The organism is Mitsuaria sp. BK041 (assembly GCF_014193085.1).
Lineage (GTDB): Bacteria > Pseudomonadota > Gammaproteobacteria > Burkholderiales > Burkholderiaceae_C > Roseateles.
Window position 1 is genome coordinate 226455 of record NZ_JACHYT010000001.1, and the last position, 56456, is coordinate 282910.

Annotated in this window: 48 protein-coding genes (2 of these 48 cut by a window edge); 20 read left to right on the plus strand and 28 right to left on the minus strand. The window is 70.8% G+C overall.

The annotated features are described in order from the left end of the window. Window positions 1-547 carry the 3' portion of an SDR family oxidoreductase gene (locus FHT38_RS00970; protein WP_091720345.1) on the plus strand. It extends 122 nt beyond the left edge of the window, so the window shows 547 of its 669 coding nt (coding positions 123-669); its start codon lies beyond the left edge, outside the window; the stop codon is at window positions 545-547. A 4-nt stretch (window positions 548-551) separates the two neighbouring features. Continuing rightward, complete coding sequence (locus FHT38_RS00975; protein WP_183488996.1) at window positions 552-1682, plus strand: acyl-CoA dehydrogenase family protein; 1131 nt, start codon at window positions 552-554, stop codon at window positions 1680-1682. Window positions 1683-1774: 92 nt separating this feature from the next. Here the strand turns inward: FHT38_RS00975 and FHT38_RS00980 are convergent, their stop codons facing one another. From FHT38_RS00980 to FHT38_RS01010, 7 genes are all read right to left on the minus strand, one after another. Beyond that, a complete protein-coding gene (locus tag FHT38_RS00980) occupies window positions 1775-2530 on the minus strand; it encodes a carbonic anhydrase (protein WP_147240937.1) in 756 nt (251 codons plus the stop codon). Window positions 2531-2684: 154 nt separating this feature from the next. After that, window positions 2685-3392, minus strand: a complete 708-nt coding sequence (locus tag FHT38_RS00985) for a hypothetical protein (protein WP_183488999.1) — start codon at window positions 3390-3392, stop codon at window positions 2685-2687. Between the two features lie 239 nt (window positions 3393-3631). Further along, the gene (locus FHT38_RS00990) at window positions 3632-4501 is read right to left on the minus strand and encodes a ZIP family metal transporter (protein WP_091724899.1); all 870 of its coding nucleotides are present in this window, start codon (window positions 4499-4501) and stop codon (window positions 3632-3634) included. A gap of 115 nt (window positions 4502-4616) precedes the next feature. Continuing rightward, window positions 4617-6017, minus strand: coding sequence for a lyase family protein (locus FHT38_RS00995; RefSeq protein ID WP_147240003.1), 1401 nt, complete (start codon window positions 6015-6017; stop codon window positions 4617-4619). Between the two features lie 186 nt (window positions 6018-6203). Next, window positions 6204-7523 (minus strand): DUF1501 domain-containing protein, encoded by a 1320-nt coding sequence (locus FHT38_RS01000; RefSeq protein WP_183489002.1) that lies wholly within the window; start codon window positions 7521-7523, stop codon window positions 6204-6206. A 7-nt stretch (window positions 7524-7530) separates the two neighbouring features. Further along, window positions 7531-9090: a DUF1800 domain-containing protein gene (locus tag FHT38_RS01005; protein ID WP_183489005.1), complete on the minus strand. Its 1560-nt coding sequence runs from the start codon at window positions 9088-9090 to the stop codon at window positions 7531-7533. A gap of 104 nt (window positions 9091-9194) precedes the next feature. Further along, a complete protein-coding gene (locus FHT38_RS01010) occupies window positions 9195-12782 on the minus strand; it encodes an indolepyruvate ferredoxin oxidoreductase family protein (protein ID WP_183489008.1) in 3588 nt (1195 codons plus the stop codon). A 153-nt stretch (window positions 12783-12935) separates the two neighbouring features. Between FHT38_RS01010 and FHT38_RS01015 the strand changes: the two genes are divergently transcribed. Both FHT38_RS01015 and FHT38_RS01020 read left to right on the plus strand, forming a co-directional pair. Further along, entirely contained in the window at window positions 12936-13406 is a 471-nt protein-coding gene (locus FHT38_RS01015; RefSeq protein ID WP_147241570.1) for an Lrp/AsnC family transcriptional regulator, read from the plus strand. Between the two features lie 290 nt (window positions 13407-13696). Beyond that, a complete protein-coding gene (locus FHT38_RS01020; RefSeq protein ID WP_183489010.1) occupies window positions 13697-14353 on the plus strand; it encodes an HPP family protein in 657 nt (218 codons plus the stop codon). A gap of 30 nt (window positions 14354-14383) precedes the next feature. On the opposite strand, the gene FHT38_RS01025 is transcribed toward FHT38_RS01020, so the two are convergent. Next, complete coding sequence (locus FHT38_RS01025) at window positions 14384-14830, minus strand: hypothetical protein (RefSeq protein WP_091720377.1); 447 nt, start codon at window positions 14828-14830, stop codon at window positions 14384-14386. Window positions 14831-15126: 296 nt separating this feature from the next. Here FHT38_RS01025 and FHT38_RS01030 point away from each other — a divergent pair, with 296 nt between their 5' ends. After that, complete coding sequence (locus FHT38_RS01030) at window positions 15127-15681, plus strand: protein phosphatase CheZ (protein ID WP_183489012.1); 555 nt, start codon at window positions 15127-15129, stop codon at window positions 15679-15681. 18 nt (window positions 15682-15699) lie between these two features. Here FHT38_RS01030 and FHT38_RS01035 read toward each other — a convergent pair whose 3' ends face one another. Further along, entirely contained in the window at window positions 15700-16518 is an 819-nt protein-coding gene (locus FHT38_RS01035) for a zinc-dependent peptidase (protein WP_183489014.1), read from the minus strand. A gap of 353 nt (window positions 16519-16871) precedes the next feature. Here FHT38_RS01035 and FHT38_RS01040 point away from each other — a divergent pair, with 353 nt between their 5' ends. Together FHT38_RS01040 and FHT38_RS01045 are read left to right on the plus strand one after the other, a co-directional pair. Continuing rightward, window positions 16872-17258, plus strand: coding sequence for a hypothetical protein (locus FHT38_RS01040; protein WP_141225185.1), 387 nt, complete (start codon window positions 16872-16874; stop codon window positions 17256-17258). Window positions 17259-17325: 67 nt separating this feature from the next. Next, the gene (locus FHT38_RS01045) at window positions 17326-18150 is read left to right on the plus strand and encodes a lectin (RefSeq protein WP_183489016.1); all 825 of its coding nucleotides are present in this window, start codon (window positions 17326-17328) and stop codon (window positions 18148-18150) included. On the opposite strand, the gene FHT38_RS01050 is transcribed toward FHT38_RS01045, so the two are convergent. From FHT38_RS01050 to rsmI, 3 genes are all read right to left on the minus strand, one after another. Beyond that, window positions 18151-19299, minus strand: a complete 1149-nt coding sequence (locus FHT38_RS01050) for a 3-deoxy-7-phosphoheptulonate synthase (RefSeq protein WP_183484652.1) — start codon at window positions 19297-19299, stop codon at window positions 18151-18153. Window positions 19300-19614: 315 nt separating this feature from the next. Further along, on the minus strand, window positions 19615-21078 hold the full coding sequence (gene tldD, locus FHT38_RS01055) for a metalloprotease TldD (RefSeq protein ID WP_183489018.1): 1464 nt from the start codon (window positions 21076-21078) through the stop codon (window positions 19615-19617). A 101-nt stretch (window positions 21079-21179) separates the two neighbouring features. Further along, window positions 21180-22160: a 16S rRNA (cytidine(1402)-2'-O)-methyltransferase gene (gene rsmI, locus FHT38_RS01060; RefSeq protein ID WP_183489020.1), complete on the minus strand. Its 981-nt coding sequence runs from the start codon at window positions 22158-22160 to the stop codon at window positions 21180-21182. Here rsmI and FHT38_RS01065 point away from each other — a divergent pair. The 4 genes from FHT38_RS01065 to FHT38_RS01080 all read left to right on the plus strand — a co-directional run bounded on the left by FHT38_RS01065 (window position 22159) and on the right by FHT38_RS01080 (window position 25118). Further along, window positions 22159-22566, plus strand: coding sequence for a YraN family protein (locus FHT38_RS01065; protein ID WP_183484657.1), 408 nt, complete (start codon window positions 22159-22161; stop codon window positions 22564-22566). The genes rsmI and FHT38_RS01065 overlap by 2 nt on opposite strands. Window positions 22567-22614: 48 nt before the next feature. Beyond that, complete coding sequence (locus FHT38_RS01070) at window positions 22615-23184, plus strand: SIS domain-containing protein (protein ID WP_091720410.1); 570 nt, start codon at window positions 22615-22617, stop codon at window positions 23182-23184. A 29-nt stretch (window positions 23185-23213) separates the two neighbouring features. Then, on the plus strand, window positions 23214-23873 hold the full coding sequence (locus FHT38_RS01075; RefSeq protein ID WP_183489023.1) for a BON domain-containing protein: 660 nt from the start codon (window positions 23214-23216) through the stop codon (window positions 23871-23873). A 204-nt stretch (window positions 23874-24077) separates the two neighbouring features. Beyond that, window positions 24078-25118 (plus strand): sce7725 family protein, encoded by a 1041-nt coding sequence (locus FHT38_RS01080; protein ID WP_183489025.1) that lies wholly within the window; start codon window positions 24078-24080, stop codon window positions 25116-25118. Window positions 25119-25152: 34 nt separating this feature from the next. Here the strand turns inward: FHT38_RS01080 and FHT38_RS01085 are convergent, their stop codons facing one another. The 4 genes from FHT38_RS01085 to FHT38_RS01100 all read right to left on the minus strand — a co-directional run bounded on the left by FHT38_RS01085 (window position 25153) and on the right by FHT38_RS01100 (window position 30579). Next, window positions 25153-27420: a molybdopterin-dependent oxidoreductase gene (locus FHT38_RS01085; RefSeq protein ID WP_183489028.1), complete on the minus strand. Its 2268-nt coding sequence runs from the start codon at window positions 27418-27420 to the stop codon at window positions 25153-25155. A 110-nt stretch (window positions 27421-27530) separates the two neighbouring features. After that, window positions 27531-28301, minus strand: a complete 771-nt coding sequence (locus FHT38_RS01090; RefSeq protein WP_091720425.1) for a LytTR family DNA-binding domain-containing protein — start codon at window positions 28299-28301, stop codon at window positions 27531-27533. Beyond that, on the minus strand, window positions 28298-29407 hold the full coding sequence (locus FHT38_RS01095; protein WP_183489032.1) for a histidine kinase: 1110 nt from the start codon (window positions 29405-29407) through the stop codon (window positions 28298-28300). Before FHT38_RS01095 ends, FHT38_RS01090 begins: the two co-directional genes overlap by 4 nt. Further along, entirely contained in the window at window positions 29404-30579 is a 1176-nt protein-coding gene (locus tag FHT38_RS01100) for a sensor histidine kinase (RefSeq protein ID WP_183489037.1), read from the minus strand. Before FHT38_RS01100 ends, FHT38_RS01095 begins: the two co-directional genes overlap by 4 nt. Before the next feature lie 111 nt (window positions 30580-30690). Here FHT38_RS01100 and FHT38_RS01105 point away from each other — a divergent pair, with 111 nt between their 5' ends. After that, window positions 30691-31539 (plus strand): alpha/beta fold hydrolase, encoded by an 849-nt coding sequence (locus FHT38_RS01105; protein ID WP_183489040.1) that lies wholly within the window; start codon window positions 30691-30693, stop codon window positions 31537-31539. A gap of 87 nt (window positions 31540-31626) precedes the next feature. On the opposite strand, the gene FHT38_RS01110 is transcribed toward FHT38_RS01105, so the two are convergent. Beyond that, a complete protein-coding gene (locus FHT38_RS01110; RefSeq protein WP_183489044.1) occupies window positions 31627-31992 on the minus strand; it encodes a PilZ domain-containing protein in 366 nt (121 codons plus the stop codon). Between the two features lie 28 nt (window positions 31993-32020). Then, on the minus strand, window positions 32021-32449 hold the full coding sequence (locus FHT38_RS01115; RefSeq protein ID WP_091720446.1) for a hypothetical protein: 429 nt from the start codon (window positions 32447-32449) through the stop codon (window positions 32021-32023). Window positions 32450-32702: 253 nt separating this feature from the next. Between FHT38_RS01115 and FHT38_RS01120 the strand changes: the two genes are divergently transcribed. Continuing rightward, window positions 32703-33362, plus strand: a complete 660-nt coding sequence (locus FHT38_RS01120) for a DUF1134 domain-containing protein (protein WP_254783163.1) — start codon at window positions 32703-32705, stop codon at window positions 33360-33362. A gap of 14 nt (window positions 33363-33376) precedes the next feature. On the opposite strand, the gene FHT38_RS01125 is transcribed toward FHT38_RS01120, so the two are convergent. Further along, window positions 33377-34027 carry a hypothetical protein gene (locus FHT38_RS01125; RefSeq protein WP_141225187.1) on the minus strand — a complete coding sequence of 217 codons (651 nt, stop codon included), beginning with the start codon at window positions 34025-34027 and terminating at the stop codon, window positions 33377-33379. 251 nt (window positions 34028-34278) lie between these two features. On the opposite strand from FHT38_RS01125, the gene FHT38_RS01130 reads away from it, so the two are divergent. Then, complete coding sequence (locus tag FHT38_RS01130) at window positions 34279-38388, plus strand: LAGLIDADG family homing endonuclease (protein ID WP_183489047.1); 4110 nt, start codon at window positions 34279-34281, stop codon at window positions 38386-38388. Between the two features lie 144 nt (window positions 38389-38532). Then, the gene (locus FHT38_RS01135; protein WP_183495066.1) at window positions 38533-40383 is read left to right on the plus strand and encodes a peptide-N4-asparagine amidase; all 1851 of its coding nucleotides are present in this window, start codon (window positions 38533-38535) and stop codon (window positions 40381-40383) included. Between the two features lie 85 nt (window positions 40384-40468). Here the strand turns inward: FHT38_RS01135 and FHT38_RS01140 are convergent, their stop codons facing one another. After that, window positions 40469-41032, minus strand: coding sequence for a hypothetical protein (locus FHT38_RS01140; protein ID WP_183489053.1), 564 nt, complete (start codon window positions 41030-41032; stop codon window positions 40469-40471). Between the two features lie 108 nt (window positions 41033-41140). Further along, window positions 41141-41551: a hypothetical protein gene (locus FHT38_RS01145; RefSeq protein ID WP_175538127.1), complete on the minus strand. Its 411-nt coding sequence runs from the start codon at window positions 41549-41551 to the stop codon at window positions 41141-41143. Between the two features lie 487 nt (window positions 41552-42038). On the opposite strand from FHT38_RS01145, the gene FHT38_RS25530 reads away from it, so the two are divergent. From FHT38_RS25530 to FHT38_RS01165, 4 genes are all read left to right on the plus strand, one after another. Then, window positions 42039-44024, plus strand: a complete 1986-nt coding sequence (locus tag FHT38_RS25530; protein ID WP_183489055.1) for a methyl-accepting chemotaxis protein — start codon at window positions 42039-42041, stop codon at window positions 44022-44024. A gap of 228 nt (window positions 44025-44252) precedes the next feature. Then, window positions 44253-44939 carry a bifunctional 2-polyprenyl-6-hydroxyphenol methylase/3-demethylubiquinol 3-O-methyltransferase UbiG gene (locus tag FHT38_RS01155; protein ID WP_221211196.1) on the plus strand — a complete coding sequence of 229 codons (687 nt, stop codon included), beginning with the start codon at window positions 44253-44255 and terminating at the stop codon, window positions 44937-44939. A gap of 100 nt (window positions 44940-45039) precedes the next feature. Continuing rightward, entirely contained in the window at window positions 45040-46050 is a 1011-nt protein-coding gene (locus FHT38_RS01160; RefSeq protein WP_183489058.1) for a VTT domain-containing protein, read from the plus strand. Window positions 46051-46102: 52 nt separating this feature from the next. After that, on the plus strand, window positions 46103-46681 hold the full coding sequence (locus FHT38_RS01165; RefSeq protein WP_221213721.1) for a hypothetical protein: 579 nt from the start codon (window positions 46103-46105) through the stop codon (window positions 46679-46681). A gap of 16 nt (window positions 46682-46697) precedes the next feature. Here FHT38_RS01165 and FHT38_RS01170 read toward each other — a convergent pair whose 3' ends face one another. The 7 genes from FHT38_RS01170 to FHT38_RS01200 all read right to left on the minus strand — a co-directional run bounded on the left by FHT38_RS01170 (window position 46698) and on the right by FHT38_RS01200 (window position 54608). Further along, a complete protein-coding gene (locus tag FHT38_RS01170) occupies window positions 46698-49010 on the minus strand; it encodes a diguanylate cyclase domain-containing protein (RefSeq protein ID WP_183489061.1) in 2313 nt (770 codons plus the stop codon). A 39-nt stretch (window positions 49011-49049) separates the two neighbouring features. Beyond that, window positions 49050-49301: a cysteine-rich CWC family protein gene (locus FHT38_RS01175; RefSeq protein ID WP_183489064.1), complete on the minus strand. Its 252-nt coding sequence runs from the start codon at window positions 49299-49301 to the stop codon at window positions 49050-49052. A gap of 100 nt (window positions 49302-49401) precedes the next feature. Then, window positions 49402-49887, minus strand: coding sequence for a hypothetical protein (locus FHT38_RS01180; protein ID WP_183489067.1), 486 nt, complete (start codon window positions 49885-49887; stop codon window positions 49402-49404). A gap of 38 nt (window positions 49888-49925) precedes the next feature. After that, a complete protein-coding gene (locus FHT38_RS01185) occupies window positions 49926-50108 on the minus strand; it encodes a hypothetical protein (protein WP_183489070.1) in 183 nt (60 codons plus the stop codon). A 528-nt stretch (window positions 50109-50636) separates the two neighbouring features. After that, complete coding sequence (locus tag FHT38_RS01190; RefSeq protein ID WP_183489073.1) at window positions 50637-52187, minus strand: malonyl-CoA synthase; 1551 nt, start codon at window positions 52185-52187, stop codon at window positions 50637-50639. A gap of 29 nt (window positions 52188-52216) precedes the next feature. Beyond that, on the minus strand, window positions 52217-53227 hold the full coding sequence (locus FHT38_RS01195) for a tripartite tricarboxylate transporter substrate binding protein (protein ID WP_183489075.1): 1011 nt from the start codon (window positions 53225-53227) through the stop codon (window positions 52217-52219). Between the two features lie 103 nt (window positions 53228-53330). After that, window positions 53331-54608 (minus strand): malonyl-CoA decarboxylase domain-containing protein, encoded by a 1278-nt coding sequence (locus FHT38_RS01200; protein WP_183489078.1) that lies wholly within the window; start codon window positions 54606-54608, stop codon window positions 53331-53333. A 280-nt stretch (window positions 54609-54888) separates the two neighbouring features. Between FHT38_RS01200 and FHT38_RS01205 the strand changes: the two genes are divergently transcribed. Further along, window positions 54889-56456, plus strand: partial view of a sigma-54-dependent Fis family transcriptional regulator gene (locus FHT38_RS01205; RefSeq protein ID WP_183489081.1) — the 5' portion only. Its footprint extends 25 nt past the window's final position; 1568 of the gene's 1593 nt are visible here — the first part of the coding sequence; it begins with the start codon at window positions 54889-54891; its stop codon lies off the right edge, out of view.

Below are 56456 nucleotides of genomic sequence, written 5' to 3' on the forward strand. Positions count from 1 at the left end.
GCGCGCGCAGGGCGCGACGGCGATCAAGCTGGATGTCTCGGACATGATCAGCATCGCCGGCCTGGCCTGGCAGCTCGACGGCTACCAGTTCAACCGCGTCATGTACGTGGCGGGCCTGTACGGGCCCAAGACCATCGGCCTGCAGCCGCCGAGCGCGGCGGACTTCGACGCCGTCATGCACACCAACGTGCTGGGTCCGATGCGCGTGCTGCCGCAGCTGCTGGACGCGCTGGCGCCGGACGCGCGCATCGGCATCCTGTCCTCGCGGATGGGATCGCTGACGCTGCGCGCCAATTCGGCGGGCTGGGTCTACCGCGCTTCCAAGGCGGCGGTGAACTCGGTGATGAAGGACGTCGCGCTGACGCTGGACGGTCGCGCGACCTGCGTCAGCCTGCATCCGGGCTGGGTCAAGACCGACATGGGTGGGCAGGAAGCCGACATCGACGTCGCCACCAGCGCCTCCAGCCTGCGCCAGGTGCTCGACGGCCTGAAGCCGGGCGACAACGGCGGCTTCTTCAACTACGACGGCAGCCCGCTGCCCTGGTGATCCCATGATCCTTTCCGAAGACCACCGCGCGGTGCAGGACGCCGTCCGCGCCTACGTGCAGGACCAGATCGCGCCGAAGGCGGCCGAGTGGGACAAGTCCCACCACTTCCCGGCCGCGGAGCTCAAGGGCCTGGCCGAGCTCGGCTGCTACGGCGTGGCCGTGCCGCATGAATACGACGGCGCGGGCCTGGACTACCTGGCGCTGGCGATCATCCTGGAGGAGATCGGCGCCGGCGATGGCGCGACCTCGACGGTGGTCAGCGTCAACAACTGCCCGGTGTGCAGCATCCTGATGGCCTTCGGCAACGAGGACCAGAAGGAGCGCTTCCTCAAGCCGCTGGCGCGCGGCGACATGCTGGGCGCGTTCTGCCTGACCGAGCCGCATGTGGGCTCGGAGGCCGGCGGGCTGAAGACGACCGCCGTGCGCGATGGTGACGAGTACGTCCTGAACGGCGTCAAGCAGTTCATCACCAGCGGCAAGAACGGCGATGTCGCGATCGTGATGGCGGTGACGGACAAGGCGGCCGGCAAGAAGGGCATCTCCGCCTTCCTGGTGCCGACGTCCACGCCGGGCTACGTGGTGGCGCGCATCGAGGACAAGATGGGCCAGCACGCCAGCGACACGGCGCAGATCCTGTTCGAGAACTGCCGCGTGCCCGCCGCCAACCGGCTGGGCGACGAAGGGCAGGGCCTGAAGATCGCGCTGTCGGGACTGGAGGGCGGCCGCATCGGCATCGCATCGCAGTCGGTGGGCATGGCGCGCGCGGCCTTCGAGGCGGCGCTGCGCTACAGCAAGGAGCGGGTCGCCTTCGGCGTGCCGATCTTCGAGCACCAGGCGATGCAGCACAAACTCGCCGACATGGCCACGCAGATCGAGGCGGCGCGCCAGTTGATCTGGCATGCCGCGTCGCTGAAGGACGCCGGCCAGCCCTGCCTCAAGGAGGCGGCGATGGCCAAGCTCTTCGCCAGCGAGATGGCCGAGCGCGTCTGCTCCGCCGCCATCCAGATCCACGGCGGCTACGGCTACGTCAGCGACTTTCCGGTCGAGCGGATCTACCGCGACGTCCGGGTGACGCAGATCTACGAAGGCACGTCCGAGGTCCAGAAGATCCTGATCGGACGCGCGCTGGGCTGAAGCCGGCGCCACGTCGCGGCCCGGGAGGGCCGCGGTGGGCTACCCGCGGCGGCGCCGGGGCACCGGGCCGCCGGTCCGCGGCCCGGAAGCGCTCATTCGCCGCTTTCCTTGATCTCGCGGCCGTTGAGCGGCTGCACCGGCCGCGCATTGCTGCCGACCAGCTTGCGGAAGGCCTCGATCTGGGCGGCCGACAGCGTGATCGGCGACTTCAGGACCATCCAGTGCACGCCCTCCGAGCAGGGCGGCGTGGTCAGCGAGCCGGTGAAGTCGTAGTAGCCCAGCGTCTTGGGCAGCAGCGCGGACAGGTCCAGCGACAGGCCGTCCACGCTGATCTTCTCGCCGGCGCGGGGCAGGTGCTCGAACACCGGGGACAGCGCCGGATTGGCCTGGCCGGCTTGGACCAGCACGGCCACCACACCCAGGTCGCCGGCGGCGTTCTTGTGGACGAAGTGCACCACCATCGGCATCGACTTGCCCTTGATGAGCTCCTCGCTGGGGGTGTGGAAGTGGAACTGCAGCAGCTCGTAGCTCTGGCCGCCGACGTCCACCGTGTTGCCGGCCGGCAGGTTCACCTGGACCGTGTGGCCGTTGTTCCAGATCGTCGGCGCGGCGCTGCCGTAATGGAAGGCGAGCGCGGGCAGGTCCGCCTTGACCGCATGGTCGATGTTGATCGGGCTCTGCTGGTGGCCCAGCGCGCAGGTGGCGAAGGACGGGTCGACCTCGCTCCAGTGGGCGGCGCCTTTTTCGCCGGTGTATTCCCAGTGCGGCGCCGGTGCGGCGACGGCGAGGGTGGACGACAGGAGGCCGATCGACAGGGCGGCGAACAGCGGGCGTGCGGACAGGTTCATGAGAGAAGGCGCCAAATGAGACGTGGGAGGAAGTCCGGCCCCCGCGTGGGGGAACCGGGCGGCGGCAGTGTGGCGCCCTGGGCGTTTCCTCTGCGTTCAGGTAACGACAAGGTGCCGTTAAGCACTTCGTCCGCACGTCGATCCGTGCGCCCGCTCAGTCCTCGTCGAGGTTGAGCCCGCGCTGCCAGACCGGCAGGGCCGCATCGAACATCGACGGCGCGCTGCCCAGCGCTTGCGGGTCGCGGGCCAGCTTGAGCCAGGCCAGCGTGTCGTGGTGGCTGCCGGGCAGCAGGTCCCGGGCGCGCTCGGCGCTCAGCCAGGCGTGCAGCGCGGCGTACTGCGCCGGATGGCGCTGGGCCGTCCAGCCGAGCGCGACGAGGTCGCCGTAGCCTTCCTCGCGGCGCGCCGACTTCATCGAGAGATAGGCCCGCTGCAGGTCGGGGCTGAGGCCGTCGGGCGCGGGCGCGGCCGAGAAGCCGGCTGGCAGGTTGAACCAGACGCCGTCCAGGTAGCGGCGGCAATGGCCCAGCTCGTGCGCCGCCATCAGTTCCAGCGCGCTGTCCTCCAGGCCCGCGGGCAGGCGCTGCATCGTCGCTTCGCCCTCCGGGTTGCCGCGCAGGCTCAGCACCAGCTTGCAGCGGCCGTCCCTGAAGCCCAGCGCCAGCGGCGCGGCCTCCGGCGCATCCTGCGGCTGCACGACCACGTCCACCGGCATGCCGGACGCCTTCGCATGCTGCAGCACCGGCGTCATGCCCGCGATCCAGCGCTGCTCCAGCGGTGTCAGGCCCGCGGCCGTGGCGGGGGTCGAGCACACCGTGATCACGGCGGCAAGCGCGAACAGCGCGGCGGGCAACTTCTTCATCACGGCTCGGGTCCTGCGGATCGATGAGGGCAGAGCACCGATGGTGACGGGCCGCAGGGCGCTTGTGCGCGGTCGGCCGCCGATGACGCCGGGGTCGGCGTGACGGTTTGCCGCTTGCGCGCGGCGAGTTGTAAAACAGCTTTTGGCGCCTGCCGGCGGGCCCGTGACGCATCGCACGACCCGCGCGCGAGGCCCGTGCCGGGCGACGGCGCTCCCGCGCCGCGCCCGCCGGCGCCGTGTCAGCCCAGTGCCGTGTCCAGCACCATCATCAGCGCGAAGCCCAGCATCAGGCCCTGCGTCGCCCAGCGCTCATGGCCCTTGCGGTGCGACTCGGGGATGATCTCGTGGCTGATGACGAAGAGCATCGCGCCGGCCGCGAACCCCAGTCCCCAGGGCAGCAGCAGCGGCCAGGCCGAGACCACCCAGGCGCCCAGCACCGCGCCCACCGGCTCCACCAGGCCCGAGGCCGCGCCCAGCAGCAGGGCCTTGCGGCGCGAGTAGCCCACCGTCATCAAGGCCACCGCGATGACGAAGCCCTCGGGCAGGTCCTGGATCGCGATCGCCAGGCTCAGGCTGGCCGCCGCGACCGGATCGTTGGCCGCGAAGGCCACGCCGATCGCCAGGCCCTCGGGCAGGTTGTGCAGCGTGACGGCGATCACGAACAGCGTGGTGCGGCGCAGCCGCGTCGGGTCCATGCCCTCGCGGCCCTTGATGAAGTGCTCATGCGGCAGCCACCGGTCCAGCGCCATCAGCGCCCACGCGCCGAGCAGCACCGCCAGCGCCACCTGCGCCGCGGCGCCCGTCGGCGTCGCATGCGCGCGCGCCGCCTCGAGGCCGGGCAGGATCAGCGAGAACGAACAGGCCGCCAGCATCACGCCGGCGCCGAAGCCCATCAGCGCGTCCTGTCCGCGCGCCGACAGGCTGCGCGTGCCCAGCGCCGGCAGCGTGCCGAAGGCGGTGGCCGCCGCGGCGAGCAGGCCCGCCTGCAGCGCCATCGCGATCACCGAGCCCTGGCCGATGGCGCCGGCCGGCTTGATCCAGCGCCAGCCCTGGTGCAGCAGCAGCGCCGCGCCGATCAGCAGGATCGCGAAGCCCAGCCACTGGCGCATCCGGTGGCGTCGCGCCAATGCCGGGTCGATCGCCGCGAGCGCCTGCGCCGGATCGACGGCGGCCTCGTGGGCGTGGGTCGGGTCGTGGGCCATCGGTGTCCTTGGGGTGTCGGCCTCAGAGTCCGCCATCGGTGAGCTTGGCCGGGTCCAGCATCTGCAGCAGCGTGGCGCGGTCGAACTCGGTCATCTCCTCCGCGACGTCGACGATGGGCCGCTGCTCCGCGTAGGCGCGCTTGGCGATCGCCGCGGCCTTCAGGTAGCCGATCTCGCGGTTGAGCGCGGTGACCAGGATGGGATTGCGGGCCAGCGCATGCTGCAGCCCGGCGGTGTTGACCTTGAAGTCGCGGATCGCCTGCTCGGCCAGCGCCCGTGACGCGGCCGCCAGCAGCGCCAGGCTGTCCAGCAGGTTGGTCGCGATCAGCGGCAGCATCACGTTGAGCTGGAAGTTGCCCGACTGGCCGGCCACGGTGATCGCCGCGTCGTGGCCGATGACCTGCGCGCACACCATGGTCACCGCCTCCGGGATCACCGGATTGACCTTGCCCGGCATGATCGACGAGCCCGGCTGCAGCGCGTGCAGCTCGATCTCCGCCAGGCCGGCGAGCGGGCCCGAGTTCATCCAGCGCAGGTCGTTGGCGATCTTCATCAGCGTCACCGCCAGCCCCTTGAGCGCGCCCGACAGCGCCACCGCCGTGTCCTGCGCCGAGAGCGCGGCGAAGAAGTCCGGCGCGGGCCGGAAGACCAGGCCGGTCAGGGTGGACAGTTCCTCGCAGAAGCGCTGCGCGAAGTCGGGATGCGCGTTGATGCCGGTGCCCACCGCGGTGCCGCCCTGCGCCAGCTCGCAGACCGACGGCAGCAGCGCGCGCAGCTGGGTGCGCCTGGCGTCGATCTGCGCGCACCAGCCGCCGAGTTCCTGACCCAGTCGCAGCGGCATCGCGTCCATCAGGTGGGTGCGGCCGGTCTTGACGTGATGGCCGTCGCTCTTGATCTTGTCCTGCAGCGTCTGCGCCAGCAGGTCCAGCGCCGGCAGCAGCTCGCCGTGCAGGGCCTGGGCCGCGCTGATGTGCAGCACGGTGGGGATGGAGTCGTTGCTGCTCTGGCCGGCGTTGACGTGGTCGTTGGGGCTGACCGTCGTCGGGTTGTCCGCGCCGGTGCCGATGAGCCGCGTGGCCAGCGTGGCGATCACCTCGTTGGCATTCATGTTCGAGCTGGTGCCTGAGCCGGTCTGGAAGACCTCCACCGGGAAGTGGTTCATCAGCGCCGGGTCCTGCAGCAGCTGCGTCGCGGCGCGGTCGATGGCCTGGCCGATGTCGGCCGGCAACTGCTCGAGCGCGATGTTGGCGCGCGCCGCGGCGGCCTTCTGCAGCACCAGTGCGCGCACGAAGCGCTCGGGCATGGGCTGGCGGCTGATGGCGAAGTTCTCGACCGCGCGCTGTGTCTGGGCGCCGTAGAGCGCGTCGACCGGTACGGCGACCTCGCCCATGGAGTCGCGTTCGATGCGGGTGGCCTTGGTCATCGGGGATCCTTCGTTCCGGGTCATTCAACCGAAGGAGGCTCCAGCAAGGCAGGTGCCTGTGTCGCGACGTCGGATCCCGCTGGAGTCTTTTCGTTCGAGCAGGGATGCTAGATGAGAACTTCTCTCATCTGCAAGGCGGTCACTGCAAGCGCTTGCGCCGGCTGGGGGCTTTGCGCGACCCGGCAATCAGATCAGGTGAAGGTCCTTGGGACGGACGCCGGGGAACACGCGCGCGAGGGCCGCGGGCGACAGGCCGAACTGGCGTTGCCAAAGGCCGCCCAGCACCGCGCGGTAATTGTTGAGCACCGGATAGTCGCGGTTCTGGAACAAGGTCCTGGCGCTCAGCGCGACCTGCTCGCCGGCCACCGGGCCACCGCTCGCCAAACCCCCGCCCAGCAGCCAGTAAACGCTGCCGTGGCCGTGGTCGGTGCCGCGGTTGCCGTTCTCGCGGAAGGTGCGGCCGAATTCGCTGATCACCATCACCGTGGTCTGGCGCCAGAGCTCCGGACCGAGTTCATCCGCGATCGCCGCCAGGCCACGGCCGAGTTCCTCGAAGCGGTTGGCCAACTGGCCGGTCGCGCCGCCCTGGTTGACGTGCGTGTCCCAGCCGCCGACATCGATGAAGCCCAGGCTGAAGCGGCCCCGCATCAGCGTGGCGATGCGACGTGCCTCCAGCTCGAAGCCCTTGGCCGGGATCGCGTTGCGGCCGGCCGCGTCGGTCATCGCCTTCATCTTGTCCGGCGAGAGGTCGCGCGCGAGTTCCTCGCGCAGCGCCAGACCTTCCTCCACCGCCCCGCCGAGCGCCTGGCCCCGGTACATGCTCGCGATCAGCGCGCGGCTCCTGGCGTCGACCGCCGGGCGCGCCGTCTCCCGCAAGCCAGCATTGGCGATCCTCACCGGACCGCGGAACGCAATCGGCAACTGGTCCGTGAACGACAGCGCCTGCTGCGCATCGAGCTCCGCCGCCAGGCGGTTCAGGAAACCCGAGTTGTAGTCGCGCGAACCACCGAGCGGCTGGCCCAGCTCGATGCTGTCCTGCGTCTCGAAATGGCTGCGCGACAGGTCCTCGGTACCGGCGAAAGGGATGAAACGGAGCTGGCCCGATTGCGCCAGCGGGTAAAGGCTGCTTCTCAAGGCCGGGTGCAGGCCCCAGTCGGCGTCAAGCGCCAGCGCGGCAGCGGGGTCGGTCGGCGACGGGCGCGCGATGGCGATGCGAGGGCGTTGCTCGTAATAGAAGCTGCTGGTCGTGGGGACCAGCAGGTGGGTCGCGTCGTAACCGCCGCGGAGGAAGACCAGCAGGAATCGCGGGCGCTGGACTGCGCCCGAAGACGGGGACGCCGGAGCCCCTCCTCGCTCAAGCGCCTCCGCACGCTCGGCAATCGCTCGGAGGGGCTCCGGCGTCCCCGTCTTCTCCAGGGCAGCGGTCGGCGGGGTCGCGAAAAGGCGCGCGGAGGTGAGGGTGAGCGGCGCGGCGGCGAGGGCGTGCAGGAGATGGCGGCGGTGCATGGTGGGCTCAGAGATACATGAAATCGGGGCTGGATAACCAGAGGGTCAGCCACTGCTGCGGGGAGGTCGTCTGGGCGAGCGCGTCACGCGTCGACATCGCCAGTGTGGGCTCGACGCGTGCGCGCAGCACCTTCAGATCGGGCAGGGGCACCGGGCCGGTCGTGCCCTCGGGGCGGTACAGCGCGGCCGCGCCGCCGCCGATCTGGCGCGCGATCTCGAAGCGCAGCGTCATCTGCCCCGGACTGTTCCAGGCCTCGGCCGTCAGCGGGTAACCGTCCGGCGTCTGCTTGTCGTAGAGGCCCTGGCCCAGCCGTCGCAGCCAGTTCTGCAGCGGCTGCGCGTTCTGCAGCTCGCGCTGCTCGAAACCGGCCCGCAGGCTCGAGAGCAGGTAACGGTGGGGATCCTTGAACTTGGGCGCCTCGGCCGCGAGGAATGCCGGGGAGCGCAGCATCGGCCGCAGCGTGGATGGGATGTCGCCTTTCGTGCGTTGGAAGGCGGTGGCCATGGCGTCGACGACGGCCGGCGGCGGCTGGTCGCTCAGGAAATACACCGCCAGCTTGCGGGACACGAAGCGCGCCGTCGCCGGCTGCGCGACCAGCAGGTCCAGCACCTCGTCGAGTTCGTCGGCGCCGCGGCCGCGGATCGTGCGGCCGAGCAGCTGCTTGTCGCTGAAGTCGTGCCGGGCCGGGTGGAACTCGAACAGGCCGTCGCGGCGGTACAGCGGCTCGAATCGGGGCGCGATCATCGGCGGGTCGGGATCGACGCGCACGCCGAAGCCGGTCAGCACCCGCGCCAGCTCCTGCACGTCGCGCTGGCTGTAGCCGCCGTCGACGCCCATCGTGTGCAGCTCCAGCAGTTCGCGCGCGTAGTTCTCGTTGATCGCGCGGACGGCGTTCTGGTCGTTGTCCAGGTAGCGCAGCATCGCCGGGTGACGCGCCACCGCGCCAAGCATGTGGCGGAAGGAGCCCAGCGCGTGCGGGCGCAAGGCGCGGTCCTGGTAGTCCGAGAGCAGCAGGCGGATGTCGCGCTTGCCCTGGTGGACGTTGAAGTGGTTGAACCAGAACCACGTCATCTGCTCGAGCAGCTGCTGTTCCGAGTACAGCTCGCGCAGCAGCTGGCGCTCGCCGGTCTCCCGCGCGGCCAGGCCCTGGGCGTCCTGGTAGGCCTTGCGCGCGGCGCTGCGTTCCTCCTCCGTCGCGCCCTTGTCGCCGCCACGGCGGAAGGACTCGGCGGTCCACACGCGCGCGGCGACCTCGCCCTGGCTGATGCCCAGCGCCTCGATGCGGGCCTGGATAGTCGCCGGCATCGGCGCCCGCGGATCGGCCTTCAACTGGCGCTCGACGTAGCGGCCCCAGCCCAGGCGCTCGATCTCGTCCAGCTGCGCCTGTGTCGCGCCCCAGCCGATGCGGTTGGCGGCGCGCAGACGCTGGGCCGCATCCATCGGCACGTCGGGCGCCGTCGTCATGCCGCCGCAGGCGGCGAGCGCCGCCGATGCGGTCGCGCCGAGCAGCAGCGTGCGCCGGCGCAAGGGAAGGGGCAGGGGCGGCGGGAGCGGGGACAGTGGCATGGGGCAAGCATGCCGCCCCCGTGTCGGCGGTGTCCAGCGGTGACTGCGGCCTTTGCGCTACTTCACAGTTGCAACCCCGCGCGGCGGCGCGAGGGATCAGACGCTCACAGCTCGGCCACGCCCTTCACGCGTTCGGGCGCCTTCGCCAGCGGCACGACGGCGATGGGCGCCTCGACCGCGCGGCCGTGGAAGCGGTCGAGCAGGTCCTTCCACTGCGCGCGCACTGTCACGACATTCGCCAGCTTCACGTGGCCGTAGCCGCGGATGCCTTCCGGCAGCCGGGCGAGCTTGATCGCGATGTCCAGCTTCTCCGCGCTCAGGCCGGCGAGCAGCTCATCGACGAGGGCTTCGTAGTCGCGGATCAGTTGGCGCTCGATGCGGCGTTCCTCGGTCCTGCCGAAGAGGTCCAGCGCGCCGCCGCGCAGGCCCTTGAACTTCGCCAGCGTCTTCAGCGCCTTGAAGGTCCACGAGCCGAGCTCGACCTTCTTCGCGCGGCCATCGGCGCCGGGCTTGGCGATCAGCGGCGGGGCCATGTGGAAGCTGAGGTGATCCCAGTCCTCGAACTGCGCCTTCAGCGCGGCCTCGAACTTGCCGTCGGTGTACAGGCGCGCGACCTCGTACTCGTCCTTGATCGCCAGCAGCTTCGCGTAATAGCGCGCCACCGCCTTGGTCAGGCGCAGGCCCTTGCCGGCGTCGCCCAGCGCCGCTTCGGCCGCGCGAACGCGCTGCACCAGCGCCTCGTAGCGCGACGCGTAGGCGGCGTCCTGGTACTCGGTCAGGAAGGCCTTGCGGCGCGAGATCAGGCCGGGCTGGCCGTCCTTGTCGTCGAGCTGGTCGAAGTTGAACCACTGCACGGCCGAGCCGCTCTGCTCGCCGGCCAGGCGGCGCAGCGCCTCGGGCGCGGCGATCGCCAGACGGCCCAGCGCGAAGGCGGTCTTGTTGTTCTCCACCGCCACGCCGTTGAGCTCGATCGCGCGCATCAGCGCCTCGAAGGACACCGGCACCAGGCCGCGCTGCCAGCACGCGCCCAGCATCACGATGTTGCTGGGCATGGTGTCGCCCATCAGGCGCTGCGCGATGTCCTGCGCGTCGATGCTGGTCAGCAGCGCCTTCTCCTCACCGACGGCGTGACGCATCTTGGCCAGCAGCGAATCGGCCTGCAGGCTCGCATCCGGGTTGCGGACGAAGGCGGCGGTCGGCAGCTCATGCGTGTTGGCCAGGATCACCGTGCGGCCGGCCTTCACCGTCGCCAGCGCATCGGCGCTCGCGCCCACGACCATGTCGCAGGCCAGCAGCACGTCGGCCTGCTGCGTGTCGATGCGGACCTGGTTCAGCAGGTCCTGCGTCGGCGCCACGCGCACGAAGGACAGCACTGCGCCGCCCTTCTGCGCGAAGCCCATGAAGTCCAGCACCGAGCTCTGCTTGCCCTCCAGGTGCGCGGCCATCGTCACCAGCGCGCCCACCGTCACCACGCCGGTGCCGCCGACGCCGGTGACCAGCATGTCGAACGGGCCGGTCCACGCCCAGGCCGCGGGCGGCTGGATCGTGGCGATCTCGCGCGCCAGGTCCGCGGGCCCGAAGGCCGCGCCGGCGCGCTTCTTCAGCTTGGCGCCATGCACCGACACGAAGCTCGGGCAGAAACCGTTCACGCAGCTGAAGTCCTTGTTGCAGCTGCTCTGCTCGATCGCGCGCTTGCGGCCGAAGTCGGTCTCCACCGGCACCACCGACAGGCAGTTGCTCGCCTGGCCGCAGTCGCCGCAGCCCTCGCAGACCGACTCGTTGATGAAGATGCGCTTGTTGGGGTCGGGGAACTCGCCCTTCTTGCGGCGGCGGCGCTTTTCGGCGGCGCAGGTCTGGTCGTAGATCAGCACCGTCACGCCCTGGATCTCGCGCAGCTCGCGCTGCACCGCGTCGAGCTCGCTGCGATCGTGGAAGGTCGTGCCGGCGGGGAACAGGCCGTGATGGCCGTCGTACTTGCCGATCTCGTCCGAGACCACGACCAGGCGCTTCACGCCTTCGGCCTCGACCTGGCGCGCGATCTGCGGCACCGAGGTCTGGCCGTCGACCGGCTGCCCGCCGGTCATCGCCACCGCGTCGTTGTAGAGGATCTTGTAGGTGATGTTGGCCTTGGCCGCGATGGCCTGACGGATCGCCAGATAGCCCGAGTGGTAGTAAGTGCCGTCGCCCAGGTTCTGGAAGACATGCTTCTCGGTGGTGAAGCGCGAGTGGGCGGCCCAGTCCACGCCCTCGGCGCCCATCTGGATCAGGCCGGAGGTGCCGCGCTCCATCCAGCTCGCCATGAAGTGGCAGCCGATGCCGGCCAGCGCGCGCGAGCCCTCGGGCAGCTTCGTCGAGGTGTTGTGCGGGCAGCCCGAGCAGAAATAGGGCTGGCGGCGCACCGCGTCGGCGCTGTTGGACAGCAGGCAGGGCGTCAGGAAATCGACGACCAGATGGCGGCGGTCCAGCGCCGGATTCAGCCGCGCCAGCCAGTCCGCGACGGTCGGCATGATGCGCGACGGCCGCAGCTCGCCGAGCGCGCTCAGCACCGCCGCCCCGTGTTCATCGGACTTGCCGACCACGCGCGGACGCTGCGCGTCGGGCAGGTGATAGAGCAGCTCCTTGATCTGGCGCTCGACGACGGGCGCCTTCTCCTCGATCACCAGCATGTCGGTCAGGCCCTGCGCGAACTCGCGGATGCGCGTCGGCTCCAGCGGATAGACCAGGCCGACCTTGTAGACGCGCACGCCGGCCGCGGCCAGCGCGTTCGGGTCCAGGTCCAGGCGGCGCAGCACCTCCATGAAGTCGTAATGCGCCTTGCCGACGGTCACGATGCCCAGCGATGCGCGCGGGCTCACCACGATGTGCTTGTCGATCGAATTGATCTTCGCGAACGCCAGCACCGCGTCGATCTTGTGCGCCAGGCGCGACTCCAGCTCCAGCGACGGCAGGTCCACCGAGCGGATGTGCAGGTCGGTCGGCGGCGTGTGGTCGACCGGCAGCTCGAAGTCCAGCGGCACCGCGTCCAGGTCGACGGTCATGCCCGACTCGACCACTTCCGAGATCGCCTTGAACCCGACCCACGCGCCCGAGAAGCGCGACAGCGCCCAGCCGTAGAGGCCGAACTCCAGGTACTCGGCCACGTTGCCGGGATGCACCAGCGGCATCGACCAGGCCTGCAGCGCGAGGTCGCTCTGATGCGGGGTCGACGAGGACACGCAGCCGTGGTCGTCGCCGCAGACGACGAGCACGCCGCCCTGTTTCGCGGTGCCGTAGACGTTGCCGTGCTTGAGCGCGTCGCCGGAGCGGTCCACGCCGGGGCCCTTGCCGTACCACATCGCGAAAACGCCATCGACGGTGCGCTTCGGATCCAGCGCCACGCGCTGCACGCCCAGGCAGGCGGTGGCGGCGAGGTCCTCGTTGATCGCGGGCAGGAAGTTGACCTCGGCCTTCTCGAGGAACTTCTTCGCCTTCCACAGCTGCTGGTCGACCATCCCGAGCGGGCTGCCGCGATAGCCGCTGACGAAGCCGGCGGTCTGCAGGCCCTGACGCTCGTCCTGGGCCTTCTGGGCCAGCAGCAGCCGCACGAGGGCTTGCGTCCCGGTGAGGAACACCTGGCCGGACTGGGCGGCGAGGTTGTCCGACAGCTGGTAGGCGCGCAGGGCCGGCGAGGCGGCAGGACGGACTTCGGTCATGGCTTGTCTCCCCAACGGGAAGAGCCGGCCGGCAGGACCGGTCGGCTCGAATGTATGAATGAGGAGATTCTTTCCTAGACAATCGGCAGTTTCTTGCTCCGTTTGCTCGCTGCATCGCAAGGATCGATAGAGACATTCTCAAAAGAGGCGGATATGGAGAACGAACGTTTCGACCGGGCGACGCGCCTGATCCTGGAGGCGCTCCAGGCCGACGCCCGCCAGAGCACCCAGCAGCTGGCCGACAAGGTGGGGCTCTCGGCGACGCCGGTCTGGCGACGCGTCAAGGAGCTGGAGGAGCGCGGCGTCATCCGCCGCCATGTCGCGCTGGTGGACCGGGAGCAACTGGGGCTCTCGATCTGCGTGCTGGCCAATGTCAGCCTGGTCCGGCACACCGAGGGCGCGGTCGAGGCCTTCGAAGCGATGGTCGCGGGCAGCCCGGAGATCGTCGAATGCCAGGCCATCACCGGTGAGGCGGACTACGTGCTGAAGATCGTCGCGCCCGACATGAAGGTCTACGACCAGTTCCTGCAGAGCAAGGTCTTCAAGGTGCCCGGCGTCGCGAGCGTGCGCAGCAACGTCGTGCTCCGCGAGGTCAAGTACGAGACCGCCTACCCGGTTCCCTGACCGCTTCCCACGCCACCACCACCTCCATTCCACCGCCACGCCCCGCCTCCCGTCTCCGTCTCCGTCTCCGTCTCCGTCTCCGTCTCCGTCTCCCGCAGTCCTCTTCCTGGAAGGCAGCGAGTGGCGATGGGGCCGGAATGATGCGAGGGGGTCCAGGAGGGAGCCCCCTCGCGTCGTGGAGAGCCCGCGCTTGTCCCTCCGGAGTTAGGCGTTCTCCTCAATGGCCTCCACTGCCTCCACATGCCATCCTCCGCCGCATGTTTTCCGTCTACGGCACCTCTGGAAAGATCTTGACGGGCGGCCTTGAGCAGGTGCGCGACCTCGCGCCGGTGCAGGCCGTGGCCCGCACCCGCGCGGTGGCGCCGATCGCGCGCCAGGGGGATCTGACGCCGTCGACTGTCGTGCTGGCTGGCGTGGGTCAGGGCGGTGCCGGGGGCGGGATGGCGAGCGGCGCGTCGGCTTATGTCGCGCACGAGGCGCTGGCGGCCTATGCCGGCGACACGCAGCGCCAGGTGCTTACGCAGGTGCATCAGCTGATGAGCCGCAAGCTGATCAGCGTCATGTCGGGCGCCCCGCTGCGGAGCGCGATGCGGATGATGTCGCGTGCTGGCGTTGCGCAGGCGCCGGTGCTGGGTCCGATGGGCGAGGTGCGCGGCCTGGTGTCGCGTGGCGATCTCACGCGGGGTTTGGCGGACGATCTCGACGAGATCGCCGAGATGATGGTCATCGCGCGGCGCCTGGCCGCGCCGGTGGATGACGTGATGTGGACGCCGGTGCCGGTGGCGCAGCCGGACACGCCTTTGCGCGAAGCGGCGCAGCTGCTGCTGGACCTGGGGCTGCCTGGCCTGCCGGTTGGCGACGACAACGGCCATCCGATCGGCTTCCTCTCGCGCAGCGACCTGCTGCGCGGCATGACGCACGAGCCGCCGCTGGACCTGTGGACTTGAGCGCGCGCCCGGGCCTTCGGCGCGGCGGGGTCAGTACTTGCGCATGCCCCGCTCGGCTTCTTCCTGCTCGATCGCCTGCAGCGTGCGCCAGTCGGTGCAGACGAACACGCCGTCCTCGATGATCCGGTCGGGCAGGGAGCCATCGCCCCGGGCGATCCGGCCGTCCTTGCAGACCAGCGCGCCGCGCGCCTGTCCCTGCTCCGTCAGCGCCTTGCCGACCGCCATCGAGTCGCGGGTGTAGAGCGCCAGCACCAGCAGCGCGAACAGCACGCCCAGGATCAGCACCACGCCGACCATGACGTCGCTCACGTCACGCAGCGCCGAGGCCTGCGGGGCTGCGGCCTGCGCCCGCGGCGCGGCGGCGAAGCTGGCGCCGTCGCCGCGGGAGGACGACGACGGACGCGCGGTGCCGGACGAGCCGGACCGCGAGGGAGCGCGATGGAAGCCGGGCGAGGGACGGGTGGTGGCCATGTTCATGAGACGGATCGCTTTGCCAAGAACGGACGGCAGCAAGGACGGGCCGCGGACGGACGAAGCGAAGGCTACAGGCGCGCCGGCCGGTCGCTGACTTAAATGCAGGACTCCTCACCAAAAATGCACGGGTGACCCTCCCCCTTTCCGTTGGTTACACCAGTTGCAGAACTAAGATTTCCGGGTATTGAAAGCGGCGCTCCAGACCGCTCCCCAGCGCCAGTGTCGATGGCGCCCGCACCGCGCCGGTGCCATCCGCAACCCCGCGTTTCCTTCGCGCCCACCCACCGCGATCCGCCGCCATGTCTCAATCCGAATCCCCGCTCACGGCCGCCGCGCATCAGGCGCTGCACAAGCTGTCCCAGGAGCTGCCGGATGCCTGCGAGCGTCTGGACTACGTCAAGCGCATGACCGACCAGGCCGCCAGCAAGGTGCTGGGCATCGTGGAATCGGCGCAGGAGGACGCGCAGGCGGTGGGCCGACAGGGGCATGAGTTGTCCGAGTCGCTGCAGCGGCTGGCGGCCGCGCCGGACCTGAGCGTCGAGCGGGCGCGCGCGATGATGCGCCTGTGCGCGGCCTACGCGGCCGGCGCCGCCGGTTTCGCGGATCGGGTGAAGGGGCTGCAGACCGAGATCATGATGGCCCAGGACTTCCAGGACCTGTCCGGCCAGGTGATCAACAAGGTGCTGGCCATGCTGCGGCCGGCCGAGGCGCCGCTGCAGCAGCTGCTCGCCGCGCACGACCATGTCGAGCCGGCCGCCGCGGCGGCGCAGGAGCAGCTCGCCGGCGTGCAGACGCCCGACAAGGCGCTGCAGCAGGACGACGTCGACGCGCTGCTGGCCGAGATGGGGTTCTGATCCCCGTCCCCGCCGCGCTCAGGACCAGAGCAGCGGATCGACCTCGTAGAAGCGCCGCAGTTCCCCGTACAGCGCGGGATGCGCCTGTGCCAGCGCCCACGGCTGACCGAAGAAGCGCTCGCTCGCGACCGCGAAGAACTCCGCCGGCTCGGTGGCCGCGTAGTCCCCCAGCGGATCGGGCTCGCCCGCCGCGAGCCGCGCGCGCAGCAGGTCGAAGCTCTGCTGCATCACCGCCGCCCAGCGCGCCTGCCGCGCGCGGTTGCCCAGCCAGGGCGCGCCATTGGCCCATCCCTTGACCTGATCCAGCTGGTGCGCGAACTCGTGCACCGCGACGTTGTGGCCGCGCTCCGGCAGCGAGGCGTCGCGCAGCACGTCGTCCCAGGACAGCACGACCTGTCCCTCGCCCCAGGATTCGCCGCTCAGCACCTGGCGGTCCTGCATCTGCAGCGGGCCTTGATGACGCACGCGATCGACGATGAAGGCGCCGGGATAGACCAGCACCGTGTGCAGCTTCGGGTAGTAGCCGCGAGCGCGGCCCAGCAGCGGCAGCGACGCCAGCGCGGCGATGGTGACGCGGACCTCGTCGGTGATGACCTGGCCGGCGCAGCCGATGAAGGATTTTTCCGCCAGGAAGACCTGCATCTGGCGCTTGAGCTTGAGCTGCAGGTCCGCCGGTAGCCGCGCCGCCTGCGGCACGTTGCGGCGCAGGATGGCGCGCCATGCGGCGGGGAAGGCCTTCGCCCGCAGCGCGGCCCGGCGCCGGGCCTGCCGCCAGGGCTGGCTCAGCAGCCAGAAGCACAGCAGCGCGGCGGTCAGCGCGAGGAAGATCAGGGCCATGGCTTCGGCGCCTGGGGCGCGTCGCATCGAAGCTTCGAACATGCGCTCAGGGAGCGATGTTTTCAAGAGCGGGCAGGTCTTGCGCCCGCTTGTGGGTGGGGCGACGGGCGCTTCGCCCGATGCTCGAACACATCTGCGGCGTCGGCGCGACGCTGGGCGCGCGGGCGGGCGATTGACGTCCGACGGGCAGCGGCGCATGTCGGTTTCCAGCGGCTCGCCCCGGACAATTTCGACCTGGGCGGCGCCGGCTTGAGCGCTCGATGAAGCGCGGCGCGCGGCGCTCGCCCACAGGCACACACGCATCAAGAGGGAGGGCGGCGGACGGTCGGGAAGATCGGGCGCCGTCGGGCGATTTGAAGTTTTCGGAAGTACAGGCGACGCCGCTCAGGACGTCGCCGTTCGATGTCAGTCCGCTGCAGCAGTACCGCGCCAGGATCCAGCAGGAGATGCTGGACGGGCCGCCACCGTCGGTGGTGCTGAAGCTGTCCCCGTTCATCGGGACGGAGGGGCCGCTCCAGGAGATGTACGCGCGCAACCGCGCGGACGTCACCTATGGCCGGCATCCGCTCGGCCAGGAGGCGCCGCCGGCCAGCCGCGTCGAGACGCCGGCCTATTCGCGGGGCACCTACACCGCCGCGAGCTTTCCCGACCTGCAGGTCCAGGTGACGCTGGGGCCCCTGCTCGTCAGCGAGGTGGAGCGCGCCGGCGGCACGCCGCGCGTGCTGGACGTCACCGCCTGAGGCGCCTTAGCATCGCCCGCAGTCGCGTGCGCATGGCGCGCGACGCAGGGAGAGGCAGGAGGCGACCATGGATTCCAACAACCGGCCTCGCCGCTGGGCGCGGCGCGTCATCGCGCTGCCCGTCGCGGCGGGGCTGCTGATCGGTAGCCTGCCCGCGCGGGCGGCGGACCAGACCATCGAGCTGAGCTCGCGCGGCGGCTACCAGAGCCATCGGCTGCCGGACGGCACGACCGAGGTGGAACTCGTGCAGCAGACCGCCGGTGGCTGCCGCTTCGGGCGCACCTGGGGTTATGACCTGACGAGCCAGGAGCTGTGGGTCGATGGCGGCTGCAGCGGCCGCTTCAAGATCACGACCTCCGCGGCGGCCGGTGGCGATGGCGCCAGCAGCTCCGACAACTCGAGCAACATCGGCGCGGCGGTCGCGGCGGCGGCGGTGATCGCCGGCATCGCGCTGATCGCCAGCAAGGACAAGGACAAGGATCGCGACCGCGACGACGGCTGGCAGGACGACGGCGGCTGGAATGCGCGCCAGATCCGCGGCAAGGGCGGCCTGTGCCTGGACATCGAAGGCGGCGCGCGGCCCGGGCGCAAGCTCATCGTCTACGACTGCAACGGCGGCGGGAACCAGCACTTCGAATGGAACCGCGAAGGCGAGCTGCGCGTCGCGGGGCTGTGCCTCGATGTCGCGGACCGCAACACCGCCGATGGCGCGCGGGTGATGGCCTTCACCTGCAACGGCGGCGCCAACCAGCGCTGGCGCGCGCGTGGCGGCGAGATCCGCAGTGCCGACTCCGGCAAGTGCCTGGACATCGAAGGCGGCCGCGCCCGTCCGGGCACGGCCGTCATCATGTATCGCTGCAACGGCGGCGACAACCAGCGCTGGTCGTGGTGATCAGCGCGCGACCGTCTCGGTGCGGGCGGCCCGCACCGCCTGGCTGAGCACGTCCAGCACCGCGATCGAATCGTCCCAGGCCAGGCAGGCATCGGTGATGCTCTTGCCGTACTCGAGCTGCGAGGGATCGTCCTTGCCGGGGCTGAACTTCTGCGCGCCGCCCTTGAGGTGGCTCTCGACCATCACGCCGAAGATGCTGGTGCTGCCGGCGCGGATCTGCGCGGCGATGTCCTTGGCGACGTCCAGCTGGCGCTCGTGCTTCTTGCTGCTGTTGGCATGCGAGCAGTCGACCATCAGCCGGGCGTCGAGCTTGGAGGCTTCCAGGTCCGCGCAGGCGACGGCGACGCTCTCGGCGTCGTAGTTCGGCGCCTTGCCGCCGCGCAGGATCACGTGGCAGTCGCGGTTGCCCTTGGTCTCGACGATCGCGACCTGGCCGTTCTTGTGCACCGACAGGAAGTGGTGCGGCCGCGCCGCGGCCTGGATCGCGTCGGTGGCGATCTTGATGTTGCCGTCGGTGCCGTTCTTGAAGCCGATGGGCGCCGACAGACCCGAGGCCAGCTCGCGGTGGACCTGGCTCTCGGTGGTGCGCGCGCCGATCGCGCCCCAGCTGATCAGGTCGCCGATGTACTGCGGCGAGATCACGTCCAGGAACTCCGAACCCGCCGGCATGCCCAGGCGGTTGATCTCCAGCAGCAGCTGGCGCGCGATGCGCAGGCCCTCGTCGATGCGGTAGCTCTCGTCGAGGTAGGGATCGTTGATCAGGCCCTTCCAGCCGACGGTGGTGCGGGGCTTCTCGAAGTAGACGCGCATCACGATCTCGAGCGTGTCGGCATGCTGCTCCCGCATCGTCATCAGCCGCTTGGCGTATTCGAGCGCCGCGCCCGGGTCGTGGATCGAGCACGGGCCGATGATCACCAGCAGGCGGTCGTCCTTGCGCTGCATGATGTCGCGGATGCGCTGGCGCGTGCCGACGACGAGCTGCTCCATGGCCGTGCCACGGATCGGGAAGAAGCGGATGAGGTGTTCAGGAGGCGGCAAGGGCGTGATGTCCAGGATGCGTTCGTCGTCGGTCTGGGAGGTCTTGTCCTGCGGCGAATACCAGCGCTCCGCCTGTTGGGCGCTGGGATACGGGGTCGACTTGGCATTCATGGGAATCACGCTTTCTATGAGGGCTGGGGGTGGCGCTCGGGGCCCGGCCGAAAAAAAACCGCCGGGCTTGTGGGCCCGGCGGTTTCTTGAGGATTCTTGGCGCGCTTGCTTATGCGTTCGCCTCTCCTCCGCCGGGGCGGTGCGAGAACCAAAAATAAGCAAAGTAAAACTTCGGTGCGGAACGCATAAGGACCAATAGTGCCTGCGCGGGTCGCGGCGCGTCAAGCGCCGCGAGGGGACGGCCGCGGGTGTGGCGCGACGGCATCGGGCAAGCGAGCCTTCGCGGAACCGTGGGGATGCGCGGCCGGCATGGGGTCAGGCCGTGCCGCCGACGGTCAGGCCGTCGATGCGCAGCGTGGGCTGGCCGACGCCCACCGGCACGCTCTGGCCTTCCTTGCCGCAGACGCCGACGCCGGTGTCCAGCTGCATGTCGTTGCCGATCATGCTCACGCGGGTGAGCGCGTCCGGGCCGTTGCCGATGATGGTTGCGCCCTTGACCGGGTACTGGATCCTGCCCTTCTCGACCCAGAAGGCCTCGCTGGCGGAGAACACGAACTTGCCCGAGGTGATGTCGACCTGGCCGCCGCCGAAGTTGGTCGCGTACAGGCCCTTGTCGATGCTGGCGATGATCTCGGCCGGATCCTTGTCGCCGCCCAGCATGTAGGTGTTGGTCATGCGCGGCATCGGCACGTGGGCGTAGCTCTCGCGGCGGCCATTGCCGGTGGGGGCGACCTTCATCAGCCGCGCGTTCATCGCGTCCTGGATGTAGCCCTTGAGGATGCCGTCCTCGATCAGCACGTTGCGCTGCGAGGCGCAGCCCTCGTCGTCGACGTTGAGCGAGCCGCGGCGGTCGGGGATGGTGCCGTCGTCCAGCACCGTCACGCCCTTGGCCGCGACGCGCTGGCCGATGCGGCCGGAGAAGGTCGACGAGCCCTTGCGGTTGAAGTCGCCCTCCAGGCCGTGACCGACCGCCTCGTGCAGCAGCACGCCGGGCCAGCCCGGGCCCAGGACCACGGTCATCTCGCCGGCCGGGGCCGGGCGCGACTCGAGGTTGGTCAGCGCCGCGCTGACCGCCTGCTCGACGTAGGACGCGATCATCTCGTCGGTGAAATAGGCCAGGCCGAAGCGGCCGCCGCCGCCGCCCGATCCCACTTCCCGGCGGCCGTCGCTCTCGGCGATCACGGTCACGGACAGGCGCACCAGCGGCCGCACGTCGGCGGCCAGGGTGCCGTCGGCGCGCGCGATCAGCACCACCTCGTGCTCGGCGGCCAGGCCGGCCATCACCTGCTTGACGCGAGGATCCTTGGCGCGGGCCAGGCGCTCGGTGCGCTCCAGCAGGGCGACCTTCTGCGTGCTGTCCAGGCTGGCGATGGGATCCGCGTCGCCATACAGGGCGCGGCTGCCGGACACCACCGGCTCGGCCGGCACCTTGACGCGTTTGCTCTGCCCGGCCGACGCGATCGCGCGCACGGTGCGCGCGGCGTCGAGCAGCGCGGCCTCCGAAATGTCGTCCGAATACGCGAAGGCCGTCTTCTCGCCGGCGACGGCGCGCACGCCCACGCCCTGGTCGATCGAGAAACTGCCGCTCTTGACGATGCCTTCCTCCAGGCTCCAGCCCTCCGCGCGGGTGGTCTGGAAGTAGAGGTCGGCGTCGTCGACGCGGTGCTCGGTGATCAGCCGCAACGCCTGCGACAGCGACGCGTCGGTCAGGCCGAAGGGTTCGAGCAGCTGGGCACGGGCGGTGACCAGGCGGGCGAGGGTGGGTTCGCGCGAAATCATCGGGCGATTGTAGGCATCGCCCATGGCGGCCGGGGGCCGGGCGCGGCGGCCGACCCTGCCGCAAGGATGGGGACCGGGCGGCCCCGGGGTGGAGGGCCGGCTCAGTCGGAGCGGGCGCCGGTGTCGGTGTCGGAGTCGGAGTCGGTATCGCCGTCGCCGTTGGCATCGCCCCCGGCGTCCTGCTTCCAGGCCAGCGCCAGCTGGTACAGCGCCTTGCGCGATTCGCCGGTCAGCTCCGCGGCGAGGGACGCCGCCTGCTTCAGCGGCAGCTCGCGCATGAGCACGCGCAGCGTGCGCTGGGCGTCCTCGGGCAGGCCGGCTTCGCCCGCCGGCGCGGGCGCGGCATGCAGCACCAGCACGAACTCGCCGCGCTCGCGCTGCTTGTCGGCCGCCATCCAGGCGGGCAGCGTGGCGCAGGGCGCGGTGTGGATGGTCTCGAACTGCTTCGTGACCTCGCGGCAGATCGTCAGCGTCTGTTCGGGCGCGAGCTCGGCCAGCAGCGCGATCAGTTCCTGGATCCGATGGGGCGCCTCGAACAGCACCTGGCTGTGGGGCGCGCCGGTCAGCGCCTGCAGCGCCGCGCGCCGCTCGGCCGCCTTGGTTGGCAGGAAACCGACGAAGCGGAAGCCCTGGGCGCGGGCGTCGCCGGCCACGCTGAGCGCCGCCGCCGCGCTGCTCGCGCCGGGCAGCGGCATGACGCGCACGCCGGCGCGCGCGGCCGCGGCCACCAGCACCGCGCCCGGGTCCGAGATCGCCGGCGTGCCGGCGTCGCTGACGTAGGCGATGCGCTCGCCGGCGAGCAGCCGCGCGACCAGGCCTTCCGCCGCCTGCTGCTCGTTGTGCTGGTGCAGCGCCAGCAGCGGCTTGTGCAGGCCGAGCCAGCGCAGCAACTGAGCGCTGACGCGCGTGTCCTCGCAGGCGACGGCGTCGACCAGCCCCAGCACGTGGATCGCGCGCAGGCTCAGGTCGGCGAGGTTGCCGATCGGGGTCGCGACGACGTAGAGCGTGCCGCCCGGGAATTGCTGATGACCGGCCGCGGCGGAAGCGGCGGCGATCAGCGAGGCGGACGGGGACGTCGACATGTTCAAGAAACTCTCCATCGGACGGGACGGCGCGGATGCGCAGGCACGGGGCGCCGGCGCCGAGCAGCGCGCCCTGGACTACCTGAGGCGGCAGGGGCTGCGGCTGGTGGCGCGCAATTATCGGGTCGCGCGCGGGCCGTCCGCGCGGGGCGGGGAGGTCGACCTGATCCTATGGGCGCGCGATGGGACGCTGGTGTTCGTCGAGGTGCGTGCCAGGGAACGCGATGCGCACGGCGGCGCGGCGGCCAGCGTGACCCGGGCCAAGCAACGGAAGGTGATCTTCGCGGCGACATGTTTCCTGCGCACGCTGGCGGAGATCCCGCCTTGCCGGTTCGACGTGGTGGCCATCGATGGCGATCGCGTCGAGTGGCTGCAAGGGGCCTTCGACGTGCCGGCCGAGCACTGAGCTCTGCGGCGGTCGATGGCCTTGCAGCACCCTTTATCATCCGCGCTCATGTTGGAACAACGCATACAACAACAATTCTTCGAGAGCGCGGACCTGCTCTACCAGGTCGCCGAAGGGCTGTCCCGCCCGCTCGCCGTCGCGGCGCAGATGATGGTGGACGCGCTCACCGCCGGCGGTCGCGTGCTCACCGCCGGGCTCGGCACCTCGGCGGCGGACGCGACCTACATGGCCTCGCTGCTGTCCGGCCGCTTCGAGCAGGAGCGCCCGGGCCTGGCCGCCATCGCGCTGGACGCGCAGGCCCAGGGCTACGCCGATCCCGCCTCCGCGCTGATGCGCCAGATCCAGACCTTCGGCCATCCCGGCGACCTGCTGCTGCTGTACGAGGCGCAGGCCAGCGGCGCGGCCGCCGCGCTGCTGCAGGTGGCGCATGCGCAGGAGATGAGCGTGATCGTGCTCAGCGGCACGCAGGACGACGACTGGCGCGGCACGCTGCTGGACACCGATGTGCAACTGCGCGTGCCGCACAGCCGCTTCGCGCGGGTGGCGGAAGCGCACCGCCTGCTCTCCCACTGCCTCAGCGACGCGATCGACCTGCAGCTGCTCGGCGCGGGCGAATGACCCTCCTCCCGACCTTGAAGGACCTCCCGATGACCTCCGTGACCCGAAGCCCCCGCCGGACCCGCCGCCTGATCCTTGCCGCCGCGCTGGGCGGCGCGTTGCTGCAGACCGCCTGCGTGCCGCTGATCGTCGGCGGCGCGGCGGTGGGCAGCGCGATGGTGGCGACCGACCGGCGCACCTCCGGCACGCAGCTCGAGGACCAGGGCATCGAGCTCAAGACCGCCAACCGCATCCGCGAGCAGCTCGGCGACCGCGTGCACATCAACGTCAACAGCTACAACCGCATGGTGTTGCTGACCGGCGAGACCCGCAACGACGAGGACCGCGCCGCGGTCGAGCGCATCGCGCAGGGCGTCGAGAACGTCGGCAACGTGCTCAACGAGGTGGGCGTGGGCATGCTGAGCTCGCTGTCCAGCCGCGCCAACGACGTGGCCATCGCCGCCAAGGTCAAGGCCAGCCTGGTCGACGCGAAGGACCTGATCACCAACGCGTTCTACGTCGTCGTCGAGCGCGGCAACGTCTACATCATGGGTCGGGTGACCGAGCGCGAGGCCACCCGCGCGACCGAGATCGCCCGCGGCGTGCGCGGCGTGCAAAAGGTGGTGCGCGCGATGGAGATCATCAGCGAGGCCGAGCTGGCCGCGATGGGCCAGGCCCAGCAGCCGGCCAAGCCGAAGAGCACGCCCTGAAACGCGCCGATGCCGGCCGACGCGCCGGCCGCCCCGCCCAGCAAGGGACCGCCACGCGGTCCCTTTTTTCTTGGCGTGACGGGGCCCGTGATTTTTCCGGGTCCCTTGATCTGGCGCATTGATGGAAGGGATCGCTGCTGACGGATGAGCCAGTGCTCATCATCATCGCCCCTCCCTCAATCGAGACAGTTGGAGGCGAAGACCATGTACTTCCCCTATCTCCATGGCAAACAGAAGGAGGTGCTGGCCTTGCGCCACCTGGCGCAGGTGCTGGGCGCGGAGGGCCAGGTGCAGCCGGTGATGGAGCCGGTGCGGGTGATGGCGACCTCGATGCGGCACACGCTGGAGGCCTGCGAGGCGCATCGCCTGCCGGTGTGGCTGGTGGTCAATCCGGTGCGGCAGGATTTCGACCTGCTGCTGCCCGCCGAGGCCTTCGACTGGGGCCGGCAGCTGTTCACCTCGTTGCCGACGCGCCAGTGGATCCATCCGACGCTGATGCTGGGCCCGGCGCTGACGCCCGACGTGGTGCGGCGCTTCGTGCAGCTGTTCGGGGCCCGGCCGATGGGGCTGGTCGTCGGCCCCGAGGCGCCGCCGCTGTCCGAGTTGATGACGATGCTCGGCGGGGCGCGGGTGCGGCAGGTGTTCTTCAAGGGTGTCGAGCCGACCGCCGCGGACCGAGCCGCGCTCGGGGACGCCGCCTGCGTGCGGGTCGAGGACCGGCGCCTGCCGGACAGCCCCGACCTGCGCCAGGACCACCGTCACCCGTTCCTGGATCCGCTGCCCCATCCCTGGCGGGAAGGCGGCGCGGACTTCTCGGACTACACCACGCTGCCCTCGCGCCCGGACACGCCGGAGGCATCGTCGCGCCTGGCGGCGTTCCGGCTCAGCTACCTGCGCATCGCGCCAGCCGCGGCGCCAGCGCCGGCCGCGATCTGGCTCGAGTCCTTCCTGAGCGGCCGGCTCGCGCCCGACGAGGACAACGCCGACCAGCGTTTCCGCCGCGCGCTCCGCGTGTTCCAGGCGGCGCTCGACCGCGACGACGCCTGTTTCGGTCCCACCGAGGCGGTGCGGCGCTACCTGGCCGGCCTCATCGATGGTGTCCAGCCTTCACGGGCGCTCAGCAAGCAGTGGGAGCTGATGCACCACCTCGAGCTGATCAGCGGCGTGCTCGCGGGACGCTTCCCCCAGGCGAGCCCTGCCGGCGTGCCGACCAGCCTGCTGGCGCCCGCGGCGGTGCGAGCCTGAGGCGCGCTGCCGACGCGGTGCCGGGCGCGGCGGTTCAGGCCTCGGCCGCGCTCAGCCGCACCGGGATGCCGCTGAGCACCGAGGTGCCCGAGACCGGGTCGCGGGCCTCCTCGTCCAGCAGCAGGTTCATGTTGACGCCCGGATGGCGGGCGGCGACGTTCAACTGGCTGCCGCTCAGGTCATGGCCCCAGCCGTGCGGCAGGCTGACCACGCCTGGCCGCATGTCGGGGCTCAGCGTGACCGGTGCGATCACGCTGCCGCGCGCGTTGCTCAGGCGCGCGGACTGTCCTTCCACCAGCCCCGCGCGCGCCGCATCGTCGGGATGGACCAGCAAGGTGCAGCGCTCGCGGCCCTTGGCCAGCACCGGCAGGTTGTGCATCCAGCTGTTGTTGCTGCGGGTCTCGCGCCGGCCGATCAGCAGCAGCTCGTCGCCGGTCGGATGACGCAGCGCCGCGTCCGCATGCGCGAGGTCGGCCAGCAGCGCCGACGGCGCCAGGTCGATGCGGCCCGAGCTCGTGCGCAGGATCTCCGGGACGCGCGGCTGCAGTTCGCCGAGATCGATGCCGTGCGGCGCGGCCTTCACCTTGGCCAGCGTGAGGCCGTCCGGCTTCGCGCCGAAGCCGTCGCCGTAGGGGCCTGAACGCAGCCCCAGGTCGAGCCAGCGCGCCGGGCCGGCGCCGCCCTCGAGCACGCCGAAGACGGCCTCGGCCTGGTCGCCGGCCTGGCGCTTCAGCTCGGCGCGCAGCGCGGCATCGTCGACCGCCTGCAGGTCCGCGTCGACCGGCAGGCCCGAGGCGATCGCCGCCAGCCGCAGCAGCGTCTGCCATTCGGCCCGCGGCGCGTCCGGGGCGTCGGCATCGACGCGCAGCACCGGGCCCGACCAGCGCGCATGATTGCGCCACGACAGCTGCGCGAAGACCATGTCGTAATGCCAGTCCTCCAGCGGGGAGGGCGGCGGCAGGATCAGGTCGGCGTGGCGGCTGGTCTCGTTGATGTAGGGGTCCAGGCTGAGCATGAAGTCCAGGCCGTCGAGCGCGCGCGCGAGCCGCGCGCCGTTCGGCGAGGACAGCACCGGGTTGCAGGCCACGGTGATCAGCGCATGCACCTGGCCGTCGCCGGGGGTCTCGATCTCCTCGGCGAGGCAGCTGATGGGGAATTCGCCCATCACTTCCGGCGCCTTGCCGACGCGGCTGTGCCGGCGGCCGGTGGCGACGCCCTTGCCCTGCCCCGGCCGGCCCAGCGTGTTGGCGGCGAAGGCGGCGGCCTTGGGGAACATCAGGCCGCCCTCGGTGTCGAAGTGGCCGGTGACGATGTTGAGCGCGTCGATGAGCCAGCTGTTCAGCGAGCCGAAGCGCTGCGTGCAGGTGCCGAAGCGGCCGTAGAGCACCGCCTTGGGCGTGGTCGCGAATTCGCGCGCGAGGCGCCGCTGGGTCTCGGCGGGGATGCCGCAGTGCGCGGCGCCGCGCTCGGGCGGGAAGTCGGCGACGGCGGCGCGCAGCGCGTCCAGGCCCTCGACATGCGCTTCCAGGCGTCCGAGCCGTTCCAGGCCTTCCTCGAACACGGTGTGCAGCAGTCCCAGCAGCAGGTAGACGTCGCCACCGGGGCGGATCGCGAGGTGCTCGTCGGCGGCCTGGGCGGTCTCGGTGCGGCGCGGGTCGATGACGACGATGCGCCCGCCGCGCGCGCGCATCGCCTTCGCCTTGCCTCGGTAGTCGGGGCTGGTCCACAGGCTGCCGTTGCTGACCATGGGGTTGGCGCCCAGGCAGATGAAGAGATCGGTGCGCGGCAGGTCCGGCACCGGCACGCTGAGCCAATGGCCGTACATCAGCCCGCAGGCGAGCTGCTTGGGCATCTGGTCCAGCGTCGAGGCCGAGAACAGGTTGCGCGTGCCCAGCGCGCGCGCCAGGTGCGGGAAGTAGCTGAACAGGCCGATCTTGTGCGAGGCCGGATTGCCGATGGTCAGCGCGACCGCGTCGGCGCCGTACTGCTCGCACAGCGGCGGCAGCCGGCGGGCGACCTCGGCGAAGGCCTCGTCCCAGCTGACGGGCTCGAAGCCGGCGCGGTCGGCGCGGCGACGCATCGGCTGGCGCAGGCGGTCGGGGTCCTCGTGCAGGTCCTTCAGCGCGACGCCCTTGGGGCAGAGGTAGCCGTGACTGAAGGGGTCGGCCTCGTTGCCGCGGATCGAGATGACCGAGCTGCCCTCGGGCGTGGTCTGGGTGCGGATCTCGAGGCCGCAGCAGGCCTCGCACAGCGGGCAGATGCGGGCGTGGGTGTGCTCGGTGGCTGTGGCGTCCAGGGCCATGGCGTGTCTCCCGTCGTTTGCCGGCGATTGTGGGAGGCGGCCGCAGGAGCGGTGGTCATGTAGGCGACAGGGGCGGGATGACGTGATGCGCACTGCCTCGACCGCTGGCCCTACATCTGCCGGAAGAGGTGGGTATAGCTTTCCGCGACGATCAGCGCGTCCTCGCTCTCCTTGAGCTTGACCTGCATGCGGCCGCGGAAGTCGCGCGAGACACCGGCCACCGCGGCGGCGTTGACCAGCGTCGAGCGGTGGATCTGCCAGAACTGCTGCGGATCGAGCTCGTCGACCAACTCCTTGAGCGGCTTGCGGATCAGCGCCTCGCCCTGGCGCGTGGCGACGCGGGTGTACTTGTTGTCGGACTGGAAGTACAGCACCTCGTCGACCGTGATCAGCTTCAGCGTCTGGCCCACCGACGCGTTGATCCAGCGCAGGAACTGCCGCTGCGGCAGCTTGCCGGCCTGGGCGCCGAGCTGGCTCAGCACCGCGCTCAGGTCCGCCGGCGGGCCCGCCATGCGCTGCTTGACGCGCTGGATCGCGGTGAACAGCCGCGCCGGCTCGAGCGGCTTGAGCAGGTAGTCGACCGCGCCCTCGTCGAAGGCGGACACCGCGTACTGGTCGTAGGCGGTGACGAAGACGACGTGCGAGCGCCCCTGCACCTGCCGTGCGACGTCCAGCCCGGTGGCGCCGGGCATCTGGATGTCGAGGAAAAGCACGTCGGGCCGGCATTCCTGCAGCAGGCGCAAGGCCTGCACGCCGTCCGCGGCCTCGCCGACGATGACCAGTTCCGGCCACAGCTGCGCGAGCCGGTCCATCAGTTCATGGCGCAGCGTCTCCTCGTCCTCGGCGACGACAGCGGTCGGTGCGGCGGAATGAAGGCTCATGCGGGCAGCTCCAGCGTGAATTCGGTGTCGTCGGCATTGCTGCGGCATTGCAGCCGCGGTGGCGGCGCGCCGGGCGCGCGGTCCAGGCGTTCGAGGCGTTCGCCGAGCGCGCGCAGCGCGGTCTCCTCGCCGCACAGGCCGCCGCGGTCGAAGGACAGCCGCAGCCGCAGTCCGCCGCCGCTGGCTTCCTGGGCGCTCAGCCGCGCCTGGGTCGGCAGCCGCGCCGCGTCGCGCAGCATCAGCTGGGCCAGCGGCAGCAGCAGCATCGGCGGCACCGGCCGCGGGGCCAGCCAGGCGGACCACTCGGTCGACAGCGGCAGCGCGCCGCGTTGGCGGCCGGCCACCACGGCCAGGTAGCTGTCGAGCAGCGCCGCCTCGGACTCGAGCGTCACGCCGCGCTCGCGCAGCCGTGGCAGCGCCACCCGCAGATGGCGGATCAGGCGCTCCATCTGTTCCGGCGCCGCGGCATCGGCGCGCTCGTAGGCGCGCTCGATGTCGACCAGCGTGTCGAACAGGAACTGCGGCTCCACCTGCGCCTGCAGCGCCGCCAGGCGCGCGGCCACGGCGTCGCGCTGCATCGCGCTCTGCTCGCGCAGCAGCGTGTCGAGCCGGGCACGGGTGCGGCGCCGCTGCATCGCCATCTCGTACCAGGCCACCGACAGGCTGGCGGTGACGCAGATCGACAGGCACTCGCCGATGAAGTTCAGCCATCCGATCGGCTGGCAAGCGTCCTCGCACTTTCGACTGCGCGCCAGGTCGGCGATCGACGGCAGATGCAGCATCGGCATCAACTGGTCGTACAGCAGCTTGGCCAGCACCGCGCCGCCCAGCACCGCCAGCGCCAGCGCCGCGATCCGCCAGCCGCCGCGCAGCGCGCTGCGCGTGGCCGGCAGCCAGGTCAGCAGGATCACCAGCGCCACCAGCAGTGGCGTCAGCATCTGGTTGGCCAGCGCGGACGGCCAGCGCGCGTCGTCGATCACGTAGAAGATCGACGGCGCATCCACCAGCCCGTAGAAGACGCCGATCAGCAGAAACCAGGACAGCTCCTCGCGGCGCAGCGAGCGCCACGAATGCCAGAGGTGGTCGACCGCGCCGCGCGCGCTCATGGGAGCGCCCCGGCGGTGGCCACGGACGCGCCGCGCTCCGCGCCGGCCAGCGGCACGCGCACCCGTGCGATCACGCCGCGCGGTTCGGCCGCCTCGAGTTCCAGCCAGGCCTGGGCGCCGAACATCGCCGTCAGCCGCGCCCGCGTGTTGGCCAGCCCGACGCCGCTGCCGCCGCTGGCGGCGAAGCCCTGGCCGGTGTCGCGCACCTCCAGCAGCAGGCCGTCGCCGGCGGACTCGCGCCGCGCGCAGATGTCGATGCGGCCGCCCTCGGGCAACGGCGACAGGCCGTGCTTGATCGCGTTCTCGACCAGCGTCGGCAGCACCATCGGTGGCAGCGAGGTCGCGAACAGCGCGGCGTCGGCCTCGATGTCGAAGCGCAGCCGCTCGCCCATGCGCATCTGCAGGATGGTCAGGTAGCTGCGCGCCAGCTCCAGCTCCTGGCCCAGCGTCGACATGCCCTGGCGCATGCTGGGCAGGGCCGCCCGCAGGTAGGCGATCAGGCTGCCCATCATGTCGCGGCCGCGCTCGGGCGCGGTCTCGTACAGCCGCTTCACGTTGGCCAGCGTGTTGAACAGGAAATGCGGCTCGATCTGCGCGTTCAGCGCCGAGAACTGCGCCTCCAGCTGCTGCGCCTGCAGGCGGTCGTGCTGGCGCGAGAGCTCGGCCAGGCGCGCCTGGGCGCTGCGCTCCTCGCGCAGGCCGTGCAGCAGCGCGGCGAAAAAGCCGCCCAGCACCAGCCACAGCGCGGTCGTGGACATCAGCCAGGTCCAGCTCAGCGGCTCGTTGTCCTCGGAGCCCAGGTTCGCGACCTTGTAGCGCAGCAGCGTGCCGAGCGCCGCGCCGACGCCGATCGCGACCGCGCGCACGGCCACCGGCCAGCGCATCCGGGTGCGCGCGAGCAGCGCCTCGGCCAGCGCCAGCGCGGCCAGCACGCTCAGCGCGGTGAGCAGCGTCTGGCGGGTGAAGCGGATCCACTCGAGCAGCCAGCCGCCGACGGTCTCATCCTGGGTGAGCCAGGTCAGCGAACGCGCGCCCGCCATCGCCAGGCAGAAGTAGAAGGCCGCCGCGATCATGCGCAGGTTGAAGAGCTGCAGCGCGGCGTCGCGCGCCGAGCGGCGGGGCTCGGGCGGCGCGCCGGCGGGGCCGGTCGGGGACGGGGACGCATCGGACATGGGCGGCATTCTGGCCGCGGCGTCCGGGGCCCGCCAGCGGCCGTGCGACGAAGCCGCCCTGGGCCGGACGAGTCCGGCCTGCGGGGGGCGGAGGCGGCATACTCGCCGCCCATGAAGATCCATATCGGTAACGGCGCGCGACTCTTCGTCGACGTCGAGGGGCCCGGCCTGGTGCCGGACGGGGTGCGGATGCGAGAGAAGCCGACGCTGATCTGCATGCATGGCGGCCCCGGTTTCGACCATGCGGCGTTCAAGCCGGCCTTCAGCCAGCTCGCGGACCTGGCGCAGATCGTCTACTACGACCACCGCGGCCACGGCCGCAGCGATCCGCGACCGTCGTCGGAATGGACGCTCGACACCTGGGCCGACGACATCGTGCGCCTGTGCGACGCGCTGGGCATCGAGCGGCCCATCGTGCTGGGCCAGTCCTTCGGCGGCTTCGTGGCGCAGCGCTACATCGCGCGGCATCCGGGGCACGCGTCCAAGGTGATCCTGTCCAGCACCTCCCACCACATGGGGCTGGAACGCAAGCTGGCCGCCTTCGAGCGGCGCGGCGGCCCCGAGGCCCGCGCGCTGGCGCATGCTTTCTGGAGCCAACCGTCGCGCGAGACCTTCGAGGCCTACTGGGCCGGGGTGCGCCACCTCTACAACACCCGCCCGGCCGCCGACCCGGAAGCCAGCGGCCGCACGCTGGTGAACCTGGACATCCTGCTGCACTTCGTCGGCGGCGAGAAACAGGACCTGGGTCTGCTGCAGGGCCTGGAGCAGGCCCGCTGCCCGGTGCTGGTGATGGTGGGCGAGGACGATCCCGTCTGCCCGCTGGAGGATGCGCTGGAGATCCACGACGCGCTGCCGCAGCAGTGGCGCCAACTGGCGCGCTTCCCCGGCGTCGGCCACGGCGCATGGCGCGACGACCCGACCGCGGCCTTCGCGGTGCTGAGGAAATTCATCGCGGAGTGACCCGCTGTCTTACCCCCTCTCCCGCTTGCGGGAGAGGGCAGGGGTGAGGGCCAGCGCCCGATGAAGTCCCGCTCGTCCCGTCGCCCCTCAGGGCGCCACCAGCGCCTTGAAGTCACGCTCGGCCAGCGCCGCGTCGCCCAGGTTGAGCTCGATGACGCGGCGCAGGTGGGTGATGCTCTCCAGGTCGATGCCCAGGCAGAGCAGCCCGGCGCGGTCGCTGTTCACATGGGCGAGCTGCGCCGCCATCGTGATGCGCCCTTCGTGCGGCGCGAGCGGCAGGTCCAGCAGGCACAGCTCCCCGGGCTCGACGCCCGATGACGCCGGCAACAGCAGCAGCGCGCCCTTGAGCGACAGGTCCAGCACCTGCACCGGCAGGCGCTGCTCGACCGTCACCAGCTGCGCCGGCCCGGCGAACGCGATGCGGGAGAAATGACGGCGTTCGGCGGAGCTCATGGTGTCGCTCGGTGGGGGTGGCGCGAGCTCAGAGCTCGGCGTAGATGGTGCTCTTCTCGATCGCCTGGTGCAGGCGCGAGGGCGCCAGCGGCTCCAGGCCCATCGTCTCCAGCAGGTACCACGAGGCGCGCAGCAGCGCGGAGGTGGCCTGGCGGAGCTCGGTCGATTCGGGCGATTCCTGGCGGGCCAGCATCGCCTGCAGCTGCCTCGACTGGTTGTGCCCGGCGACTTCCGGCACCTGCGGCGGCACATGCTGCTGCGTCAGGCGGGCCAGCAGCTGCTGGACCTCGTGGCCGTGCTCGGGCGATTGGATCAGGCGGGCCAGGTCGCCGAGCAGGCGTTCCCCGGCGGCTGCCAGCAACTGCGCGGAATGGTCCGCGCCGCCGGCGACGTAAAGCGCCGAGGCCATGTCCAGGTACTCCAGCGCGCGCGCCAGACGGGGCAGATCACTGCTCACTGCATGTCCTCCTTGATGCACTCTTGTCATGACTGCTGTTTGCATGCATCGCCGCTCCTTGTTGTGGATTCGGTCCCTCTCGACGGCGTGAGGCCGAGTGTATCGGGGTGCTGCCGCGGCGCGCACGCCGTTTGTCACGCCCGGGGGTAGCATCCATCGGTTCGTAGAGCGGGCACTGTGTTTGCCCGCCGGACCAGGAACGCGCCGGGCGACGCGATTGCCCGACGCCATCCAGACTTACCCGGAGATCCGCATGAATCGCCATGACCGCCAAGACTTTTCGACCGAAGGTCCGATGGAGCTGAACGAGGCGCCGAGCGCGCCGGCGCGACGCGACGCGCTGGGCCGCCTGGGGCGTTATGCCGCCGCGGGGCTGGTGTTGCCGCCGGGCCTGGCGGTGTTCCCCGCGCTGGCGGCCGAAGGCGAGGACGACACCTACGACCAGGATTCGGTGGTGCATGCCGCGACCGAGTTCTTCGGCGAGACCACCGAGGGCCTGGCCAAGGTGATCGAGAAGGCCTTCAAGGAGCAGGGCCGTCCGAACGCCTACATCAAGGGCCAGGAAGCCGGCGGCGCGATCACCGTGGGCCTGCGCTATGGCGAAGGCCAGCTGCTGATGAAGCGCGGCGGCGGCGGGATGGTGTACTGGGCCGGACCGTCGGTGGGCTTCGACCTCGGCGCGAACGCGTCCAAGGTCTTCACGCTGGTCTACAAGCTGCCCAAGCCGAGCGCGATCTACCGCCGCTTCCCCGGGGTGGACGGCAGCCTGTACTACATCGGCGGCGCGGGCATCAACTACCAGCGCGCCGATGGCATCACGCTGGCGCCGATCCGGCTGGGCGTGGGCCTGCGTGCCGGGGCCAGCGTCGGCTACATCCACTACCGGCGCGAGAAGACGATCAATCCGTTCTGATCGACCGGCGCCGCTCAGCCGGTACGCAGCGGCGCGCCTTCGCGCTGGCTGCGGGTGAGCGCCTGCTCGGCGCGGGCGAGCAGGCCGCTGCCGGTGTCGCCCGGCCCGCGCCAGGCGGTCAGGCCCATGCTGAGCGGACCGGCCGTCGGCTGCTGCTGCATCCAGACCGCGCGGAAGCGCTCGCAGACCTTGCGCCCGGTGGGCAGGTCGACGTCGTGCAGCAGCATCAGCATCGCCTCGCCCTGGCCGAGCGCGAGCACGTCCTGCGCGCGGCACTGCTGGCGCAGCATGTGCGGCAGGGCGCCCGCCGGCGCGCGCGCGGCGGCCAGTGCCACCAGGCACCAGGCCATGTCGGGGGAGCGCTGCTCCTGGCGCTCGACCAGCCGCGCCAGCAGCTGATCGCGCGATGCCAGCGGCGAGGAGACGCCGGCCTGCACGGCCAGCGCATGGAAGCGTTTGTAGTGGGCCAGGGCGATGTTGAAGTCGCCATGGGCCTCGGCCAGCGCGCTGAAGGTCTCCTGCATGGGCGCATGGTCGTCGCCATGGACCTTGCGCAATTCATCCAGGCGGGAACGGGCCGCGTCGAGCTGGCCGTCGAGGATGAGACGGTGGGCGTCGGCGCAGCCTTGTTCCAGATCGCCCAGGGTACCGGGACTGGACCGCAAGACCTTCTCGGGAGTCATATCACCAAAGAATAACGTCCGATATCCGACCATCCCATGGGGGCTAACCAGCGGAGAAGGGGCTGAAGACGCATCAAACCGTGTCTGCGCCGCAAGTACGCGCTTACCGGAGGACACGCGGTTGACGGTTCCGTGACGTGGCGGCGAGGCCGGGATGACGGATTCGTGGCCTGGGGGAGACGGGCCGGCCGGGGCGGGACTAGGATGGCCCGCGTCGTTCGATGGAGACCCGCATGAGCCAGCAGCCCGTCCCCCAGCACCTGTCGCCGCCGGTTCCGGCCGCCTCGCCCCTGCAGGCCACGGCCGACACCCTGCCGCCGCAGGACATCAGCGCGGAGGTGCTGCTCGAGAAGTACGCCAAGGACGGCGAGCGCAGCCTGGACGAGGTCCGGGCGCGGGTGGCCCGGGCGCTGGCCGCGGCGGAGTCGCCGGAGCAGCGCGCGCACTGGGAGGCGAAGTTCCTCGAGGCGCAGCGGCGCGGCTTCGTGCCGGCGGGGCGGATCGCCTCGGCGGCGGGCACGGCCTTGTCGGCGACCCTGATCAATTGCTTCGTCCAGCCGGTGGGCGATGCGATCGCCGAGGAAGAGGATGGCCACCCCGGCATCTACACCGCGCTGACCGAAGCGGCGGAGACGATGCGGCGCGGCGGCGGCGTGGGTTACGACTTCTCGCGGATCCGGCCGCAGGGCGCGTATGTCAAGTCGACGCAGTCGAGCGCATCCGGCCCGATCAGCTACATGCGGGTGTTCGACCGCAGCTGCGAGACGGTGGAGTCGGCCGGCTCGCGGCGCGGTGCGCAGATGGGCGTGCTGCGCTGCGACCACCCGGACATCGAGGCCTTCATCCATGCGAAGGACCAAGGGGACCTGAAGAACTTCAACATCTCGGTGGGTGTGACCGACGCGTTCATGGAGGCGGTCGAGGCCGATGCCGACATCGAGCTGGTGCACAAGGCCGCGCCCGGCGCCAAGCTGCGCGCCGCCGGCGCGACGCAGCGCGCCGACGGGCTGTGGGTCTACCGCCGGATGCGGGCCCGCAAGCTGTGGGACCAGGTCATGCGCTCCACCTACGACCACGCCGAGCCGGGCGTGCTCTTCCTGGACCGGATCAATGCGGACAACAACCTGCATTACTGCGAGTCGATCAGCGCGACGAATCCGTGCGTGACCGCGGAGACCTGGGTGCTGACGGGGGACGGACCGCGCCAGGTGGCGGACTTGATCGGGACGCCGTTCCTGGCGATCGTCGATGGCAAGGCGTATCGGACGGAGTCCGCGGGTTTCTTCCCGACCGGGACGAAGCCGGTGCTCGCGCTGAAGACCCGGGAAGGCCACGCGCTGCGGCTGACGGCGAATCACCTGGTCAGGAGAGTGCTGAAGCGCACGCGCTACTTGACCGAGACCGACTGGGTCGCCGCAGGCGCCTTGCAGCCTGGAGATGAAGTGGTGCTGCATGAGCACCGATCGTTTGTTGGATGGCCCGGGGCTCATACAGCCGAGGAGGGATATCTCATCGGAGCGCTGCTGGGCGACGGACATCTCAAGAACGAGAAAGCCGTGCTCTCCGTGTGGGCCCCCGAACTGCGAGGTGTGGCCAACGGCGCCCCGGCCTCGCATTCAGCAGAGGGCATCGTGGCGGCGATCACAACGGCAATTGCCACCTTGCCGCACCGCGCGGACTTCCGCGGGTGGCAACGTCCGATCGCATCCGTAGGGGAGATGCGGTTGGCGTCCGCACCCCTCCGGGACCTCGCGCTGGAACTCGGCATGCGCTGCGGCGTTGGTGGCAAGTCGATCACGCCGTCAATGGAACGCGCGTCGTCCGACTTCCAGGCCGGACTGCTGCAAGGACTCTTCGACGCGGACGGCTCGGTCCAGGGCACGCAAGAGAAGGGCGTGAGCGTGCGTTTGACGCAGGTCGACCTTCCCACCTTGCAAGCGGTGCAGCGGATGCTGCTGCGATTCGGCATCGTCAGCACCATCTACGCCAATCGGCGAGAGGCGGGTGTCCGTGAACTCCCAGATGGGCGGGGCGACAAGCGGGACTATCCCCATCAAGCGATTCACGATTTGGTGATCGCTCTCGACAATCTCCAACTCTTCGCCGATCGCATCGGCTTCTCGGACACGGCCAAGGCTCGGCGTCTCGCCGAGCGCCTGGCGGCGCAGAAGCGGCGTCCCAACCGCGAGCGTTTCGTCGCCACCGTCGCCTCCATCGAGCCCGATGGCGTCGAGCCTGTCTACGACGTGACCGTCGAGCACGTCCATGCCTTCGACGCGAATGGCCTGATGGTCCACAACTGTGCCGAGCAACCCCTCCCTTCCTACGGCTGCTGCTGCCTGGGATCGGTCAACCTGACGACTTTCGTCAGACAGGCCTTCACCTCGCAGGCCAGATTCGACGAGGCCGAGTTCACCGACATCTGCAAGACCGCCACGCGCATGCTCGACAACGTGCTCGACGTGACGCCCTGGCCCCTGCCGCAGCAGGCCCGCGAGGCCGCCAACAAGCGCCGCGTGGGCCTGGGCTTCACCGGGCTCGGCGATGCGCTGGTGATGCTCGGCCTGCGTTACGACAGCGACGCGGCTCGCGCGATGGCGCGGCGCATCAGCGAGGTCATGCGCGATGCCGCCTATGAGGCCTCCGCTGACCTCGCGCTCGAGCGCGGCGCCTTCCCGCTGTTCAACGCGGATCTCTATCTTTCGGGCGGCAACTTCGCCTCGCGGCTGCCGCCGTGGCTGAAGGACAAGATCCGCGCGCAAGGGCTGCGCAACTCGCACCTGCTGTCGATCGCGCCGACCGGCACCATCTCGCTGGCCTTCGCCGACAACGCGAGCAACGGCATCGAGCCCGCGTTCTCCTGGAGCTACACCCGCAAGAAGCGGATGCCGGACAACAGCTTCAAGGAGTACGCCGTCGAGGACCATGCCTGGCGGCTCTACCGCCATCTCTTCGGCCCCGACGCGCCGCTGACCGACGCCTTCGTCACCGCGCTCGAGCTGCAGGCCGCCGATCACGAGGCCATGGTCGCGGCCGTCGCGCCGTGCATCGACACCTCGATCTCCAAGACCGTCAACGTGCCGGCGGACTATCCGTACGCCGATTTCCAGGACCTCTACCGCTGGGCCTGGCAGAGCGGCCTGAAGGGGCTCGCGACCTATCGGCCCAACAGCGTGCTCGGCGCGGTGCTGAGCGTCGAGCCGATCGCCAAGCCCGAACCGCTGAAGGCGGACACCGGCCCGAATCAGCGCCTGCGCGTCGAGCGGCTGCCCAAACCGGTGCTGGCCTCGCTGCGCTGGCCGAGCCGGCCCGAGATGCCCGGCGGCAATCCCGCGTGGTCGACGATGATCCGCCACCCGCATGGCGACTTCGCGCTGTTCGTCGGCGAGTTGCCGGCCGAGGGGCCCGACGCCGGCCTGTTCGGCCGCACGCTGCCCTTCGAGGTCTGGGTCAACGGCGCGGAGCAGCCGCGCGGGCTCGGTGCGATGGCCAAGACCTTGTCGATGGACCTGCGCGCCAACGACGCCGCGTGGCTGCGGCTCAAGCTCGACGCGCTGGCCACCGTCGCCGAGGAGCGCGCCTTCGAGATGCCGATGCCGCCGCTCGGCGAGCCGCGGCTGTTTCCGGGCGTGGTCGCGGCGACGGCCGCGGTGATCCGCTGGCGCTGCGAGCAGCTCGGCGCGCTCCAGGAAGGCGGCCCGACGCCGGTGCTCGACGCGATGTTCTCGCGCGAGGAACCGCGCACCGGCACGGCGGGGACGCTGGCGTGGGCGGTCGATGTCGACAACCCGGCGACCGGCGAGCTGTTCACGCTGACGCTGAAGGAGGTCAGCCTGCCCACGCCCGACGGCGGCAGCGTCACGCGGCCGTGCGCGATGGGCTTCTCGGGCAACTATCCGAAGGCGCTGGATGGATTGGCGCGGCTGCTGTCGCTGGACATGCGCGTGCTCGATCCGGGCTGGATCGGCATGAAGCTGCGCAAGCTGCTGAATGTCGGCGAGCCGCTGGGCCACTTCATGGCGCCGGTGCCGACGCTGTCGGGCGAGCGCAGACAGCAGGTGTGGCCGTCGACGGTGGCCTACGTCGCGCGGCTGGTGATCCACCGCTACGCGATGCTGGGCGTGCTCGACGAGAACGGCTATCCGCTCGTGGACATGGGGCTGATGCAGCAGGCGCCGCTGAAGGCGGGCAAGGCGGGCGCGGTGGCGCGTTCAGCGTCGGAGGCGGGCGGCATCGTCGCGATGGCCGGCAAGAAGTGTCCCGAGTGCGGGAACTCGACGCTCATCCATCGCGATGGGTGCGAGTTCTGCACCGCCTGCGGGTTTGTGGGGCAGTGCGGGTAACAGGCTTGACACACACCGACGCACAAGCCCCGTCTTGGTGAACCCTGGACGACAGACGCTGCCTTTCGGCGTGGCACAGGTCTTGCGCCCGATCCCTGGTCGCCTGACGCGCGACCTTCTTCGTCATTGACCTGGATCTTCCCGATGTCCTTCTTCCTTCCGTCCCGTTCGGCGCTTCGAGCGCCCCGGCAGCGCCGGTTCCGGCACGTACTCGCCGTGTGCGCGCCCTTGTGTCTGCTCAGCGCCTGCGGCGGTGGCCGCGACGCCGCCGCCCCGCCCCCGGGCGATCTGGTGGCCGTGGCGGCGTTCGCGCCGGCCGCGAGCGCCGCTGGTGTCGTCGTCGCCGATGCGCCGCTGCCGCGGCCGACGACCGCGGCCTGCACGGTCAAGCTGTATGACGGCATGAGCTTCCAGGGCTTCGACGCCCACTCCTTCGCCTATGCCGGCGCGGGCGCCTGCCCCGGTCCCTGGGCCAAGGTGGTGCTGGAAGCGGACTTCGCCGTCAACGCCGGCCGCCAGTTCGACCGTACCGCCCTGATCTCCATCGGCGGCATCAACCTGTACGCCGGCACCACGCAGGAGCCCTCGGCCAACGTGGCGCCGAGCTGGCATGTCGAGCGCGACGTCACCGACTACGCCAAGGCCCTGACCGCCTCGGCCGATGGTTTCGTGCGTCTGGACAACGTTGTCGACACGACCTACACCGGCTTGCTGACGGGCTCGGCGCGGCTGGTCTTCTATCCGGCGGGCAGCTCGGCCGATGCGGCCAGCACTCGGGCTGCGGACCTCGTGATCCCGTTGGCGGGCGACCTGAAGACGGGCGACCCGGCCAATCTCAAGTCCGCGGCGGATGCGCTGCAGCGCACGATGTCGCTGCCCACGAACATGGTGCGCCTCTACCTGGACGTTCAGGCGGAGAGCCAGGGGGGCGACGAGTTCTGGTACACCTGCGTGCCCGACGACCAGGCGCAGGTCCTGCAGAGTTGCGGCGGCGGCAGCTTCCGCGAAGTGCTGGTCCGCATCGACGGGCAGCCGGCCGGCCTGGCGCCGGTGGTGCCGCGGGTCTATACCGGCGGCGTCGATCCGGGCCTGTGGCGGCCGACGCCAGGCGCGGAGACGCTGTCCTTCGTCCCCTCGCGCGTGGACCTCACCCCCTTCGCCGGTGCGCTGAGCGATGGCACGCCGCACACCGTGGCCATCTCCGTGCAGGGCGCGCAGGATCACTTCGCGGTCGTCGGCAGTCTGCTGGTCTACCAGGACGCCGCCGCGAGCCAGACCGGCGGGGCCCTGAGCAGCAACACGCTGGCGAGCGCGGCGCTGGCGCCCCCCGTCACGAGCAACGGCATCACCACGGCCGCCGACAGCAGTATCGGCGGCACGCTGGGGGTGACGGCGGCTCACAGCTATGCGGTCACGGGCTACGTCAACACCTCCAACGGCCGCGTCACCACGACCGTGCAGCACGACCTCACGTTCAGCAACCAGCAGAAATTCAATATCGCAGGCGCCATCTACCGCCAAGCGCTGACGCAGAGGACCACCAGCACGGCCACCGTCACGACGGAGGGCAGCGGCCGCCGGACCGTCGACCGGATCGCGTTGAGCTACCCGCTGGACATGGATTACACCTATGACGGCGACAAGAACCGGCAGGACGCCACGGCCGCGCAGGACTTCCGCACCGACGTGTCCCGCACGGTGAACGGGGGCGATGCCTTCCACAGCGCGTTCAGGAACACGCTGGCCGTCAAATCGGCGCTCCTCTTCAGCAGCACCGGCGGTCCCGCGCAGCGTGGGGGCGAGGAGGGCAGCCAGACCGTCACCTACGAAGACAGCCTGGGCAGTTGCTACCAGCGCAGCGTGGTGACGGCGGCCAATGTGCTCGCCTCCTTCCAGGACGGCGCGGGCTGCACGGGCGGCAACCGCCTGAACTGGCTGGCCCAGCCGGATGGCGCGCCGGCGCAGGCGCTGCTGGGCCGCATCTCGGAGCCTTGAGGCACAAATGCCCGCTCCCGGCCGACGCTGGGGGCGGGCGGCGAAGGCGCCTCTGGCCGGTGTCGCGTCGCGCCGGCCGGCGCTCTCAGGAGCGCAGGTCCTTGCCGTGGAACGCGCGCTCGAACTCCATGAACGCCGACGGCGAGTCATCCCTGACTTCCAGCCGCGAATCCGTGTAGAACTCGGAGCGTCGGTCGGACACCGGTCCACCGAAGGGATCGTCGGACCGGCGCAGCACCGCCACCGCCATCTGCGACCGCAGGCCCGCGAGCACGGGATCGGACCAGTTGCTGACGAGGGCTTCGAACTGCTTCAGCGCCTTCGCGATCACTTCCACCGGCAGATCGTTCAGCGCTTCCTGGCCACGGGCCGCCAGCGCGCGCTCGACGTAGCCGAGATGACGCATCACCCGCCGTGTCTGGCGATGCGTGTCGAGCAGTTTCTTGAGCGCCATGCCGGTGGACTTCTGCGCCTCGAGGGCGCTGCTGTCCGGCGGCGAGGGTTCGGGCGGAGGGGCCGCCACGCGGATGCCGATACGCCGGCCCTTGCGCTCCAGGCGCACGTCGGTCGAAAGGAGCCGGGCCATGCGGCGGAAGGGCGCCGCGAGCAGGGCGACGCCTCTGAGGGAGGCCAGGCGGGACGTGGACATAGGCGGCGGAGGATCCCAGACCCCCCACCGCGAGTCAGCACCAATTCCTAACGGCCGCTCGCGATGCCGTCGGCAACGCGAACTAGCTCACCAAAAGGACCGTGGCGCTCAGGCCGGGCCGGGCTTCTCGCCGTCGGGGGTCTCCGACGCAGGCGCGGGCGGCGAGCCAGCGGCCTTGCGCTGGGCCTTCTCTTCCTTCTTCTTTTTCTTGGCGAGTTCGCGTTGACGTTTCTCGTACTGGTAGTTCGGGGTAGCGATGGTGGCCTCCGTGAGGTTGGGGGTGATCGAGGAGCCTGAGGACGACTCGGCGAGGGCGCGAACGCGGACGATCTCCTGACGGTGGATGTTGGCCCCGGTGGTCGTGAGACGCAAATTGCCACCATGCCATTCCAGCCAGTCCAGATCCACCAGCCGGTCGATCAGCTGTTCGGGGATCTCGCTGGCCTGGCGTCTTTGCAGGGCATCGACACTTTGGCGCAACGACACCCGGAGCTCGTCGAGGGTTTGGGGGACAGGCATGGAACACCTCCGCGCGTGTCGCGCCGCGACATGCGGCGCGAACAGAGTCGCCAAGCAATCAAGGCGAGGGCTTGCACGGCGTCCGTCGGAGGAAAACCAGGCGAAGACTTCGGGATGACAGGCTCACGGTCTATCGGGCGATCGTAGCGCAGCGGCACGGACGCTCGTTTCGCGCCCGCCAACCCCCTCACGATCCCCGTGTCAGGCCCCCCCGGGCCGCGCTCCCGAACGACACCGTGGACAACCATTCTGACGAGAAGGCGAGCCCCCGATCTCCCGGGCCGTGACACCGATCACGGTGCTCCTCCCCTCGTTCGCGGGGGCCGGGACCACCCCTTCCGTACTGCGTCACGCTCGTCCGAAGTGGTGATATCGGCAGCGGTGATTTCAAAAATATCATTTCCTCACCCCATGCCGCCAGACTGATCGGCCGCCCACCGCAGCCGCCCGCGCCCTTCCGAGCGCCGTTTGTCTCAAGAGCAGATCCATGAATGGTCTTTCCATCAAGAAGCAGCTGTCGTTTGCCTTCGCCGCGCTGGTCGCGGTGGTGATGCTGGTCAGCGCCGTCGCGCTGCGAGGCCTCGCCGCCGCGGATGCACGGTTCGCCGGGTTCGTGCACGGCATCGATGAGCGGGAATCGATGGCCGTCGACGTGCGCATCGCCGCCAACCGCCGCGCCATCGGCGTGCGGGACATGGTGATCGCCAAGGAAGCGGCGGACGTCGAGTCCGCCCGAAAGATGGCCCTCGACGCCCACTCGGCGATCGGCGAGCACCTGCGCAAGCTCAAGGACGCGGTGGCCGCCGCGCCCGAAGCCAGCCCCCGCGAACGCGAGTTGGTCGCGCGTCTCCTGGAGGTGGAGGGGCGTTATGGCCCGGTCGCGGCGAACATCGTCGAGCTGGCGTCCTCCGGCCGGCGCGACGAGGCGATGACCGCCATGACCCGTGACTGCCGCCCGCTGCTGGCGGCGCTGCTGGCCGCCACACGCGAGTACGTCGACTTCGCCGCCCGTGCGGCCGACGAGGAGATCGCCGCGTCCACCGCCCAGTACCAGGCGCAGCGCTGGTGGCTGACGCTGCTCAGCCTCGCCGCCGTGGCGGCCGCCTGCGGCCTGGGCTGGCTGATCACGCGCCGCCTGATGAGCGCGCTCGGCACCGAGCCGGCGCAACTGGCCGACGCCGCCCGCCGCATCGCCGACGGCGACCTGCGTCCGGTCGAAGGCGCCGCGCAAGCGCCGGCGGCCAGCGTGCTCGCCTCGATGGGGGCGATGCAGGGTCAACTGCTCGCGCTGATCGGCCAGGTGCGGGGCTCCGCCGAGCAGATCGCCGACGCCAGCACCCGCATCGCGCAGGGCAACAACGACCTGTCGTCGCGGACCGAGGAACAGGCCGCGGCGCTCGAGGAGACCGCCGCCTCGATGGAGCAGCTCAGCGCCACGGTGCGCCAGAACGCCGACAACGCCCAGCAGGCCAACCAGCGGGCGCGCGAGGCCAGCGAGGTCGCGACCCGCGGCGGCGAGGTCGTGGGCCAGGTGGTCGACACCATGCGTGGCATCCACGAGAGCAGCCGCCGCATCGCCGACATCATCGGCGTCATCGACGGCATCGCGTTCCAGACCAACATCCTGGCGCTCAACGCCGCGGTCGAGGCCGCCCGCGCCGGCGAACAGGGCCGCGGCTTCGCCGTCGTCGCCGCCGAGGTCCGCAGCCTGGCGAGCCGCTCGGCCGGAGCCGCCAAGGAGATCAAGCAGCTCATCGGCGACAGCGTCGCCCGCGTCGAGTTGGGCAGCGGGCTGGTCGACCAGGCCGGCGCCACGATGACCGAGGTGGTCGGCGCGATCCGGCAGGTGTCGGACATCGTCGGCGAGATCAGCGCTGCCAGCGTCGAGCAGAGCGCCGGCGTCGCCCAAGTGGGCGAAGCCATCACGCAGATGGACCGCGCCACGCAGCAGAACGCCGCGATGGTCGAGGAGAGCGCCGCCGCGGCGGACAGCATGAAGCGCCAGGCGATCGACATGGTCGGCGCGGTCGCGGTGTTCCGCACCGATGGACAGCCGCCGCGCCCCGCGCAGCCCGTGCAGGCAGTGCAGCGGGACGGGCAGGAGAAACCGGCCTGGCAGGACCGCCAAGTGCGGCCTGGTCACCAGTTCCCGCAGGCGAAGCAGTTGCCGCGCGCGCTCGAGGCGAGCCGTCCTGCGGCCATCACGTCGCCAGCGCCCGCGTTGCGCCGCGACAACCCGCGCGCCGAGCCGGCACGGGCAGCCCCGGTGACGTCGTGGGTGTCACGCAAGCCCGCCCCCGCGCCCGTGACGGCAGCGGCGGCGAACGCGGTCATCCGTGTCGTGGCCGCCACGGCGACCCCGGCGAGACGGGGCGCGCCGGCGCCCGAGTTGCTGGTGGTGCCGACGAAACCGGCCTCTCGCAAGATCGCCGAGCCGGTCCTCGCCGGTGACGACGACTGGACGAGCTTCTGACCGGCGAGCCCGCCCTCGCGCGGCGCGAGCCAGAGTGATCGCGGCCGGCTCTGCGACCTCCCAGGCGAGCGCGACCATGCTCGGCGCGAGCTGCAGCCCCGCAGGCACCGGCCCGCGAGCCGTTAGCGCCTCGGGACTTTCCTGTCCCGAAAGCAAAGGATGTTGTCGGCGGCCGGGCGTGACTATGCTGCCCGCACCGCCGCGGTGCCTGCCGCCAAGGAGACGCCCATGCCGGCCGCCCATTCCGCCAGTCCGCTGGTTCGCATCGATTACCCCCACATCGCCCGGCGCGAGATGCTGGCCTTCCTGCCGCCGGACTGCCTGCGGGTGCTGGACGTCGGGTGCAACACCGGCGCGTTCGGGGAGGCGGTCAAGACCGCGCGCCCCGGCACCGAGGTCTGGGGCGTGGAGCCCGACGCCGGCGCCGCCGAGCGCGCCGGCCAGCACCTGGATCGCGTGCTGCAAGGCTATTTCGACCCGACGCTGCCGCTGCCCGAGGCGCACTTCCACGCCATCGTCTTCAACGACGTGCTCGAGCACATGCCCGATCCCTGGGCCGCGCTGAACCACGCCGCGCCGCTGCTGGCGCCCGGCGGCGTGGTCCTGGCCTCGCTGCCCAACCTGCTGCACCTGGACACGATCTGGCCGCTGCTGCACGACCGCGACTTCCGCTACGAGCGCTGCGGCGTCCGCGACCGCACCCACCTGCGCTTCTTCACTCGCACCAGCGCGATGAGGATGTTCGACGAGTGCGGCTACGAGGTGCTCAGCGTGCAGGGCATCAACGAGCAGTGGTACACGCCGTCGATCAAGCGGCGGCTGGCCTTCCGGCTGTTCGGGCGGCAGCTGGAGGAGACGAAGTACGTGCAGTTCGCCTTCGTCGCCCGGCCGGCGCCGCAGCGGCTGGCGTCCTGAGCCGGCGGGGCGCGCGGCGTTCGCGCTATCGCCCAATCGCCCAATCGCCCAATCGCCCCACCGCCGACCGGAGTCCTCGCCAGCCGCGACAATGCGCCGCATGCGCGCCCTGATCGATCTGCTGATCCAGCACGACTTCCTGCTCGTCTTCCTCGTGACGCTGGCCGCGCGCATCGGCGCGCCGCTGCCGGCGGCGCCGCTGCTGGTGGTGGCCGGGGGGCTGGCGGCGGCGGGGCGGCTGTCGGCGCTGTCGCTGGTCGTGGCCGCGGTGCTGGCCAACGTGCTGGGCGACGCGATCTGGTTCATCGCCGGGCGCACCCATGGCCACCGCGTGCTGCGGCTGCTGTGCCGCGTCTCGCTGTCGCCGGACGTCTGCGTGCGCCAGAGCGAGAGCCTGATCGCGCGCTGGGGCGGCAGCTCGCTGCTGGCGGCCAAGTTCCTGCCCGGCATCTCGGTGGTCGCCGCGCCGATGGCCGGCGCGCTGGGCATGGGCTGGCGGCGCTTCGTCGCCTACGACGCCGTCGCCGGCCTGGTGTGGACGCTGTGTTTCCTCGGCCTGGGCCTGGTCTTCAGCGACCAGATCCAGGACGTGCTGGACGCGCTGTCCAACGCCGGCCTGCTGGCGCTGGCGGCGCTCGGCGCGGTGCTGTTGCTCCTGATGGGCAACCGCTGGCGCCGTCGCCGCCAGATGGCGCGGCTGCAGGGCGAGGTCGAGCGCATCAGCGTCGAGGACGCCGCCGCGCTGGTCGACCAGGACATGGCGCCGCTGTTCATCGACGTGCGCAGCGACCCCGGTCGCGCCGCCGATCCGCGCACGCTGCCCGGCGCGCTCAACATCCCGCTGACGCGCCTGCCCGACTACGCCGACCAACTCCCCCACGACCGCCTGCTGGTGCTGTATTGCAACTGCCCGAACGAGATCTCGGCAGTGCAGGGCGCCCACGAGCTGCTCCAGCGCGGCCATGCGCGGGTGCTGGCGCTGGACGGCGGCCTGGACGGCTGGCACGCGCTGCAGCGTCGCCGCGGCCGGGATCGCGGCGACAGCGGCGACGGCGATGCGGTCGATCCGCCGTCCTCGCCCGCGCCGACCGCCGCGCCGGCCGTCCCCTGATCTGAGGAGGGACGACGGCCGGGGCTGGCGCGCCGCTTGCATACTCGCCCCCATGACCGTCGCTGCCCTGCCTGCCGCCGTCCCGGTGCTCGCGCCGACCATCCTCGACCTGGAAGCCTCGGGCTTCGGTCGCGGCAGTTATCCGATCGAGATCGGCTTCGTCGAGCCGGGCGGGTTGCCGTTCTGCTCGCTGATCCAGCCGGCGCCCGAGTGGTCGCACTGGGACGAGCAGGCCGAGGCGCTGCACGGCATCTCCCGCGAGCTGCTGCTGCGCCATGGCCGGCCCCGCGAGTGGGTCGCGGACGAACTCAACCGGCGCCTGGCCGGGCAGACGGTCTATTCGGACAGCTGGGGCCACGACTACAGCTGGCTGTCCAAGCTCTTCGACAGCGCCGGCCGGCTGCCGCGCTTCCGCCTCGAGGACCTGCGCCGGCTGCTGTCCGAGGACGAGGCCGGCCGCTGGAACGCGGTGCAGCAGGAAGTACGCGCCGAGGCGCAATTGCGCCGTCACCGCGCCAGCGCCGACGCCAAGGTGCTGCAGATGACGCTGATGCGCCTGAAGCACGGCGCCACGACGCCGACGGCGGGCCTGAATGGCCGCGACCCGGCCGACTTCGGTCAATGCGGCTGAGCCCGCTGCGCGGCGGTCAGCCCCGGCCTGCGGGCGGCGTCTCGCCGGACGGCCCGAGCCGGTCGGCGCAGAGGCTGCCGTTGGACCGTCCCCGGCCCGCGCGCTTGGCGCGGTAGAGCGCCTCGTCGGCGCGGGTGACGAGGTCGTCGATGTCGGCCTGCCGGGCCCATTCGACGCAGAAACCGACGCTCGTGCCGATGTGCAGCTCCAGCGCCCCGATGCGGAACGGCATCGTCAGCGCATGCACCAGCTTGTCGGCGACCACCTGTGCGTCGACGGGCCGGGCGACGTGGGTCAGGAACACCGCGAATTCGTCGCCGCCGAGGCGGGCGACCAGGTCCTGCGGCCGCAGCGCATGCCGCAGCCGCCCGGCGACGGCCTTGAGCAGCGCGTCGCCGACCGGGTGGCCGTGCTCGTCGTTGACCGGCTTGAAGCGGTCCAGGTCCAGGTAGAGCAGCGCCACCAGCTCGTCGCGGTCGACCGCCCGGCCCAGCGCGGCGTGCACCTGCGACGCGAAGCCGGCCCGGTTGAGCAGTTCGGTCAGCGGGTCGGTGTTGGAGGCGCGCAGCAGTCGCAGCTGTTCCTGCTTCACGTCGGTCACGTCGCGCGCCACGCCGTAGGCGCCGAGGATGGTGCCGTCGTCGTTGAGCAGCGGCGCATAGGTGAGCTCGACGTAGCGGGTCTCGCCGCGATCGTCGCCGTCCAGCGGCATGGGCCGGCTGACGCCGTCGTCGTCGCGCATCTCGACCACGCTGGTCTCGCCCGCGAAGGCGCGCTGGATCAGCGGCTGCACCGCCGGATAGAGCTCGTCGAAGACCTCGGACGCGTGCCGGCCCAGCCAGGACCGCTCCGGGATGTCGAAGCGGCGCTCGAAGGCCTTGTTGCAGAACAGCACCCGTTCGTCGGTGTCGACGGCCAGCATCATGACGTTGACGCTCTGCGCCATCGCGCCCATGACGGCCTGGCTGCGTTCGCGCTCGCGGCGCGCGGCCAGCTCGGCGCTGATGTCGGCGAGGGTGCCGGCATGGGCGACGATGCGGTCGCCCAGCCGCATCGGCCGCATCCGCAGCCGCACCAGCAGCGCGCTGCCATCGCGGCGGATGAGCTGGTGCACGCGGTCCACCGGCTCGCCGCGCGCGACCAGCGCCGTCCATTGCGCGCGCGTGGGCTCGCGCTCGGCCGCCGGCAACCGCTCCAGCCAGCCCCAGGCCAGGGCGTCGCGGTCGACCTCCAGCAGGCGCAGGTAGGTCTCGTTGGCGTAGACGGTGCGGCCGGCGAGGTCGCAGCGGAACAGCCCCATCGGCGAGGCGTCGGCGGTGGCCTCGCTCTCCGCCTCGCGCAGCCGGGCGCGCTGCTGCAGCCGGGTGAACCAGGCCATCAGCCCGACCGCGATGGCGCTGATGACGACCGAGAAAACCAGCACCGCGCGGCGCTGCTGCAGGTAGCCGGCGAGGATGCGGTCGCGCTCGAAGGAGACGAACAGGCGCAGCGGATAGTCCTGCAGCACGCGGTAGGAAACGATGCGCTCGCGGCCGTCGGCCGGGCTGCGGGTCACGATGAACTGGCCGCTCGCCGGTGGGTGGGGCGGCACGACCTCGTCGCCGGGCACCTCGCGCAGGTTGCTGCCGATCAGTCCCGGCACCTCCGGCCAGCGCGCCATCGCGATGCCGTCGTCGCGTTCCAGCAGCACGGCCATGCCCGAGCGCATCGAGCGCGCGCGGTAGCTGCGCAGCAGCGTCTCCAGGTCGATGAAGCCGACGGTGGCGGTGAAGGGGCCGGCGGGCGCGCTCAGCCGGGTGGCCATCGGCATCACGAAGTGGGCACCCGGTCGCAGCCGCAGCGGCGCGCCGACGATGACGCTGGGCCCGCCGGGCCGGCCCAGTTCCGACAGGAAACTCTTCGGGCCGAGGTCCACATAGGGCTCGCCGGTCACCGAGGGGATGCGCCACAGGCGGCCCTCAGGACTGGCCAGCATCACGTCGGTCAGGCCGCGCGAGTTGTCGCGCAGCGAGTCGGCCAGCAGCGACACCGTCGCGTCCAGGTCCTGCCGCTCGTTGCGGCGCGTCATCAGCAGCAGGTCCAGCGTGCGCAGGCTGCCCTCGGTCTCGCGCAGCAGCTGCTCGGTGTCCTGCGCGGCGTTGAGGGCGATCGCATGCAGGTCCTGCTGGAGGTCCTCGACCAGCGAGCGCGGATACAGCAGCGCGAACCACAGCACCAGCGCCCACATCACCACCAGCACCAGGCCCAGCGCGAGGAAAGGGCCGTAGACCAGCAGGCGCCGCATCCGCAGGCGCTCGGCGACCGACTGGCTGAACAGGGAGGGAGCCATCCGCGGCATTTTGGACGCGCGGCGCCGGGGTTCAAACGCTCAGAAAGGGGGCACCGGCGGCCCTGTTCGGGGCACGTCAGGCACATGGCCGCCGGGGTCGTCGCGGGCCAGTTCCGTGAGGCATTTCAGGCACAGGCATTGCCCGGGCCAGCGCGTCGCCAGGTCGCGCTTGAGGCCCTCCCCCAGGCGCGTGCCGAAGCACGCGCACCAGCCGTCCTCGACACCGCAATGGAAACCGCCGCCGCAGCGCGGGCAGGCGGTGTTGTCGGGGAGCGGTGGGGGCGTGCTCATGGGGCGGGATTGTCGGCTGACTTGAATGCCACCCACGGGATTGCGCCCATCGCCAGCGAACCGGCTGAGCGGTGCTGGCTTGCTCGCGTTCGAGTCGGCATCAACGAAGGCGAGCGACTTCCAGCGCGGTCGCCGCCGTAGCGGGGAGATTGAAGAGCAGGTGCTGCAGACAAATGATGAAGAACGCGCGCCTGGGCCCCAGAGGCTGCCACGCGATATAGCTCGTGCCCATCATCGAAAAGAGCAGCAAGGCAGCGATCGCGCTCCATGAAGCGAATGCGGCATGCAGGGCAACGGCCACCACGGTCATCAGCCCGACCGCCTGACGATCCGAAAACCTGTTGCGCAGGAGGAGAAGGCCAATGACGACCAGGGCGTTCTCAAGCAGTGGTGCGAACAGCAGGCCGTCAAACAATACCCTGACTGGTGATTCGTCGAGAGGAAGTGCAGGCGTACCGATCAGCCAGGTGAATGGCCAGAGAATCGCCATGACAATCAGCCAAGCCAATAGCGCGGACGTCATTGAAAACTGAAACCAGCGTCCGTTGCGGACGAGCGCGTTGAAGTAGTTTGAAAGAAGCGCCATGTGATTAAAAGGGCCCGGTCGGGCCCTTTGCACATTCGTTAACCGAAAGTGCCAGCGCCCGATCCGGCACCGGTGGCGAAATCGGCTGCAGCGCCAGAATTGTTGTAATTGACGACGGCGTCGAAAGCGATGTCCAGCAACTTGCCAACGGCCCAGCCGCGGAGCAGCCCACCGCTGACTTGTTCCAGATCGCTCAAGTTCAATTCTTGGAGGTCATCCATTCTGCTTCTCTCTCTTCTCTATTCAAGTTGACGGGAAATTGCGCCCCGATTCGCCCTAAGGGAACTCAAGACGCGCTTCTTTATACATGACCGCCTCGCTCTCGCGGATCGCTCCCCCAAAGGGGCGGGATTCGAATATAAGAGGTGGGGCGTTAGTCAATATCAGATGCCGGCGAGCGACAGAATTGTCAGGTCTTACAGGTTTTGGTTCGAACCTATAACTGACATACCACCAACAACCAACCAAAATGGCTTGGCGTGAAGTGATACCGAAAATCCGCTCTTCACGTGGCACCCCCACGCCGTCTCCAAGAAGCGACAGCATGAAGATGAGTCCGCCCATGCAGGGGACTGCTTCCAGAACGTCCTGGAGTTGGCAGCGTCAGTGGCATTGGCCGCGAAGGTGGGGCCGGAGGAAGCGGCTATGGGATCGGCGGCGTTGACGCGCCGCACGCCTTCTTCAAATTCCCGGCGACAGCCGCTGTTGCGCTGCAGGCGTTCGCATCAGCCTGAGAGGCGACACCGGCCTCAGCCGAACAGCGCGCGATGCCGGTCTCGCAGCAGGTTCTTCTGCACCTTGCCCATCGCGTTGCGGGGCAGCTCGGTCTCGACGAACACCCGCTTGGGGACCTTGAACCCGGCGATGCGGTCCTTCAGCGACGCGATCAGCGTCGCGCCGTCCAGCGTGGCGCCGGCGCGCGGCACGACCACCGCGATCACGCCCTCGCCGAAGTCCGGGTGCGGCACGCCCACTACCGCGGACTCGGCCACGCCCGGCAATTCGTTGAGCCAGCCCTCGATCTCGGCCGGGTAGACGTTGTAGCCGCCGCTGATGATCAGGTCCTTGCTGCGGCCGACGATCGTCACGTAGCCCTGCTCGTCGCGGCGGCCGACGTCGCCGGTCTTGAACCAGCCGTCGGCGGTGAACTCCTCCTTCGTCTTCTCCGGCATGCGCCAGTAGCCGGCGAAGACATTCGGCCCGCGGACCTGGATGTGGCCGATCTCGCCCTCGCCGGTGCTGGGGCAGGGCGCGCCGGCGTCATCGACGACGCGTAGGCCCACGCCCGGCAAGGGGAAGCCGACCGTGCCACCGCGGCGCGGGCCGTCCTCGGCCCGGTAGGGGTTGGAGGTCAGCATGACGGTCTCGCTCATGCCGTAGCGCTCCAGGATGGTGTGGCCGGTGCGGCGCTGCCATTCCTGGAAAGTCTCGATCAGCAGCGGCGCCGAGCCGCTGATGAAGAGCCGCATCCGCGCGCAGGCGTCCGCGGTCAGCGTGGCCTGCTCGAGCAGGCGCACGTACAGCGTCGGCACGCCCATGAACAGCGTCGCGTCGGACAGGCGCGCGATGACGGCGCGCGGCTCGAAGCGGTTGAACCAGAGCATGCGCGCGCCGGCCAGCAGCGCGCCGTGCGACGCGACGAACAGGCCGTGCACATGGAAGATCGGCAGCGCATGGATCAGCACGTCGTCCGCCTGCCAGCCCCAGGCATGGCGCAGCACCTCGGCGTTGGACAGCAGGTTGCCGTGGCTGAGCATCGCGCCCTTGCTGCGCCCGGTCGTGCCGCTGGTGTAGAGGATGGCGGCCAGGTCGTCCGGCTGCTTCGCCGCCACCTGGTGGCTGTCGGGCATCTGCACCGCGCGGTCCAGCAGCGTGCCGCTGCGGTCCTCGTTGAGGGTGAACACCCAGGGCACCTTGGCCTGGAAGGCCAGCTTGCTGATCCAGCCGAAGTGCTTGCCCGCGCAGACCACCACGGCCGGTTCCGCGTTGCCGATGAAGTACTCGAGCTCGGCCGCCTGGTAGCCGGTGTTCAGCGGCAGGTAGACATAACCGGCGCGCAGCACCGCGAGGTAGAGCAGCAGCGCCTCGACGCTCTTCTCGGTCTGCACCGCGACGCGGCTGCCGGCGGGCAGGTCCAGCGAGTCCAGCAGGTTGGCGATCATCGCCGTGGCGCGGTCGATGTCGCGCCAGCTGTAGCGCTGGCCGGCATCGGGGCCGTCGGCCAGTTCGATGGCGCAGGCGTCCAGGTCGTCGGAGAAGTTCGCGCGCAGTGCCGCGAAGAGATTGGCGTTGGGTGTCATGTCCGTCGGCGGGAGTCAGGCAGGGAGCATCAATCCAGTTTCGCACCGGAGCGCTTGACCACGTCGGCCCAGCGCACCACCTCGCCATGCACGTACTTGCCGAAGGCGTCGCCGTAGAGGTTGGGCATCTCGGTGCCCAGGCCGGTCCAGATCGTCTTGAGCTCCTCGGTGGCGAAGGCCTTGCGCAGCTCGGCCTGCATCGCGGCGACCGCCTCCTTGGGCGTGCCCTTGGGCGCCCACAGGCCGTACCAGGTCGAGACCTGGTATTGCGGGATGCCGGCCTCGACGGCGCTGGGGATGTCGGGGAAACCGGGCGCGCGCTTGGCCGAGGCCACCGCCAGCGCCTTGATGCGGCCGCCGCGGATGTGGGCCGCCGACGAGCCCAGGCCGTCGAACATCAGGTCCACCTGGCCCGCCATCAGGTCCTGCAGCGCCGGACCGGCACCGCGGTAGGGAATGTGGGTGATGAAGGTCTGCGTCTGCAGCTTGAAGAGTTCGCCCGCCAGGTGGTGGGAAGTGCCGTTGCCGGCCGAGCCGTAGTTCAGCTTGCCGGGGTTCTTCTTGAGCAGGTCCAGCAGGCCCTTCACGTCGGTCGCCTGGACCTTGCCCGGGTTGATCACGATCACCTGCGGCACGCTGGAGATCAGGCCGACGGGGACGAAGTCCTCCTCCAGCTTGTACTCGAGCTTCGGATACATGGCCGGCGCGATCGCGTGGTGGACCGCGCCCATGAAGAAGGTGTAGCCGTCGGGCGCGGCCTTCGAGGCGAGCGTCGCGCCGACGGTGCCGCCGGCACCGCCCTTGTTGTCGATGATGAACTGCTTGCCGGTCTGCTTGGTCAGCACCGCCGTCAGCGGCCGCGCGAAGGCATCGGTGCCGCCGCCGGCCGGGAAGGGCACGACGATGGTGACCGGCCGGCTCGGCCAGGCGCCCTGCGCGAAGGCCGACGGCGCGAACGCGGCACCGAAGGCGCCCGCGCCGACAGCGGCCAGGGTGGCGGCGCCGAGCACGCGGCGGCGGGACGGGGAAGTCGAAGTCATGGCGGTCTCCTCTGGGCCTCTGCGGGCGGTGGTGTCGTGATGAAGGGCAGGCGATGGGGGGAAATCGGGATGTGGCATCGGTGGGGGACGGCGCGGCGCCGGCTCACAGCAGTCCGCTGACGGCGCGCGCGGTGGCGATCTCCCCTTGGGTGAAGGCTTCGTGGTGCTCCTCGATCCGGTCGAGGTCGTACAGGTAATTGACCATCATCCCGTGCGACTGTTTCAGCCCCTTGGCGGAGCGGTCGCCCCCAGGGTTCAGGCGCTCGAGCCGCGCGCCGTTGTCCAGGTGGAAGCGCGCGACCGGATCGCCGCCGGGCAGCGGCGTCTGGCCGATCAGGTAGACGGCGGCGAGCTGGCGCAGGTCGGCCTGCAGCGCCTCGTCCTCGAGCGCGGCCGGCCCCGCGAGCGCCGCGGCCGTGTGGTGCCGCACGCGCTCCAGCGCCTGCGCGGCGCGCTCGCGCTGCGCCGGCTTGAGGCCCGCCAGCTCGTCCAGCGACGACAGGCCCTGCAGCCAGGCGGCGAAGCCGGGCAGCGGCGACAGCGTGCAGAACTGCTTGATCCGCGGCAGCTCGCGCTTGAGGTGCTCGGCGACGCGCTTGATCAGGAAGTTGCCCAGCGACACGCCGCGCAGGCCCGGCTCGCAGTTGCTGATCGAGTAGAAGACGGCGGTCTTGTAGCTGCTGGCCGGCAGCGGCTCGGCGCGCTTGGCGATCAGCGGCGCGATCGCGTCCGGCATGTCCGCCAGCAGCGCGACCTCGACGAAGATCAGCGGCTCGCTGGGCAGCTGCGGATGGAAGAAGGCGAACAGCCGCCGGTCCGGCAGCAGGCGCCGGCGCAGGTCGTCCCAGCCATCGATCGCATGCACCGCCTCGTGGTGGATGACCTGCTCCAGCAGCCGCGCGGGGGAGTTCCAGTCCACCTGCCGCATCTCCAGGAAGCCCGGGTTGAACCAGGAGGACAGCAGGTGCAGCAGGTCGGCGTCGACCATGCGCCAGTCGGGATGGGCCTTGAGGCCTTCCAGCAGCCGGCGCCGCATCCGCACCAGGGTGCCGGTGCCGCCCGGCGCCCGGTTCAGGCGCCGGAAGAGCTCCTGCCGGGGCGGCTCGCTGAGCTCGGTGAGCGCGCGCAGCGTCTCGGTGCCGGGCGCGTCGGCGTAGGCCTGCGCGGCGCGCAGCACGGCGGCCGGCTCGGGATTGAAATCGGCGGCCAGCTTGTCGAAGACGGCCGGCCAGGCGGGCGCAGGCAGCGCGCCCATGCGGCCGATCAGGTCCTGCGCCAGGCCCAGGCTGTTGGCCTGGCCGCGCTCGGACAGGAGCTTGCGCGCCAAGGCCAGCACCTGCCTTGCCGCGCGCGCCGAAGTCCAGGAGTCCACGATGGCCATGAGGGCGGTTTATAGCTGGATCGGCCGCGACGCGGGCAGGCCGCCGCCTCAGGGAATCCCCAGGGCGGGCGTGCGGGTGGGATGGCCCTCGCACCGCCGGGCCGGCTGCTACATTGCCTCGCATCAGATCCGAGGCGGCCTCACGCGGTGGCGGCTCGACCCGGACACGGCCCCGGAAACGGCCCCGAACACGGCCCCGGACAGAGCCCCGGACAGAGCCCCGGACAGGGCCCGGACGCTTCGCCCCGGAGCGGCCTGGGTGCAGCCAAGGAGACAAGCCATGAACGACATTCCGCAGGACGCCGACGCGGTGTTGCGGCTGGCGGCGCAGTCGATGTTCGACGTGCTGGCCAGCACGGCCCAGGGCGCGATGGTGGTGAACCGCGCGCACCGCGTCGTCTGGATCAGCGAGGGCTACAAGCGCTTCCTGCCGGCGCTGGGCTTCCGCGACGAGTCCGAGTTCGTCGGCCGCCGCGTCGAGGAGGTCGTGCCCAACACGCTGATGGCGCAGGTCATCGACACCGGCCAGCCCATCCTGGTGGACCTGCTGACCAACAAGGCGGGCACCTTCCTCGTCAGCCGGCTGCCGCTGCGCGGCCCGGGCGGCGAGGTGATCGGCGCGATGGGCATGGTGCTGCTCGACCATCCCGAGACGACGATGCAGCCGCTGATGAACAAGTTCGCCTGCCTCCAGGCGGAGCTCGACGAGACCCGCCGCCAACTGGCCGCCGAGCAGTCGCGCAACCGCCGGCCCAAGCACCGCATCATCGACTTCGTCGGCGCGAGCGCCGCGGCGGTCGAGGTCAAGCGGCAGGCGCGCCGCGTCGCGCAGGCCGACGCCACGGTGCTGCTGCTGGGCGAGACCGGCACCGGCAAGGAGCTGCTGGCGCATGCGATCCACGCCGCCTCGCGGCGGGCGGGCAAGCCGCTGGTGTCGGTCAACATCGCCGCGGTGCCGGAGACGCTGCTGGAGGCCGAGTTCTTCGGCGTCGCGCCCGGCGCGTACACCGGCGCCGAGCGCAAGGGGCGCGACGGCAAGTTCCGGCTGGCCGATGGCGGCACGCTCTTCCTCGACGAGATCGGCGACATGCCGCCCGCCTTGCAGGCCAAGCTGCTGCGCGTGCTGCAGGAGCAGGAGCTCGAGCCGCTGGGCAGCAACGAGGTGGTCAAGGTCGACGTGCGCGTCATCGCCGCCACCAGCCGCGACCTCGAGGCCATGGTGCGGCGCGGGGAATTCCGTGCCGACCTGTTCTACCGGCTCCATGTGCTGCCGATCCGCCTGCCGTCGCTGCGCGAGCGGGCCGAGGACATCGAATCGCTGGTCGAGGTGCTGCTCGAGGACATCGCCCGCCGCGGCGGACTGGCGCCGAAGACGCTGAGCCCCGCGGCGCTGCGCGCGCTGACGGGGCGGCCGTGGCCGGGCAATGTCCGCGAACTGCGCAACGCGCTGGAGCAGGCCTTCCTGATGAGCGACGAGGCGCAGCTGGAGCCGCGCCACTTCGGCCTGAGGGATCCCGGCGTGCCGATGCCATGCCCGCTGGGCGCGGGGCTCGCGCGCGGGATCGCCGCGATGCCCGAGCCCCCGGCGGGCTCGCCGGCGGCGACGGCCTTCCACCGGACGCCGGGTGGCGAGCCACAAGCGACCTGGGCGCACGACCGGATCGAGGACGGGGCGTTCATGCCGGCGTCGATGGCGGCGTCCGGTCCCGCCGCGACGCTGCCGGCCCGCAAGGCCGAGCTGGAGCGTGCCGCCATCGCGCAGGCGCTGCGCCGCACCAACGGCAACCGCATGGCGGCGGCGCGCCTGTTGGCGATCTCCCGCGCCACGCTCTACGAGAAGCTCGCCAA

Coding starts and splice junctions, on each gene's coding strand:
- FHT38_RS01180 (WP_183489067.1), bottom strand. CDS start 49,887: ATGGCGCTTCTTTCAAACTACTTCAACGCGCTCGTCCGCAACGGACGC.
- rsmI (WP_183489020.1), bottom strand. CDS start 22,160: ATGTCGACGTCCCCGTCCGCCTCGCTGATCGCCGCCGCTTCCGCCGCG.
- FHT38_RS01075 (WP_183489023.1), top strand. CDS start 23,214: ATGACCTCCGTGACCCGAAGCCCCCGCCGGACCCGCCGCCTGATCCTT.
- FHT38_RS25530 (WP_183489055.1), top strand. CDS start 42,039: ATGAATGGTCTTTCCATCAAGAAGCAGCTGTCGTTTGCCTTCGCCGCG.
- tldD (WP_183489018.1), bottom strand. CDS start 21,078: ATGATTTCGCGCGAACCCACCCTCGCCCGCCTGGTCACCGCCCGTGCC.
- FHT38_RS01010 (WP_183489008.1), bottom strand. CDS start 12,782: ATGACCGAAGTCCGTCCTGCCGCCTCGCCGGCCCTGCGCGCCTACCAG.
- FHT38_RS01200 (WP_183489078.1), bottom strand. CDS start 54,608: ATGGCCATCGTGGACTCCTGGACTTCGGCGCGCGCGGCAAGGCAGGTG.
- FHT38_RS01045 (WP_183489016.1), top strand. CDS start 17,326: ATGGATTCCAACAACCGGCCTCGCCGCTGGGCGCGGCGCGTCATCGCG.
- FHT38_RS01035 (WP_183489014.1), bottom strand. CDS start 16,518: ATGGCCCTGATCTTCCTCGCGCTGACCGCCGCGCTGCTGTGCTTCTGG.
- FHT38_RS01135 (WP_183495066.1), top strand. CDS start 38,533: ATGTCCTTCTTCCTTCCGTCCCGTTCGGCGCTTCGAGCGCCCCGGCAG.
- FHT38_RS01030 (WP_183489012.1), top strand. CDS start 15,127: ATGTCTCAATCCGAATCCCCGCTCACGGCCGCCGCGCATCAGGCGCTG.
- FHT38_RS01025 (WP_091720377.1), bottom strand. CDS start 14,830: ATGAACATGGCCACCACCCGTCCCTCGCCCGGCTTCCATCGCGCTCCC.
- FHT38_RS01005 (WP_183489005.1), bottom strand. CDS start 9,090: ATGCCACTGTCCCCGCTCCCGCCGCCCCTGCCCCTTCCCTTGCGCCGG.
- FHT38_RS01085 (WP_183489028.1), bottom strand. CDS start 27,420: ATGGCCCTGGACGCCACAGCCACCGAGCACACCCACGCCCGCATCTGC.
- FHT38_RS01170 (WP_183489061.1), bottom strand. CDS start 49,010: ATGGCTCCCTCCCTGTTCAGCCAGTCGGTCGCCGAGCGCCTGCGGATG.
- FHT38_RS00995 (WP_147240003.1), bottom strand. CDS start 6,017: ATGACCAAGGCCACCCGCATCGAACGCGACTCCATGGGCGAGGTCGCC.
- FHT38_RS01195 (WP_183489075.1), bottom strand. CDS start 53,227: ATGACTTCGACTTCCCCGTCCCGCCGCCGCGTGCTCGGCGCCGCCACC.
- FHT38_RS01140 (WP_183489053.1), bottom strand. CDS start 41,032: ATGTCCACGTCCCGCCTGGCCTCCCTCAGAGGCGTCGCCCTGCTCGCG.
- FHT38_RS00985 (WP_183488999.1), bottom strand. CDS start 3,392: ATGAAGAAGTTGCCCGCCGCGCTGTTCGCGCTTGCCGCCGTGATCACG.
- FHT38_RS01165 (WP_221213721.1), top strand. CDS start 46,103: ATGACCGTCGCTGCCCTGCCTGCCGCCGTCCCGGTGCTCGCGCCGACC.
- FHT38_RS01145 (WP_175538127.1), bottom strand. CDS start 41,551: ATGCCTGTCCCCCAAACCCTCGACGAGCTCCGGGTGTCGTTGCGCCAA.
- FHT38_RS01110 (WP_183489044.1), bottom strand. CDS start 31,992: ATGAGCTCCGCCGAACGCCGTCATTTCTCCCGCATCGCGTTCGCCGGG.
- FHT38_RS01185 (WP_183489070.1), bottom strand. CDS start 50,108: ATGGATGACCTCCAAGAATTGAACTTGAGCGATCTGGAACAAGTCAGC.
- FHT38_RS01000 (WP_183489002.1), bottom strand. CDS start 7,523: ATGCACCGCCGCCATCTCCTGCACGCCCTCGCCGCCGCGCCGCTCACC.
- FHT38_RS01130 (WP_183489047.1), top strand. CDS start 34,279: ATGAGCCAGCAGCCCGTCCCCCAGCACCTGTCGCCGCCGGTTCCGGCC.
- FHT38_RS01155 (WP_221211196.1), top strand. CDS start 44,253: ATGCCGGCCGCCCATTCCGCCAGTCCGCTGGTTCGCATCGATTACCCC.
- FHT38_RS01160 (WP_183489058.1), top strand. CDS start 45,040: ATGCGCGCCCTGATCGATCTGCTGATCCAGCACGACTTCCTGCTCGTC.
- FHT38_RS01105 (WP_183489040.1), top strand. CDS start 30,691: ATGAAGATCCATATCGGTAACGGCGCGCGACTCTTCGTCGACGTCGAG.
- FHT38_RS01050 (WP_183484652.1), bottom strand. CDS start 19,299: ATGAATGCCAAGTCGACCCCGTATCCCAGCGCCCAACAGGCGGAGCGC.
- FHT38_RS00980 (WP_147240937.1), bottom strand. CDS start 2,530: ATGAACCTGTCCGCACGCCCGCTGTTCGCCGCCCTGTCGATCGGCCTC.
- FHT38_RS01120 (WP_254783163.1), top strand. CDS start 32,703: ATGAATCGCCATGACCGCCAAGACTTTTCGACCGAAGGTCCGATGGAG.
- FHT38_RS01190 (WP_183489073.1), bottom strand. CDS start 52,187: ATGACACCCAACGCCAATCTCTTCGCGGCACTGCGCGCGAACTTCTCC.
- FHT38_RS00975 (WP_183488996.1), top strand. CDS start 552: ATGATCCTTTCCGAAGACCACCGCGCGGTGCAGGACGCCGTCCGCGCC.
- FHT38_RS01070 (WP_091720410.1), top strand. CDS start 22,615: ATGTTGGAACAACGCATACAACAACAATTCTTCGAGAGCGCGGACCTG.
- FHT38_RS01100 (WP_183489037.1), bottom strand. CDS start 30,579: ATGTCCGATGCGTCCCCGTCCCCGACCGGCCCCGCCGGCGCGCCGCCC.
- FHT38_RS01175 (WP_183489064.1), bottom strand. CDS start 49,301: ATGAGCACGCCCCCACCGCTCCCCGACAACACCGCCTGCCCGCGCTGC.
- FHT38_RS01095 (WP_183489032.1), bottom strand. CDS start 29,407: ATGAGCGCGCGCGGCGCGGTCGACCACCTCTGGCATTCGTGGCGCTCG.
- FHT38_RS01015 (WP_147241570.1), top strand. CDS start 12,936: ATGGAGAACGAACGTTTCGACCGGGCGACGCGCCTGATCCTGGAGGCG.
- FHT38_RS01090 (WP_091720425.1), bottom strand. CDS start 28,301: ATGAGCCTTCATTCCGCCGCACCGACCGCTGTCGTCGCCGAGGACGAG.
- FHT38_RS01065 (WP_183484657.1), top strand. CDS start 22,159: ATGTTCAAGAAACTCTCCATCGGACGGGACGGCGCGGATGCGCAGGCA.
- FHT38_RS01080 (WP_183489025.1), top strand. CDS start 24,078: ATGTACTTCCCCTATCTCCATGGCAAACAGAAGGAGGTGCTGGCCTTG.
- FHT38_RS00990 (WP_091724899.1), bottom strand. CDS start 4,501: ATGCGCCAGTGGCTGGGCTTCGCGATCCTGCTGATCGGCGCGGCGCTG.